Raw genomic sequence first — 57,671 nt, 5'->3', positions numbered from 1 at the left:
ATGGGCGCGCGTGAAGGCGCCCGCGAGAGCCTCGTAAGTCTCGGGCTGCTCGGCACGGGCCGCATCGAGCGCGCAGGCGCGGGCGAAGAACTCGGCGGGGTCGATGACGCCCACAGCCGAGACGGCCTCGATGGAGTCGAGGAGGATGCCTTCGTCCTTCGCGATAGACTTCAGGCGCCCTGCGAAGAACTGTTCGACCTTTTCAGCCACAACGGCGCGATCGAATTCAAGGCCCTGCTCGGCGTAAGCGTCAAGCGACGCGGCGATGAGGTCTTTCAGGCCGACCGTAGGCATCGTGCGCAGCATGGCGATGATGCCGATGGCTGCGCGGCGCACCGCGTAGGGGTCGGAAGAGCCCGTCGGGGGCTCGTCGATGGCGAAGATGCCACAGCAGGTGTCGAGCTTGTCGGCGATAGCGACGCACTTGCCGCAGATGCCGGAGGGAAGATCGTCACCTGCGAAGCGCGGACGATAGTGCTCGCGAATCGCGGCGCAAACCTCGGGGGCCTCACCTGCGGCCTCGGCGTAATAGCCGCCCATGACGCCCTGCTGGTTGGTGAACTCGACGACTGCCTGCGAGACGAGGTCTGCCTTGGCCAGGTGCGCGGCGCGCACGGCGTTCGCGACGCCCGCCGCATCCTCGCCGGCTGCGGCAGCGGCCGCGCCCGCAAGCTTCTCCATGCGCTGGACCTTCTGCAAGGTGGTGCCAAGCTTCTCCTGGAACGTGACGATGCCGAGGCGCTCGACGAACTCCTCCATCGGGCGCTTCAAGTCCTCGTCGAAGAAGAACTTCGCGTCGTCGAGGCGCGGGCGCACGACGCGCTCGTTGCCGGAGACGACGGTATCGGAGACCTTCGGATCGGCGTTCGAGACGATCACGAACTCACGGGTAAGCTTGCCCTCGGCATCGAAAATCGGGAAATAGCGCTGGTTGGAGAGCATGGACTCGCAGATAATCTCCTGCGGCACGCGGAGGAACTCCTCGTCGAAGGTGCCGACGAGCACGGTCGGCCACTCGCAGAGGTTCACGACCTCGTCAAAGATGCGGGCAGGCGTGTCCACATGGCTGCCGGGGCGCTCGGCCTCGATTGCGGCGATGCCCTCGCGAATGGCGGCCTCGCGGGCCTCGGCGCCGAGCACGTAGGAATCCTTGAGCACCTGCTCGTAGGCAGCAGGCTCGGCAACGACATGCTCGCCAGGCGCCAAAACGCGATGGCCGCGGGTGGTGTTACCGCTCGTCACGTCGGCGTAGGTAACGGGCACGACCTCGGAGCCGAGGAGCGCGCAGATCCAGCGGATCGGGCGCACGAAGGTCTCGTGCTCGGAGCCCCAGCGCTGGGAGCGGTAGTTCGGCCACTCGATGGCGGCGATGACGTCGTGGCCGAGCGCCGACAGGATCGGCATTGCGGGCTCAGAGGGAACGTTTCTCTCGGCGAAGACGTACTCGTTGCCGTCCTCGTCCACCTTGCGAGTGAGCTCGGAGGCGTCGATACCGCACTTGCGGGCGAAGCCGGCAGCAGCCTTGGTGGGGTTGCCGTCTGCGTCGAAGGCAATTTGGGCCTTGGGGCCGCGCTTGACCTCATGGACGGCCTCGGTGGCGCAGGCCACGTCGGACACGATCGCGGCAAGGCGGCGCGGCGAGGAGACGACGCGCACATCGCCATGCGCCAAACCAGCCTCGTCGAGCATCTTCACGACGAGCTTCGGAAGCTGCTTGGAAGCGTTGATCAGCGGCGCCGAGGGCATCTCCTCGGTGCCGATCTCGAGCAGGAAATCCAGAGTATCTGCCATTTAGGCCACCTCGCCCTTCGTGGAATACGTGTCTTTCTTGCCAGCAACCTCGGCGAGATAGCTCTCGCAGCAGGCCTTGGCGACGGCGCGGACGCGCAGGATGTAGTTGGCGCGCTCGGTCGCCGAGATGGCGCCGCGTGCGTCGAGGATGTTGAACGCGTGGCTGCACTTCATGACGCAGTCGTAGGCCGGCAGCGGCAGCTTGCGCTCGAGACAGGAATGGCACTCGGCCTCGTACTCATCGAACTTGCGGCGCATCAGCTCGACGTCGGCGACCTCGAAGTTGTAGGTCGAGAACTCGTACTCGTTCTCGTGGAAGACGTCGCCGTAGGTCATGGGCGTGCCGTCGGGCAGGTAGGACCACACGAGGTCGTAGACGGAGTCGACGCCCTGCACGTACATGGCGATGCGCTCAAGGCCGTAGGTGATTTCGACGGGGACCGGGTCGACCTCGATGCCGCCGACCTGCTGGAAGTACGTGTACTGCGTGACCTCCATACCGTCCATCCACACTTCCCAGCCAAGACCCCACGCGCCGAGCGTCGGGCTTTCCCAGTCGTCCTCGACGAAGCGCACGTCGTGCTCGGCGGGATCGAGGCCGATGGCTTTGAGCGAGCCCAGGTAGAGCTCTTGGGAATCGACCGGGCAAGGCTTCAAGATGACCTGGAACTGGTAGTAGTGCTGCATGCGGTTGGGGTTCTCACCGTAGCGGCCGTCGGCCGGGCGGCGGCACGGCTGCGGATAGCAGGTGCGCCAGGCGTTAGGCCCGAGGCTGCGCAGCGTAGTGGCGGTGTGGAACGTGCCCGCGCCCACCTCGCTGTCGTAGGGCTGCATGACGACGCAGCCCTGCTTCGCCCAGTAGTGCTGCAGGTTCATGATGATGTCCTGGAACGTCAGCTTGTCGGCCGCAGGGCCGGCGGATGTCTCTGCCATGACTCTCCTTCTCATATCGATGCGCGGGACGCCGAGCGCCCGGTTCTCCACCTTTAAGACAGTACCCCGATATGCGGGATCGGCCAGTAGGTAAACACCGCATGACCGGTCACGCTCGAGGCGTCGATTGCGCCGAAATAGCGCGAATCCTGCGAATTGGTTCGATTGTCGCCCATGACCCAAAGGCAGCCCTCGGGCACGGTGTAGGGATAGCTTATGGAAACGGCCGTCTTCTCGAACGGCTCGGAAACCTTGTTCTCGGTGTAGGGCTCGTCGAGCACGACACCGTCGACGACGACCTTACCGTTTTGCAGGTCGACCGTCTGGCCGCCGGTCGCGATGACGCGCTTGATCAGCGTGCGGTTGGAGACAAGCGGATCGGCGAACGTGACGATGTCCCCTTTTTGGGGCTCGCTCGTGTAATAGGAAAGCTTCTCCGAGAAGACGAGGTCGCCCACTTCGATGGTGTCCTCCATCGAACCCGAGGGAATCTCATAGGCGCCGAACACGAAGGTGTTCAACAGGCGCGAGAGGCCGAACACGACGAGTACCATGATGACGATGCTCAACAGGCTGCGGGCCACCTTCGAGCCCTGGCGTTCGGCATGCTGACCGGAAAACATGAAGCGCGATATCCTTTCGATACGGGAGGCGGTACCACCCGTGATTCAAGTCGTGAATTCGAATGATAGCGCTTCGCGCGAGACGTTAGCCCTCTTCGCCCAATCTTTGCAGAAAATCCCTGTCAGCGGGTGAAAGCTCCACGTCGGCAAGCAAGTCGGGGCGCAGGCGGGCAGTACGCAGCAAGCTCTGCTCGCGGCGCCATTTCGCCACCTTCCCGTGGTCTCCCGAGAGAAGCACGTCGGGAACCCGCATTCCGCGGAACTCAGCGGGGCGCGTGTACTGGGGATACTCCAAAAGGCCGTCGGAGAAGCTTTCGGTGATCGCCCCGTCCTCGGCACCGAGCACGCCGGGGAGCTTGCGGACCACGGCGTCGATCACGACCATCGAGGCGAGCTCGCCGCTCGTGAGCACGTAGTCCCCAAGCGATATGACGCGATCCGCCAGCGTATAGGCGCGCTCGTCGATGCCTTCGTAGTGCCCGCAAATAAACAGGAGGCGCTCCTCTTTGGCAAGATCGAGCGCGATTTCGTCGCAGAAGCGCTCGCCCTGCGGCGCAAGGAAGATGGTGCAGGGTTTTAAGCAGTCCGACTGCGGCGCGGCGGGCGGATCGGGTGGCGCCCAGTCGCTCGGCAGTCCTGCTCGCGCGGAAGTGCCAGAGGGCACTTCCGGCTCGTGCGGAACTCGCTTTGTGGACGCCGCCCAATCCGCCCGTTCCGGGCAGGAACCGAAATCGCGCTCCTCTCCGCTTGAGCAAATCTCGTCATACGCCTCGAAGAGCGGCTCGCATTTCATGACGAGGCCCGCACCTCCGCCATAGGGGTCATCATCGGTCGTACGATGGCGGTCATGCGTCCAGTCGCGCAGGTCATACGCGTGAAAGTCGAGAATCCCCTTCTCTTGGGCGATGCGCATCATCGACGAGTTCATCACCGAGTCGTACATGCCCGGAAACGTTGACAGGGTCTCGATGATCATCCGATGTCCTCCTACAATCTACTTATCGTGTTTTGACTGCTTCTATCGAACCATTCAGAATGCGATGCAGTTACTGGCGAGGCAGGTATGTCGACATATGTCCTGGGGCGCTTATCGCGACCCCGCCAAGGAGTCTGACAGCCTGCCCCATTCGGGGCGGTTCGCGGATTAGCTGGATGGCGGGGCCTTTGTTTGGCCACCCCGTGTCTCTTTCAGGAGGTTGCGAGCCCGTTTGGAGTGCAGGAGCCTGCCATGTGCGAAGGAGGCAGGTCCATGATCTACGCTGGAATAGACATAGCCAAATCGAGCCACGTCATCGGTGCGGTGGACGAGCGCGGCAAGGATGCCGCCAAGCCCATGCAGTTCGCAAACTCCGCTGAAGGATTCGGCAAGTGCGCAGCCTACCTCGAAGGGCTGGGCGCACCTGCGGAGGAGATGCTCGTCGGCATGGAAGCCACCGGCCACTACTGGCTGCCGCTGTTCAGCTTCCTGCACGCCCAAGGCTACGACGTCGTCGTCATCAATCCCATACGAACCGATGCGATGCGCCGCTTCAAGGGAAGCTCTCGGGTCAAAACCGACCTCGTCGACTGCATCCTCATAGCCGACACCTTGCGCCTTGGCGAGTTTCGCCCCAGCAAGCTCGGAGACGAGTCGATGGTAGAGCTGCGCCAGCTCACACGGCTTCACCAGGGTCTCAAGGAGAGCGTCGCCGACCTCAAGCGCCAGGTGATAGTGGCGCTGGACCAGGTATTTCCCGAGTACGATTCCATCTTTTCCGACACCTTCGGGGAGAGCTCCAAGGCGTTCCTGAGGAAGTGCCCGACCCCTGAGGAGTGCCGAGGCGTCCGCGTGGACGCCCTCGGCAACACGCTCTCGCGCGCGAGTCGCGGCAAGCTCGGACGGGAGAAGGCCGAGGAGATCAAGGGCATCGCCAAGGAATCGTGCGGCATCGACAGAGGGACGCGAACCCTCTCCTTCCAGATCAAACTGCTCGTGGAGCAGATAGACTTCATCGAGGGGCAGATCGAGGAGGTGGAGGCCAGGATCGAAGAAGGGATCGAGACGACCGAGCCGCTCATCCTCACCATCCCGGGCATCGGACATATCCTCGGCGCGCAGATCGCGTCCGAGATAGGCGACATCCATCGTTTCCGGAACGCATCCGCCGTCGTCAGCTATGCGGGCATCAACCCCTCCGTCAGCCAATCGGGAAAGTTCTCCTCAAGCGAGAATCACATCACGAAGCAGGGCTCGCCCTACCTTCGACGCGCCCTCTATCTGGCAGCGACCGCGCAGCTCAGGCTCAGCACGCCTTTTCGGGATTACTACGATAAGAAGAGAGCAGACGGGAAATCCCATCGGGAGGCCCTCATAGCCGTGGCGAGAAAGCTCGTGCATGTCATATACGCCGTGCTGTCCAAGCAGGAGCCTTATCGCCCTGATGCGGTGAATGCGAATCCGGTATCGCGTTCTGAATGATTCGATATAAAGCTGTCAAGGTACAAAAACTTACATTGCAAAACTGTCTAGCAAAATGCGTCTACGGGTCTTGACTACTCATAGCTGGTCTCCTTGAAGTGAAAAATGGGCGCCCAGGACAGACCCTGAACGCCCATCTCGCGGGATTGCGTTGCTACAAGCTCAAAAGGCCCGCCGGCACATCGACGTCGATGCGCTCGCGTTCCTCGTCGATTCCCACCAAAAACTCGTCCACGAGCGGAATGAGCAGAGGCGATTGCCCGTCTGCACGATCCACGACGAGAAGGCTCTGCCCAGGATTGTCATCCACACGCAGAAGCGTCCCCAGAAGGCCCGCCTGCGCATCATGGACTTCCCACCCGGACACGCCATCGGAATGCGCTGCCGCGATGGCCTGCGCAAGTTCGGGAAGCTCCTCGCGACGCACGAGCACGTGGCATCCGCACAGCGCCTTCGCCGTGTCGATGTCGTCCACGCCTTCGAACCACACGACGGCGAAGGTATCGTCCTGCGGGCGGATTTCCTCAACTATCGCGCGACGAGGCATATCGAGCACGGGCGGCACGAACGCCACCTCCATGCCCTCCTCGAGCAAAAAAGGAAGGCCCGACGCGCTTCGCACGACGAGCCCCCCATCTAGATTCTTCGCAGTCGCCAACCAGGCAACATCAGCCCAGGTGCGCACTATTCAACAAGCTCCACATCAACGGGAATGTCGGCACGGGAAGCCGCCGCGCGTGCAAGCGTGCGGATAGCCTTGATGACGCGACCTTGACGGCCAATAATCTTGCCAGCGTCCTCTTCGTTCACGCGAATCTCCACGAGAATCGAGCCCTCTTCGGTTTCGCTTCCCTGGATATCGAGATCTTCCTCGTTGTCGACGAGGGGGCGAACAATCGCGTCAACCAAGCCGACGAGATCTTCCGTCTGCTCGGACATGTCTTCTACGCTTCCTTGCGAGCGGTTTCGAGAAGACGAGCGACCGTATCGGTCGGCTGTGCGCCGTTGGCGATCCACTTGTCAACCTTCTCGAGGTCGAACTTGATCATGGAAGGATCGACGCACGGATTGTAGCGGCCGACCTCTTCGATGAACTTGCCGTCACGCGGAGCGCGAGCATCGGCAACGACGATACGATAGTACGGACGCTTCTTAGCGCCGTGACGAGCCAGGCGAATTTTGACTGCCATGAAGTTGAACTCCTTTTAACCTTACATCTTTCGATTTCCGCGAAGCTTCAACTTCGGGAAAAACAGCGATTGCTAATATTACTCAGAATTGAAGGAAATGGCAAGCGAGAACGCATGATGCCCACACAAACGGACGAAAGAGGCCTATGCAAGGCTCGCACCAAGCTCGCGAGCCTTCTCAAGACCGGGGTTTCCAGCGATGGCGCCCTTCTCGAAAACGGCGTTCACAACGACCTCGCCGATGCTATCCTGATGCGTGTATGCGTTCGAGCGCTTATAGGTGTCGAGCAACGAGTCCGCCGCCGTGATGTCCTTGTCCTCGAGGCAGAGCAACAGGCCGACACGCGGGATGTTGAACGACTTCGCGATGCCGCAGAACATGCGGTCCTGGAAGGCTTTCAGCTGCGCGGGGTATGTGAAGCAGTAGAGCGGCGTGGCGTACACGAGCACGTCCGCCCAGTGAAGGTCGGGATAGAACTGCTGCATGTCGTCTTGCTGAACGCATGCACCTTCATGAGAGAAGCAGTAGTTGCACCCAAGGCAGCCCGCAATCTTCGCGCGCCCGGCGTCGATGCGCCGCACCTCGCAGCCCGCCGACTTCGCTCCCTCGATGAACGCCTCGGCGAGCGTGTCGGAGTTGCCGCCGACGCGCGGGCTTCCCGTCACTACCAGCACCTTGCAAGACATAACCGTCCCCTCTCTCGTGATGCGCCCGGCAGCAGGCCTCTCTTCCTGCCGCCCGGGCACGAACCTGCACTTCCCCGCTTCTCATGCGGCGAGTTCCTTCAGGTGGCTCTTACCAAGCTTGCGCGCTCCCCGCACGCCTTCGCGGCGGTTGAGCTCTTTGATTGCAAGCTCGAGCAGCGTGGCGCCACCCCTGCTCGATTACTTGTCGCCCTGTTCGAGCATCGCCTGCACCTTCTTGATGTCGGCCATGCTCATGCCGCCCGGCATACCTGGGATACGGCGGCGACGCTTGCCCTTCTTGCCCTTCTTGCCGGAAAGCTCATCGACCGAGGGCATCATCTTCTTCATCATCTTCTTGGTCTCGTTGAACTGCTTCATGAGCTGGTTCACCTCGGTGACCGACACGCCGGCGCCCGCGGCGATGCGCGCGCGGCGGCTGCCGTTCAGAAGGTCGGGCTTCTCGCGCTCGGCCTTCGTCATGGAGTTGATGATGACCTCCATGTGATCGAGCGCGCCCTCATCGACCTGCCCCGATCCAAGTGCCTTGTCACCGCCGGGGAGCGCACTCACGAGCTTGCGCACGCCGCCCATCTTGCGGATTTGGCGATTCATGTCGACGAAGTCGTTCAGCGTGAGCTGCGATTTCGCGAGGCGCTTCGCCGTTTCGGCCTCTTCGGCCTCCTGCTGGACGCGCACGGCGCTCTCGATGAGGCTCACCATATCACCCATGCCGAGGATGCGCTTGGCAATGCGGTCGGGATGGAATTCCTCGAGCGAATCAGGCTTTTCACCTGCGCTGATGAACTTGATGGGCTTTCCTGTGACCTGCTTGATGGAAAGCGCGCCGCCGCCACGGGCGTCGCCGTCCATCTTCGACATGATGACGCCGTCGAAGTCGACGCGCTCGGCAAACGCGGCCGCCACGTTCACGACGTCCTGGCCGGTCATCGCGTCGACAACCATAAGGATCTGGTCGGGCTTGACGGCGCGCTTGATGGCCTCGGCTTCCTCCATCATCTCGTCATCGACGTGCAAGCGGCCCGCCGTGTCGACGATGACGACGTCGCGCAGATGGTCGATGGCGTCCTGCACGCCTTCCTTCGCGATGGCGACCGGGTCCTTCCCGTCGCCGCGATAGACGCGCACCCCCATCTCGTCGCCGAGCGTCTGGAGCTGATCGGCGGCAGCAGGGCGGTACACGTCGCACGCGACGAGCAGTGGCGAGTGCTTTTCCTGCTTCAAACGGTACGCGAGCTTGGCTGCGGCAGTCGTCTTGCCCGAGCCCTGCAGGCCGACGAGCATGATGACGTTGGGAATGCGGCTCGAGAGGACGAGCTTCGAGTCGGTGCGACCCAAAAGCTCGGTGAGCTCGTCGAGCACGATCTTCACGACGTTTTGCGCCGGAGTAAGCGACTCGAGCACCTCGGCGGTGAGGCAGCGCTCCTTAGTGCGAGCACAGAACTGCTTCACGACTTTGAAGTTGACGTCAGCCTCGAGCAGCGCCAGGCGGATCTCGCGCATGGCAGAGTTGATATCTTCCTCGGTCAGGCGGCCTTTTCCGCGCAGGCCCGAGAATATGCCCTGCAATCGCTCGGAAAGACTTTCAAGCATGAATCCTCCAGTGTGGAATCGAAAAGTGCACAGTGCTTGGGATTATACGCCAGGTGGGGCGCATGACGGAAAAGTCCTCGGGTAGCACGCGAAGACTGCACCGAAAACGTGGAATCGGGCGGCGAGCTCGCGGGTCTTAAGCGAATGAGACAGGAGTCAGCATGATAGGAAGAGGTCGGGTGATTTCCCTCTCGCCAAGCGGGGCTCACCTAGGGGCGGGACAGGAGTTGAGCAATTTACCTCACCCTCAACCCTTCCAAAAAGTGCACTGAACCACGGCCCCACCAACTCGCCCCAACGAAAAAGGGCGCCAACCTCAATGAGAAGTCGACGCCCTGAACAGGCAGTTTTTCGGCGAGAAAGCGAAGTCCGCCTTATTCCCTTTCCTCACGATGCTCTTGCGTGCGCGGAGCGCGGGAGCGCACCTGGTTGTGCGGCTCGCGGGCAACTTGGCCCTGCGGAGCGGAGCCCTGCTGCGGGCGAGAACGGCGACGTGGGGCCGACCCACCGTTGCGGTTCTGACCCATCGGCGTGGCGCAGTACGGGCACACGGTCCATGCAGGCTCGAGCGCATGATGACAGCTCGGGCAGAGGTTCTTCAGGCGCGTGTGGCAGTTCGGACACAGCACGTAGTCGGACTCGACAGGATAGCCGCAGTTCGCACACTCGCCGTACTTCATGAGCTCGCGCTGCTTCAGGGCAACCTCGAGTTCCTGTTCGTCGCGATCGATCTGCAACAGGGGCGGACGAAGCAGGCAGTACGCGATGACGCCGACAAGCGGCACGAGCGCGACGATGCCCCAAACGTACCAATGCGTCCCGCGCATGTAGGCGTCGCGGATGACCCACACGATAGAAAGAACATAAAGCACCACAAGCAGCACGATGAAGACCGTGAACGCTGTCATCAGTTCCGGCGTAATGAGCTGCGACATCAATTCGGACATGGATTCCTCGTTTCAAGTTCGCGCCGTTTTAAGGCGCTACGAACAACTAGCGAATGATTATAGCAAATGCGGCGGCACCGAAAAGCGCAGAGCCGAAGTCGCCCATGGAGTTGCCAGGTCTCCATTAAGATTCGACCTTGTACCACCATGGGCGTCGCTTGTACATTGACCTTGCGCTAGCCCAACTCGGCGAGCTGTTCCTCGACGCGCGCGAGCTTATCGCGCAGCTCGGCAAGCTTCGCCGTGTCCTTCTCCACGATTTCAGGCGCTGCCTTCGCGAGGAAGCCTGGGTTGGAAAGCTTCTTGGCGAACTTGGCCTCGTCCTTCTGAAGCGTTGCGCGTTCCTTGGTGAGGCGTGCGCGCTCGGCCTCGAAGTCGATAAGGCCGGTGAGCACGCAATACACCTCGCACCCGTGCGCGACGACGCAGGCGCTCTCGGCGGGCTTGTGCGCATCGGACGGAACGATCGAGAGCTCGGACGCGCGTGCCATCGAGATGATCTGACTCTTTAGACCCTCGAGGACGCGGGCATTCTCAAACCCAGCGCGCAAAACCACGGGAAGCTCTTGCTTGGGCGAGATGCCGTAACGCGCACGTGTCGAGCGGACGGCGCTCACCACATCGCACAGAAGGCTCACCGCACGCTCGGACTCCTCGTCGACAAGCGACGCGAGGCTTTCGGGCTCGGGCCACTTCGCCATCATGAGCGCGGGCGCCTCCCCTTCTGCATGCGGAACGTTTTCCCAGATAGCTTCCGTGACGAACGGCATCGCGGGATGCAGGAGGCGAAGCGCGTTGTCAAGCACGTACACGAGGTTGCGCTGCGTCTGCAGGCGGGCATCGCCCTCTTCGCGCAGGCTCGCCTTGTTAAACTCGATGTACCAGTCGCAGAACTCGTTCCAGAAGAAGGCGTGCAGCTCGCGCGCCATCTCGCCGAACTGGTAGGTTTCGATGTCCTTCGTGACCTCGGCGGAAAGCTTCGCCAGACGGCTGAAGATCCACGCGTCGGCCTGCGAGACCGCGCGCGGCTCGCCGGGCGTGAAGCCGTCCAGGTTGCCCAAGACGAAACGACTCGCGTTCCAAATCTTCGTTACGAAGGCGCGTGCCGACTCCGTGCGCGGGCTGCCGAGAAGCTCGTGGGTCTTCTTGTCGATATCGGCGTCAAAGCGCACGTCCTGGTTGTTGGTCACGAGCGTGAGCAGGTTGAAGCGCATCGCGTCGGCACCGTACATGGAGATGAGGTCCATCGGGTCGACGCCGTTGCCCTTCGACTTGGACATGCGCGTGCCGTCCTTCGCGAGGATGGTCGCGTAGATGACCACGTCCTTGAACGGGATTTCCTTAAGAAAGTACGTCGACGACATGATCATGCGCGCCACCCACAGCGCGATGATGTCGCGCGCGGTGACGAGCGCGGTCGTCGGATGGTGCCCTTCCAGGCGCTCGGGATGCTCGGGCCAACCCTGCGTGGCGAACGTCCACAGCTGGCTCGAGAACCAGGTGTCGAGCACGTCCTCTTCCTGCGCGACATGGTGGCTGCCGCACTTCGGGCACACGTCGGTGTCCTCCGTAAGCGCGTCTTCCCAACCGCAGTCCTCGCAATGGAACACGGGGATGCGATGGCCCCACCACAGCTGGCGCGAGATGCACCAGTCCTTGAGGTTCTCCATCCAGGTGAGATACGTCTGCGTCCAGCGCGAGGGGTGGAAGGTGACCTTGCCGGAGGTGACCGCCTCGGTCGCCGGTCCCTTCAGCTTGTCGACAGCGACGAACCACTGCTCGGACAGCCACGGCTCGAGCGTCGAGTCGCAGCGATAGCAGTGCATGACGGAATGATGATGGTCGTCCACATGGTCGAGCAGGCCGTGCTCCTCGAACCAGGCGACGACCGCTTGGCGGCACTCGTCGCGGCCCATGCCCGAGAACGCGCCGTAGCCTTCGACCACGTGCGCCGTCTCGTCGAAGATGTTGACCTTCTCAAGGCCGTGACGCTCGCCCATGCCATAGTCGTTGGGGTCATGGGCGGGGGTTACCTTCACAAAGCCCGTGCCGAAGCCCGCATCGACGTAGAAGTCGGAGAAGATGGGAATCTCGCGGTCGACGATGGGAAGGCGAACCTTCGCACCGACGAACTTGTCCTTGTCGTGGTCCTTCGGAGAGACCGCCACGCCGGTGTCGCCGAGCATCGTCTCGGGGCGCGTGGTGGCAACCACGACGTATTCCTGCCCATCGACAGGCTCGACGAGCGGGTAGCGCAGGTACCACAGATGGCCGTCTTCTTCCTTGTACTCCGCCTCGTCGTCGGCGATGGCCGTCGTGCAATGCGGGCACCAGTTCACGATGCGCTTGCCGCGGTAAATCAGCCCGTCATGGTACCAGTCGCAAAAGACCTTGCGCACCGCGGTGGCGTAGTCGGCATCCATGGTGAAGTGAGGGTCGGAGAAGTCTATCGAGCAGCCCATGCGCTTGATCTGCTCGACGATGTGCCCGCCGTACTCGTGCGTCCAGTCCCAGCAGGCGTCGACGAACTTCTCGCGGCCGATCTCGCGGCGGGAGATTCCCTCGGACGCGAGCTTTTTGTCCACCTTCGTCTGCGTGGCGATGCCCGCATGGTCGGTGCCCAAGATCCAGCGGGTGGAGATGCCGCGCATGCGGTTCATGCGGATGATGGTGTCCTGGATGGTGTCGTCGAGCGCGTGGCCCATATGAAGCTTGCCGGTCACGTTCGGCGGCGGAATCGTCACCGTGCAATCGCCCACGCCGGGGTTGCGGCGATAGTAGTCGCCAGCGAGCCATTTATCGAGCATGCGCTGCTCGACGGCTTCTGCGTCGTAATTCTTCGGCATGTTTTCCATTGGATGCAAGCTCCTTCGATGAAACGTAAGCGGACAGGCGCCGAAACGCCGAGAGGGGCGCCCGCAAAAGGCGCCCCGGGAAAGTGCGGCTTAGGAAGCGGGAACGATCTCGGGGACCGTTTCCCCCGTGATGTCGCTCGCGCGCACGACGACGTGCGTGGCGACTTTGTGCTCGGGCAGGTCGTACATGACGTCCTGCAGCACGCGTTCGCAGATCGAGCGCAGGCCGCGAGCGCCCGTGCCGTGCTCCTGCGCCTCGTGGGCGATGGCGCGCAGGGCGTCCTTTTCGAACTCGAGCGTGGAATCTTCGAACTCGAACATCTTCGTGTACTGCTTCACGAGCGCGTTCTTCGGCTCGGTGAGGATGCGAACAAGGTCGTCCTCGGACAGCTCGTTGAGCGCCGTGATCACAGGGATGCGGCCGACGAACTCGGGGATCATGCCGAACTTGTTCAGGTCCTCGGGAAGCACCTGCGCCAGAAGCTCAGCCTCGGCGTGCTTCTTGCTCTCGGGCAGCTCGGAGGAGAAGCCCAGACCGCTCTTTCCGACGCGCTGGCCGATGATGTCTGCCAGGCCGACGAACGCACCGCCCAGGATGAACAGGATGTTCGTCGTGTCGATGTGGATGAGTTCCTGCTGGGGGTGCTTGCGCCCGCCCTGCGGCGGCACGGAGGCCTCGGTGCCCTCGACGATTTTCAAAAGCGCCTGCTGCACGCCCTCGCCCGACACGTCGCGCGTGATGGAGAGGTTTTCAGCCTTGCGGGCAATCTTGTCGATCTCGTCGATGTAGATGATGCCGATTTCCGCGCGCGGGATATCGAAGTCGGCAGCGGTGATCAGCTTGAGCAGGATGTTCTCGACGTCCTCGCCGACATAACCCGCCTCGGTGAGCGTCGTCGCATCGGCGATCGCGAACGGGACGCGCAGCGTGCGCGCAAGCGTCTGGGCGAGCAGCGTCTTGCCGGAACCCGTGGGGCCCAAAAGCATGATGTTGCTCTTCGCGAGCTCGACGTCGCCTTCCTGCGCCTCCGATTCCATGCTGATGCGCTTGTAGTGGTTATAGACGGCGACGGAGAGGGCGCGCTTCGCGTTTTCCTGGCCCACCACATGCTCGGAAAGCTCGGCGTAGAGCTCGTGGGGTGTGGGCAGGTTGCCCAGAATATCGACAGGGTTCGGGGTCGCATCCTCGATGTCGGCCTCGACGATTGCGCCGCGGTCCTGTGCGCGGCGGCAACCACGACGTCCGGCCGCCTCCTCGTCGGACATGCTGTCGAAGGCGGTCGAGAGGCCCAAGTCGCGCATCATCGCGTCGGCGCACACCGAGATGCACTCGTCGCAGATGTTGATGCCGTTCGGACCTGCGATCATCGCGGTCACCTGGTCGGATGACTTCCCGCAAAACGCGCAGTACACCGCGTCGTCGCCGCGATAGCCAAGGTCGCCTCTTCGTTCGTTTGTCATATGCGTTAGGTCGCTTCTCTTCTTAGGTTCTATTTGTCGGAGGAGCCGCGATGGCTCGTGATGATGTCGTCGACCAGGCCGTATGCCTTCGCTTCCTCAGCGGAAAGCCAGTTGTCGCGCTCGCAATCGACGTGCACCTGCTCCTGGGTCTTGCCGCAGTGCTTGGCGATGATGCCCTCCAAGCGGTCGCGCGTCTTCTTGATCTCGTCGGCCATGATCTGGATGTCGGTCTGCTGGGTGTGGCCGTCGCCGGTGCCGCCCATGGGCTGGTGAATCATGACCTGGGCGTTCGGCAGGATGAAGCGCTTACCCGCCGCGCCGCCAGTCAGAAGGGGCACACCCATGGATGCCGCCATGCCCAGGCAAATGGTGGACACGTCGCACTTCACGAACTGCATGGTGTCGTAGATGGCGAGGCCCGCAGACACGCTGCCACCCGGAGTGTTGATGTAGAGCGAGATATCCTTTTCGGGATCGGCGCTTTCGAGATGGAGCATCTGCGCGACGACGGAGTTCGCCACATGGTCATCGATGGGCTCGCCGAGGAAGATGATGCGGTCGTTTAAGAGACGAGAATAGATGTCGTAGCTGCGCTCACCGCGCGGGGATTGCTCGATGACGTAGGGGATCAGCGCCGAAGTGGCACGTTCGATGCTCATAAAAAGCCTCGCTTTCGAAAAGGACGCGGCCTCACGGGGCCGCGAAATTGCATTCTGCTTCACATGATGGAACAGCTTGCCGCTTCGCGCAAGGGGTCGCGAACACGCCGTTCACGATAAGCATAAAACGGGGCCGACGCAGATGCATCGACCCCGTTACGCGATCGGTTGAAGCTTGAGGGCGAGATGCTACGCCTCGGCGTCGGCAGCCTCTTCCTCTTTCTTGGCAGCCTTCTTGGAAGACTTCTTGGCAGCCTTCTTCTCTTCCTCAGCTTCCTCGGCGGGATCGTACTCGGTGACCTTGGCCTTCTCCATCACGTCAAGCACGGCGTGGGTGCGAAGCAGAGCCTCGCGGACCAGGTGGAGGCGACCGCCTTCGCGCCACTCCTTCAGGAGAGCCTTCGGGTCCTTGGCACCGGACTTCTCGAACTCTTCGAGAACTTCCTCGTCGGTAACCTTCAGCTCGAAATGCGCTGCCCACGCGTCGAGCGCCATGTCCTGCTTGGCGGTGTCGGCGGCCTGCTGCTTCACGTCGGCCTTGAACTGGTCGGCGGTGATGCCGTTCTGCTGGAGATACATGTCGAAGCTAGCGCCCTGGTTCTGCAGCTGGGAGAAGAAGTCCTGCAGCAGCTTGGCCTCGGTCTGCTCCTGCACGGCGGCAGGGACCTCGACGTCGAGACGCTTGGCAAGCTCGATGAGGCAGGCGTTTTCCTTCATGCGCGGAAGGACGTCTTCCTTCTGCTCCTTGATGCTGTCGGCAACGCGCTCGCGCAGGTCGGCGACGTCATCGAAGCCCAGCGTGTCCTTGACCCACTCGTCGGTGAGCTCGGGGAGCACCTGCTTTTTCACGGCGAGAACCTCGACCTCGAAATTCACCGTCTTGGTCTTGCCCTCGAGGGAGGCCATAAGAGTCGCGTCCTTCGCGTCCTCGACGTTGACGGAGAAGCTCGCGGTCTGACCCTTCTTCAGGCCGATGACCTGCTCGTCGAAGGCGGCCGGGAACATGCCGGAGCCCATGAGGCACATACGGGACTCGCTCGACAGCGTGCTCACGTCCTCGCCGTTCTCGTCGGTCGCGGCGATCTTGAGGTCGGCGTAGGAATCGGCCTTCACCTTGGTGTTGGCGTTGGCGTTCTCGAACTCATGATAGTAGTCGCGCAGCGCCTCGATCTGCTGGTCGATTTCAGCCTCGGACGCGCCTTCGGCCGGAAGCTTCACTTCGACCGGCTCGTAATCGGAGAGTTCGCAGGTCGGCTTGCACTCGACCTCGAAGGAGAACTCGTAGGGCTTGCCACCCTCGACGAGCACAGGCTCGCCGAACTCGGGCTCGCCGACGGGATACAGGTCGCAGCTGTCGATAGCGAGCGGATAGCAGCCGTTCACGATATCATCGGTGACGCTGGCAGGCACAGCCTCGGCGCCGAGCGCGTTGTCGATAATCGGACGGGGCGCCTTGCCCTTGCGGAATCCGGGGAAATTGTACTTATTCGCGAAGTCCTTGTAAGCCTTCTTGATGCGATTGTCGACTTCTTTGGCATCGACGGTGACGGTCACCTTGACCTTGTTGTCCTGCAATGCCTCTACTTTTGTTTCCACTAGCTTTCCTCCATCGTTCGCTTATCGCACGATTCGTGCAGCGCGCAATCGAATCTGGCCGAATCGGACAGCGCGGCCGTACATCGGCCCGAATGCGCACCAAGGAGGGATTATCGCACATATGACGAAGTTGTGCCAACCAAACAAAGACATCCACACGGAACGTCTTATACTGAAGAGGAAGCGAACGGAACGAGAGCGAACCGAAAGGCGGCGCTAAGACCCATGACATCTTGCTGCGGCACCCAACAAAAAGCACAGGAAATCAGACCGGAGCGCCCAAGCTGCGTCGATTGCAAGACGCTCGGCTGCGCTCACAACAACGGCCGCTACCCCTCCTTCTGCGAGACGCGCGGCATGACCGACGAGGAGGCAGCCCTGCTTCGCCACGACTACGAAGAGGACGCCGAGACCTACGAGTTCATGAAGGCAACGGCGGAGACCACCGCCCGCGGCTTCGCGGAACAGCTCTGCCGCGCCGAGGAGACAATGGATTACGCGAGGCGCATGGGATACAAGAAAATCGGAGTCGCGTTTTGCGCGGGCGTTGCCGATGAGGCGCGGATCTTCGCGAAGATCCTGCGTATACACAACTACAAAGTGGTGGGCTACACTTGCAAGGTCGGCGCGCTCTCGAACGCGCAGATGGGACTTAAAGAGAGCTGCTGCAACTTCGGGCTGGTCGCCTGCAACCCACTCACGCAGGTAAGGCGCCTCAACGCCGAGAAGACCGACCTCAACGTGCTCATGGGACTGTGCGTGGGGCACGACTCGTATTTCTACAAGCTCTCGGATGCGCCCGTGACCACGCTCATGACCAAAGATAAGGCCATGGTAAACAATCCGGGGGCGGCACTTTGGGCCTCAACCACAAGTTCGCTTTGGAACCGCATGATGCGCCCCGACGAATCGTTCGCGGCGCGAGATGATGCGCAGGAGAAAATGAGCGGGCAGGAATAGACGCCCAAGCGCGCTTAGCGATCCGAGGATTCGCAAGGACCCTCTCCATCAGGGAACAGACGCGCCGCGATGCGCTCGGGAACATCCGAGCGATCGAGCTTCGGACAACCCTTGAACACGCCGTGCCCCACCTCGTCGATTTCCTCAGGAAAGACGACGTTGGAAATGTCGGGGCAACTTAAGAATGCCTCGTCGCCGAGCGCCCTCAAAAGGCTGGGGAACTCAACGCTTCGCAAGGCACGGCAGCCCGAAAAGGCGCGGCGCCCTATGGCCTCCACTGCATCGAGAGGGGGCACGACCTCGAGCGCACGGCAGTTCGAAAACGCCTGGTCGCCGATTTCAACAAGCCCCTCCCCTCCCGAAACGCGCCGCAGCGCAAAGCAGCCTTTAAAGGCTCCCGTCGGCACGTAGCGCAAATTCGACGGCAGGATTATCTCCTCGAGCTTCTGACAGTGCTCGAACGCTGACGCCCCGAGAGACGAAAGGCTCTCTGGCAGCGAAACACGCCGCAGGTTCAGGCATGCAGAAAACGCGTAGGCCCCGATTTCGCACACTCCCTCGGGCACGGCGACATCCTCAAGGTCGTCGCATCCGCGAAACGCCTCATCGCCGATACGGCGCACGCCAAGCGGGAAGGACACCTCGCGCGCGCCGTCGCTCTCATAGTGCTCTATCGCAATCCCAAAAGGCATCGGCTCTGCATTCCCTACGAGCGCTTGCCACAGCAACAGCCAGCGCCCGCCGAGGCGAGCGGATCGGGCATTACGTAATCTTCGGGGTTACCCACCTTCCACCAGTTCTTACCGTCGGCGCGAAAGCGCGGGTCGGGGTCAGCAAGCCCTGGCTCGAATCCCGCCTCGCGGATGCGCGCGACGGCGTCCTCCACGGTGAAGCCGCGCCATTCGTCCTCGTTGAACTCGGTATCGCGCGGGTTCGCGCCACGCTCAACGGTGCATCCGTTCGCACCCGAGTAAAGCGCCTCGGGGATGGCGGGGTGGCACCCCATGGAATGGATGCGCGACCCGACAGCAATACGCACGGTGGCCAGGATTTGCAGCATGCGGGGCTTCGAGACAGGTTCCACCCCTTCAAACGGCGTCCCAGGCACGTTCACGCGGAACATGACGCCCATGCCGAAAGGGTTAAGCGACATGTTGTAAAGCACTTTGTCGGCAATTTCCTCGCTGGTGTGCTCAATGCCGATGGGCTCTACGCACGTGCCCCAGCGAAGCGGCGACCCCGCGATCGCGCGGATAGTCTGCTCGCGCAGCTTGGGGTCGAAGGGGGTATCGATTCCCTCGCGCATGCGGCAGACGTGGTAGGCGCTCGTGGCACCCGCCTGGTAAGCTGCCTCGGCCATCGCCGGCGTGAGCTCGCCCACGTTCAGGTTGATAAGATAGTCGCCCGGCACCTGCTCGCGAATATCGGCAAGCCACTCGGTGAGCACCTTCAGATCGTAGAACTCGGTAGAGCGCAACGTGAGCGTCGTGATGCCTGCCTCGACATAGGCCCGCGCCATCTCAATGACTTCCTCTTTGGTGTAGGTAATCTCGTCGGTGACGAGGCCCCATTCAGTTCCGAACGAGCAGAACTTGCAGTTCATGTCGCAGCTGCACATGTCGACCCCAATGGCGCCCGCGATACCACATTTGTTCCCCGACGCGAAATGAGCGATGCGGGAAGCGCATTTGCGCAGGTAAGCGACTTCCTCGGACTCGGGATCGAGTTCGAGCATGGATACGATGACCTCCTTGGGCTGGGTTGCCCCGCGCAGCGACTCATCGGTCGCACGATCGATCATCGTCTTCACTTCTTGATTCATTTTCTCCCCCTTCTTTCCACCCCACGCCCTTATAGCGCCGAGCACTCTATCGAGATGTCCTCGAAAGTGGCCGCACTAGTGCCACTTGGTAAAGCGCTTCTGCAACCACGCGGAGCCGTAATTTAAAACGGTGACGGTGATACCGCAGGTAATAATACCAGCGTAGATATTCGCATAGTTTGCGAACACGTTCGCATTGGAAATCCAGTACCCAATGCCCGATTTGGCGCCGAAGCTCTCCGCGTACATAAGCATGAGGAAGCCAGTCGTAAGCGAGATGCGCAGGCCCTTCAAGATGTCCGGCAAAATGTATGGCATGATGATCTTCGTAATCATGGTCAGGTTGCTCACCTTGAGCACGCGTGTGTTGTCGATGATTGCAGGCGGCAGCGAGCCAACGCGCAAGATCATGCTCAAGAACTGCGGCCAGAACACGCCGAGCAGGATGACCATCACGGCAGCGAGGCGGTAGTTGGGCATGAGGATGACGAGAAACGGCGTGAACACGACCGAAGGGATCGGCGCAAACACGTTCGCAATCGGGTAGAACATCGCGCGCAAGCGAGGAATCCAGCCGCAGATCACGCCCAAGATGACGCCGAACAGCGTACCGAAGAAAAAACCCGATAGTAAAAGCTCGAGCGACGAGACGACGCTTAAGGCCAGCTCGCCACCGTGATCGGCAAACACGTTGAACACGTTTTCAGGCGACGGGAGCAGCACGTTGTGCGCGATGCCGAGCACGGGGCCGAAAATCTCCCACAAAAGCAGGAGCACCCATACACACAGCGTGATGTCGGTCGAGCCCTGCGGGAAGGGATCCTGCTTGCGCCCGTGCACAAGCGCCACCAGGTAGAGCACCTCGATAATGCCGATGGTGACGAAGAACGCTGTCGGGTCGGCCACGTTGCGGCGATGGTTCGGAACGAGGGCCACCACCAAGATAAGCGCCGCCATCAGCAGATGCGCGAAGACGATGCGCAGCTTCATGGCTTTTCTCATAGCGTAGCACCTCCGTCGAAGACCTGCTCGCGGTCGGCCTGATCGAGCTTCGTCTCTTCCGCCTTGTAGAACAAATCGAGCAAATGGGCATGCATCCGCTTGTACTCGGGCGTCTCGAAGTAGACCTCGGGAACGCGGGGACGAGGGGCCGAAACCTCGAACTCGTCGCGGAACTCGCCGGCGCTCATGAACACGATGCGGTCGGCCAGAAGCAACGCCTCCTCGATGTCGTGCGTGACGAAGACCGCGGTTTTCTTCCGCCCCGATACCCAAAGGTCCTCCATAAGCATCTGCAACTCGCGACGTGTCTTGATGTCGAGTGCACCGAAGGGCTCGTCGAAGAGCAGCACCTCTGTGTCCATCGCCAAAGCGCGGGCGATGGCGACGCGCTGGCGCATGCCGCCGGAGAGCTGGTAGGGATAAAGGTCGGCAGCTTTTCGCATGGACACCTTTGTGAGGTACTCGTCGGCGATGTCGGACATCTGGCCTTTCGACAGGCCGCGCGAAAGCTCAATGGACGCCTGCTTGATGCCGAACTCGACGTTCTTCTTTACCGTCATCCACGGGAAGAGCGAATAGTTCTGGAACACAACCGACCGGTCGAGACCGGGGCCTTCGATTGGGTTGCCGTTCGTCTCGATGGTTCCCGCGATCGGCTTTTGCAAACCAGCAAGAATCCGAAGCGTCGTCGATTTCCCGCACCCCGAATGCCCCACAAGGCAGAGGAACTCCCCGTCGGCGACTTCGAGGTCGAGGTGCTTGAGCACCAGCTTTTCCCCGGGAACCTCGTCGGGGGCGATACGGTGATGCTGCACCCCCTTGACGAGGTCCTCATCGTAGGTAAAGCATAGGTCCCGAAGGGACAAACTGCCCACGCGGACCCTCCTTTCCATGTCGTCTGCGCGCAAAACCACGAAAGTGCGCCAAAGCGGCGACCCCCTGCAAAGGAAGCCGCCGCCTGCAGTTTCATCAGCGTTCTAAACGATTACCACCTAGTCGTTATACTTGCTGAAGTCCTCGGCAAGCTTCTTAAAGGTGGCGTTATCGGGCTCGCGCTCGACGAGGGTATCGAGCGCCTTCTTATACACGGCAGAAGTTGCGTAATCCGCCATATCGTAGTCGCTCTTCTCGATTTCGCCGATGTTCTGCATAGCCTTGTAGAACTTCACGATCTCCTTGGTATGCGGATCTGGCGAGAGGTTCATGATGTTGCGGTAGTCGCTCGTGCCATACATCGCCGCCTCGACGTAGTCGGCACTCTGCGCGGAGTAGTCGACAAGGCGCTTGATGACGTCCTCCTTGTTGTTGAGGTAGTAGTCGTAACCGCGGATAAGCGCAATCTCGAAGTCGACGAGCGAGAGGAACTTGTTGTGATATGCGTCCTCGGAGCAGTTCTGGCGGCAGCAGGGGTAATCGCCCGTGATGTCGGCCGGAACAGCGGCAACCTTGATGTCGTCCATGCTGGTGGAATAGGTGTAACCCATGGCATTGTTCGTGATGAATAAATCGTTTTGGCCGGAGCGCAGGCCCTCGAGCGCCGTGGTCGCATTGTCAACGTACTCGAAGACGACGTCCTCGCCAAGCTTAAGGCCGCTTTCCTGCAGGAAGTTCTTCAGGTAGATCTGGCCGGACTCCTCGCGGCTGCAGGCGATGTTTAAGCCCTTGAAGTCCTCCGCCTTCTTGAGCTCTTTGGTGAAGTCCTTCGTAGAGATGATCTCGGAGCCGTTCAGGATGGTGCCGCCGAACACGAAGATCTCGATGCCCTGGGAAACATACGAACACGCCGGCACGATGCCGAACAGGTCGATGTCGAGCTTGTTCACCGACATCGAAGCCATGGCGTCAGCGAGGGCGACGGTCTGGAACTCGACGTCGCAACCCTCTTCTTCGAAATAGCCAAGCTGGTTGGCGAGAATCGCCGGGGCGATCTTGATGAGCTTGCCAGTGACAGCGCACACGAGATGCTTGCCCTTGCCCTCGCCCATGAAGGCTTCTTCCTTGGACTCCTCCTTCGCGGAATCATCTTTCTTCTCGGAGCTCGAGCAGCCGGACAGGGCGCCAGCGGCCATCGCGGCCACCGTGGTCGCGCCGGCGACCTTCACGAAATTGCGGCGAGTAAGATCCTGCATACTGCCATTTCCTTTCTTCGGTGCGCACAACATCGCGGCGGCGCCATGCACTATATGGGTCATTCCTTTATTTGTTGTGCTACAACTATTCGATACTATCTAATAATAGATGCATTTTAATGAACAGGCAATCGAAATATAGAGGAAATAGGGCATTTTGGAAAACCAGGCTGAGGACCAACGAGCCTCAAAGCGGTAGGTCTCACGGTAGGTTTGCGCATTAACTGAAATGAACAGGATCAAGCAATCGGCGTCCTCGAACGCCATGTTCCCTTTCCCGAATACCCGAGCGCTGCAAGTAAGCCGTTTGCTTGGCCGTTCGACGCCGTCGGCGCAAAAGCGGAATCTTCCCTGCTCCGATGGCGCGGCGTTCTGCTATTATGTGTCCGCTGTTTTTCAAGCAGCAAAGTGTGCGGGCGTGGCGGAATTGGCAGACGCGCCAGATTTAGGTTCTGGTGGGCAACCCCCGTGAAGGTTCAAGTCCTTTCGCCCGCACCAGCTGGGGGAAGGGTGCTTTTCCTGCACCCTTCCCCCAGCTTCTTTTTGCGCAGCTTTTATATTTGAAAGGACCGCCAGTGGATACCATCAAGAAGATTGGGCGAACCTGGAACTCGATCAGCCTCATCAAGCGCATCATCGTGGGCCTCGTCATCGGCACCATCCTCGCGCTCGTCATCCCCGGGAACGAGATCATCGAGATGCTCGGCACGCTTTTCGTGAACGCACTGAAAAGCGTCGCCCCCATCCTTGTGTTCTTCCTGGTAATCAGCGCCCTGTGCAACGCGAAGGGCGGCGGGCAGATGAAGCTCGTCATCATCTTGTACCTGGTGGGCACCTTCATCGCCGGCGCTGTCGCCGTCCTGGCAAGCACCCTGTTCCCCGTCGACCTCACGCTCTCCGCCGCTGCCGAGGCGCAATCCTCGCCCTCCGGCATCGGGGAAGTCCTCGCAACGCTTGTCACCAACGTGGTCGCCAACCCGGTCACGGCGCTTATGAGCGCGAACTACCTCGGCATTCTCGCATGGGCCGTCGTTTTGGGCATCGCCCTTAGGCGCGCAAGCGACCAGGTGAAAGACATGTTCACGAGCATCTCCGACGCTGTGTCGACCGTCGTCCGCTGGATTATCTCGCTCGCGCCCTTCGGTATCCTGGGCCTCATCTACACGGCAGTTTCCACCAACGGTCTGGAAATCTTCACCGAGTACGGCCAACTGCTTCTCGTGCTCGTGGGCTGCATGCTCTTCATCGCCTTCGTCACCAACCCGATCCTCTCCTTCGCGTGCTTCCGCAAGAACCCCTACGGGCTTGTTCTTCGCTGCCTGAAGGATTCCGGCCTCACCGCGTTTTTCACCCGCAGCTCCGCGGCGAACATCCCCGTGAACATGGAGCTGTGCCGCAAGCTGGGTCTTGACAAGGACAACTACTCGCTTTCCATCCCGCTCGGAGCGACCATCAACATGGGCGGCGCTGCGGTCACGATCTCGGTCATGGCCATGATGGCGGCGCACACGATGGGCATCCAGGTCGACATCCCCACCGCGATCATCCTGTCGGTCCTCTCCGCCGTGAGCGCATGCGGCGCATCGGGCGTCGCCGGCGGCTCCCTGCTCCTGATCCCGCTCGCCTGCTCGCTGTTCGGCATCGGCAACGACATCGCGATGCAGGTCGTCGGCATCGGCTTCGTGATCGGCGTCATCCAGGACTCCTGCGAGACCGCGCTCAATTCCTCTTCCGACGTGCTCTTCGCCGCATCCGCCGAGTACAGCCAGTGGAGAAAGGAAGGCCGCGACTTCAAACCTGGAAAGGACATCGAAGCCGCGTAGAGCTTTACCGAAAAGACAACCGAGCCTCACCAGAAAGCGCCCCGTCGAGGGCGCTTTCCTTTTTCCTGCACCTCTATGAGGATGCCGTCACGTTCTGCAACTTCAACAAGTACATGACCGGCTATGCCGACACCGACCTCTTCAGGCCGAGCAATGAGCTCACCCGCGCCGAGTTCGTCACCGTGCTCCATCGCATCGTCGACCCCGAAGCCGCTGGTGTTGACTTCACAACCGCGAAGAACGAAACCGGCTTCGCTGACGTTGAGGACGGAAAGTTCTACACCGCAGCTGCCAACTGAGCCGTTGCTAACAAGATCATCACCGGCGTCGACGTTGACGGCACCCGCTACGTCCAGGCTGGCACCATTCTCAGCCGCGCTATGGCCGCACAGGTCATCGCGAACTCTTGTTACAACGATCTGCTCTAAGTAGTCCCAGAGCAATCTTGTTTGCATGAAAAACGCTCGGTCCGCAAGGGCCGAGCGTTTTTTGATTCACGAGTATTAAACGTGTTGCCAGGGTTGCCACGCATCGGATGCTGAAACGGGAAGGACCGCTACGCCCCACGCTCGTCGAAGTCGCCTATAAGGGCGCGCGCGAAGTCGTGCGCATCGAAGTCCTTCAAGTCGTCCATACCCTCGCCCACGCCAATCTTCAGCACAGGAAGCTCAAGCTCGTGGCTCACGGCAAGCGCGATGCCGCCCTTCGCCGTGCCGTCGAGCTTGGTGACGACGATGCCGTCAAGAGAAAGCGCATTGTTGAACTCGCGCGCCTGCTGCAAGCCGTTTTGGCCGGTCGTCGCATCGATGACGAGCACGGTGTAGACCGGCAGCTGAGAGCGCTTGCGCACGACGTTCACGACCTTCTCGAGCTCGCGCATAAGGTCGGCAGAGGTGTGCAGGCGACCTGCAGTGTCAATGAGCACCAGATCCGCACCCGTTTCCTCCGCGCGCTCGATCGTGGCATAACACACGCTCGCGGGGTCGCTTCCCCGCTCACGCTCGACCACTTCGACATCGGCACGGCGAGCCCAGACCTCGAGCTGCTCGATCGCGGCGGCTCGGAAGGTATCGGCGCTGCCCAAGATAACGTTGCGGCCCGCATCGGAGGCCTCCTTGGCAAGCTTTCCGACGGTCGTCGTCTTGCCCGTGCCGTTGATGCCCACGAAGAGCACGAGCGCGGGGTCGCCGCCGAAGACCCCTTCCCCGCCCTCGGTGAACGTGCTCGCAATCTGCTCGTTCAACATATCGAGCACGGCATAGGCGTCGGGAAGCGCCTTGCGCGTCGCCTGGTCGCGCAGGTTCTCCACGATGGAACTCGCTGCCGGAGCGCCGACATCGCTTAAGATGAGCGTCTCCTCGAGCCCGTCCCAAAACTCATCGTCCAAATCCGGCCCGCGATCGAGCAAGACGTTCATCTGCTCCTTGAATTTATCGCGTGAGCGCGCAAGGCCCTCGCTGATGCGATCGAAAAAGCCCATGTACTATCCTTTCAGGAAAACGAAGAGGCAGGAATACGCCTCGGAATCTTCTGCATCACAGCATAGCAAAGAAACGCCCCCGACATCCGAAAATGCCGAGGGCGTTGACAACACGTAGGCGGAAGCGGTGAATTAGCGCGCCGCGCGAGTCATCTCCTCCGTTGGAGGAAGCTCGGGGTCGTACAGGTGGCAGGCGCACCGATGGTTTTCCTTCACCTCGCGCAGCTCGGGAACCGAGTTCCCGCATACGCCGAGGCGCTTGAAGCAGCGGCCCGCGAAACGGCATCCCGGGGGCGGGTCGATTGGGGAGGGAACATCACCTTGCAAGATGATGCGCTCGCGCTTCGATTTCGAATCGACCGCAGGGATAGCGGAAAGCAGCGCCTGCGTGTAGGGGGACAACGGGTCGGCATAAAGCGAGCGCTTCGGGGCAATCTCCATGATCCTGCCCAAATACATAACACCCACGCGATCGGAAACATGCTTCACGACGTTTAAGCCATGCGCGATGAACAGGTAGGTTAAGCCGAACTCCTCTTTAAGATCGTCGAGCAAGTTGAGAACCTGAGCCTGAATGGAGACGTCGAGCGCGGAGACTGGCTCATCGCAAACGATGAGCTTGGGGTTCACGGCGAGCGCGCGGGCAATACCAACGCGTTGGCGCTGGCCGCCAGAGAACTCGTGCGGATAGCGGTTGCGCATATAATTTGCCAGGCCGACGCATTCCAAAAGCTCATTCACGCGAGCTTCGACCTTGTCCTTTGGAACGATGTTATTTGCAATCATCGGCTCGGCGATGATGTCACCGATGCGCATGCGCGGGTTCAAGGAAGCATAGGGGTCCTGGAAGATGAGCTGGATGTCCTTGCAGTAGCTCTTGCGCTCGGAGTCCTTCATCGCGGTGAGGTCTTTACCGTCAAAGATAATCTTGCCGCTCGTGGGGCGAAGCAGGTTCACGAGCATCTTGCCAACGGTGGTCTTGCCGCACCCAGACTCGCCCACAAGGCCGAACGCCTCTCCCCTCTTAATCTGAAAGCTTACGTCGTCCACCGCATGCACATAAGACGTCGCCTTGCCGAAGAAGTTCGTCTCAGCTGCGAAGAGCTTCGTCAGATGCTGCACATCGAGCAGCACGTCATCGTTGCGCAGCTCAGGGCTCGCAATATTTCCGTTATCGCTCATCAGCGCCTCCCTCCTCGGCCTCCCGCGCCACATCGCCCTCGATAAGCGCTTCGGCGGTCGAAACCTCACGCGCCGCCTCGATAGCCTCGCGAGCCTTTTCCTCGTTCGCCTTCACCTCGGCGGCATCTTTCGCATGGCCATCCTGTTCCTCGTAGAGGAAGCAGCGAACCTTATGGTCGCCCACCTGCACCAACTCTGGCATCCGCTCGCGGCAAACCTGCATGCAGCTATCACAGCGGTCGGAGAAGTGGCATCCCGGGGGCATCTCGAGCGGATTGGGGACCATGCCTTTAATCATGTAGAGACGTTTGCTGTCGTCATCTTCCAACCGAGGAATGGACTTCAAAAGGCCAAGCGTATAGGGATGCATCGGATTGTCGAACAGCAAGCGCACCTCGGCCTCTTCGACCACCTGGCCGCAGTACATGACCACAACGCGGTCGGCGATTTCGGAGACGACACCGAGATCGTGCGTGATCAGGAGAACGGCCATGTCGGTATCCTCGCGAAGGCGGCGAAGCAGGTCGAGGATCTGCGCCTGGATCGTCACGTCGAGCGCCGTTGTGGGCTCGTCGGCAATGAGAAGCTTGGGATTGCAGGCGAGCGCCATGGCAATCATGACGCGCTGGCGCATACCGCCCGACATCTGGTGCGGATAATCGCGCACACGCGCCTCAGGGCTGGGGATGCCGACCTTGCGGAGAAGGTCGATAGCGCGCGTGAGCGCTTCTTTCTTCGAAACCTTCTCGTGGGTGCGGATAGCCTCGACGATCTGATCGCCGATGCGGTACACGGGGTTGAGCGAGGTCATGGGCTCTTGGAAGATCATGGCCATATCGTTGCCGCGCATCTCGCGATATTCCTTCTCGGAGAGATGGACGAGGTCTTTCCCGTCGAAGGTCATCTCGCCGCCGGCAACATGACCGGGCTCCGCAAGCAAGCCCATGATGGACAGGCTTGTGACGGATTTGCCCGAACCGGACTCTCCCACGATAGCCAAAATCTCGCCTTCGCTGACTTCAAAGCTCACGTCGTCAACTGCGCGGACCACGCCGCGTTTCACCGGAAATTCGGTGCAGAGGCTCTTCACTTCAAGCAACATCGGACTACCTCTTCCTCGACTTCGGATCCAAACCGTCGCGAATACCGTCGCCGAGTAGGTTGAATGCAAGCACAGTAAGCGTGATGGCGAGACCAGGGAAAATCATAAGCCACGGAGCGCGGAAGAGCTCGTTGCGGCCGCGTCCGAGCATGTCGCCCCATTCGGCATCGGGCGGCTGCACGCCCAGACCGAGGAAGCCGAGCGCCGCACAGTCGAGGATAGCCGAGGAAATGCCGAGCGTTGCACGCACGATAATCGATGGCAGCGCGTTCGGAAGCACATGGCGGAACACGATTGCGAAGTTCGAGTCGCCGATCACGCGGGCAGCTGCCACGTAATCGTTCTCCTTGATTGCGAGAATCTCGGAGCGAACGATGCGAGCATATTCGGGAATAGCGACCAGGCCGATAGCCACAACCGCCTTCTCGATGCCCTGGCCAAGCGCAGCCATGATAGCGATGGCGAGAAGAATCGACGGAATAGCGAGCATCATGTCCATGATGCGCATGATGACGGTATCCCACTTGCCGCCCTTGTAGCCCGCAATCGCGCCAAGCAGAACGCCAACGGTAAGCGATATAGCCACAGCGGCAAGGCCCACGACGAGCGTGATCTGCGTGCCCACAAGCACACGCGAGAAGATATCGCGGCCCTGGATGTCGGTTCCGAACCAATGCGCAGCCGAGGGGCCTTGCACGGATTCAGCAAGGTTCTGCTCATAGGGATCGTAGGGCAGGATGCCCGGAACGAGCTTGGTCACAATCGCAATCAGCGCAAGGAGCAAGATGAAGATGGCCGACACAAGGGCCGCCTTGTTCGAGACGATGCCGTCAAGCACGTCTTTCCAGATGCTCTCGCGCTTTTCGACAGGCTGCTGGGCTTGGCTGTTCGTCACTTCGCCTGCAGCGCCCTGTGTTGCCAGAACGGTTTTTTTGCTCATGCCGATCACCCCTCTTCCTTCGCGCCGTATTTAATACGCGGATCGAGCCATGCGTAGATGATGTCAACAAGCAGATTCATGAAGACGAAGATAACGGCGACCAGGAGCACCACGCCTTGTACCACCGGGAAGTCGCTCTTCAATACGCAGTCAACGGCGAACTTGCCGATGCCCGGCCATGCGAACACGGTTTCGGTAAGCAAGGCGCCGCCGAGCAAGCTTCCTAACTGCAAGCCGATAACGGTCGACACGGGAAGCATCGCATTGCGCAGCGCATGCTTGACGTTCACCGAGCGCTTCGCCAACCCCTTCGCGCGCGCCGTGCGGATATAATCAGCGTTGAGCGTTTCGAGCATCGAAGAGCGCGTCATGCGCGTGATGATGGCCATGGAGTAAAGCGATAGCGTAACCGTCGGTAGGACAAGGTGGACAAGCACATCGCCAAGCGCTTCGAAATCGCCTTTCGCGATGGTATCGAAGATGAAGAAGCCCGTACCGCCGGTCGGCTGCAAAAGCGGCGTCACGCGACCGGAGGACGGCAGGATATGCAGCGTCGCCGAGAACAGCAAGATGAGCAGAATGCCCGACCAGAAAACAGGCATCGACACGCCGATGAGCGCAAGCACCATCGAAGCGTTGTCGGCAAGCTTGTTCTTCTTCACCGCAGCGAGCACACCAAGCGCAATACCGCAGATGGAAGCCACGATAATGGCGCACAACGCAAGTTCGGCGGTTGCTGGGAAACGCGCTGCAAGCTCAGACGCGACGGGCGTGTGCGTGTAGTACGACGTTCCCAAATCACCTTGGATCGCCGATACCAGGAAGTTGACGTACTGCATCCAGATAGGATCATCGAGGCCGTAGTCGGCCCGCCATGCGGCCATCGCCTCCGCCGTCGCATGCTCTCCCAAGACCACAGGAGCCGGGTCGGAGGCGAGAACGCGCGTGATGAAGAAGATGATGATCGTCACACCCAGCAGCACGGGAATCACCATAAGGATTCTTTTGAGGATGTATTTAAGCACCGTTGTCCTTTCGAAGATGCGGCCCAAATCGTCTCGTCTGGAAGGGCCGCGATACGCAGGTCACGCGATCCTGCCCTGAACCGAATCGGCAAGATTCAGCTCAAGGCAAGCCGCCGCTGCGCTGAAAAGGTGCGCGGGGCAGCAAAGAGACCGCCCCGCGCACCGTGAAGGCAAAATGCCGGGAAAGCGCTACGCTTCCTTGGAAACGCCCTTGAAGAACGCGACTCCCGTCGGGTGATAATAGAAACCCTTCACCTTCGGGCTATAGCCGAGCAGATTCTTGGAGTGGGAGATGAGCAACCACGGCTGCTCCTCAGCCATCATTTCCTCGCATTGCTTGTAGATGGCATCGCGCTCGTCGCCGTCGGGCGTTGCAATACCCTTTGCGATGAGAGCCTTGTATTCCTCGTTATCCCAGTGGGCAACGTTCATGGACCTGTTGGAGTCCGCAGGCAGGTTCATGAAGTTGTCCGGGTCGCCGTTGTCGCCGGTCCAGCCGTAGAAGCAGATGTCATAGGGATCGGTCTGCACCTTGGACTTGTAAGTCGTCCAATCGTACTGGGTGATCTCCACATCGACGCCGACCTTGGACAGATAGCCCTGAACCATGTTAGCGAGCTCAACGCCGCCCTTTGCGTTGTACGGACGAGCGGTGGAGTAGGTGATGCAAGCGAGCTTGGTGACTCCCTTAGCAGCGAGGGTTGCCTTCGCGGCATCGGGGTCGTATGCGGTCTGTTTGACGTCCTTGTCGTAAGGCGCCATCCAAAGCGGCATGACGGAATTCGCGACAGAAGCGTACTCGCCGTAGATTGCAGAAACCATTTCCTCGACGTTGATTGCCTGGGCGATGGCCTTGCGGACTTCCTTGTCGGCGCAGATGCCGCCCTCGTCCGTGTTGAACGCCATGTAATTGATGGTCATGCCATCCTCGGAGAACAGCTCGTAGCCACCGTCGGTGATCTGGTTTGCCGAAGACGGGTCGACCGACGAGATGATGTCGCACTCGCCGTTCAGCAGCGAAGTGATGCGGGTGTTGCCCTCGGCGATGATCTTGAAGATGATGTTCTTCGTCTTGGGAGCATTATCCTTGTCCCAGTAATCCTCATTGGCCTCGAGGGTTACGGAAGCGGACTTCGTCCAGTCAACGAACTTATAGGGGCCGGTACCACAGGGCGTGGTGATAGCGGAGCCAGCGGAGGCTGCTTCAATGGCCTTCGGGGAAACGATCGGAGACGCGAGGGCCATGGCCAGGTTCTTCAAAAATGAGGTGTTCGCCGCGCGCATCGTGATCTTCACGGTGGTGGCGTCGACCGCCTCGACGGTCTTCACGCCGGAATTCGCAGCTTCCTCGCCAAACACGAAGGAGGCATAAGGCTGGTCGGAGTTGCGGTTCGGCTCGAGCAAACGCTCAATCGAGGTCTTCACGGCGTCGGCGTTGAAGTCGGTGCCGTCGTGAAATTTCACGCCTTCGCGCAGCTTGATGGTGTAGGTGAGACCATCGTCGGAAATCTCGGGCAACTCGGTGGCGAGAAGGGGCTTGACTTCCGCGTTCTTCTCAGCGAAACCATAGAGGCCCTCGTAAATGTTGCAGCTCACAACCGCGGACTCGCCGTCGTCGAAATACGCCGGATCGAGGGCGCGGGGATCGGCAGTCAAGCTGTAGGTGATGCTGTCGGCGGCCTTGTCGCCGGAAGCGGCCTTGCCGTCACCCTTCTTCTCGGACCCCCCGCCGGAGCAACCAACCATGCCCATCATGGCGGTTCCCGCAACTGCGGTTCCGAGCAGCCCCATGAACTGGCGCCTGCTGAACTTGAGCTTGTTCTCTTCCATCTGAATACTCCCTTCCCATTTCAGCCAGCCATTCGGCAAGCCGCCTGCGCAGGCTCCCATACCCACGCGTCCGAACGAACACCTAGCAATCACTAGGCAATTCGTATTCATATACTTTAGCGCAGAAACGTGGATTGTGAATCATAAATGGAGAAATTCTGCCAGTAAAGTAGTCGGATTTCTTCATAAACGGTAGGGAAAAGAGAGCATTTTCCCCAACTGTGGCAAATCAGCAAGGCGCGGGAAGTCTCTCCTTGGTATGCGGGAGAGTCTCGTCGGACTCCCCCGTTGAGTTCGCGCAAGCCTGCTGCCAAGCTAAAACGAAGGCGATGGACCCCTTGCAAGTCCCTTACTCGGCGTACTGCAGGGCCCTATCGAGCTTCTGGCTAATGACCTTCGTCACGCCGTCGGCCTGCATGGAGACGCCGAAGAGCACGTCTGCGGTCTCCATCGTACGACGCTGGTGCGTGATCATAATGAGCTGCGTGGTGCCGCGAAGCGATTCCACGAACGCGATAAGGCGGCGCAGGTTCGTGTCGTCGAGCGCAGCCTCGACCTCGTCCAAGATGTAGAACGGCGTCGTGCGAATGCGATACACCGCGAACAGAAGAGCAATCGCGGTGAGCGACTTCTCGCCGCCGGACATGAGCGACATCTTCGTAATGCGCTTGCCGCGCGGCTGCGCCGAGACCTCCACGCCCGTGTTCTCCATGTCGTCGGGATCGACGAGGGACAGATGCGCCGTGCCACCGGGAAACAGCGTGGAGAAGATTTCCTGGAAGTTGGCGTTTACCGCCTCGTAGGTCCTCGCGAAATCGTCCTTCATGCGCGCATCGATGACGCGGTTGATCTTCGCGAGCGCCTTGCGCGCGCCGTCGAGGTCGGCAAGCTGGCTTGCCAGATAGTCGTAGCGCACCTTGAGCGCGTCGTACTCGTCGGCGGCGTCGGGATTGATCGTGCCCAGGTTGGCGATGCGGCGGCGCAGCTTGAAGGCGGCGTCCTCCACTTCGTGGCGATTCTCGAGCTCGGGGCACGCGAGCGCCGTCTCGAGCGGCGTGCGGCAACCGTGGACAATCTCGTTGACCGCAGCCTCGACCTGCACCTCCAAACGTCCTTTATCCACACGCGCAGCGCTCATGCGCTCACTGGCCGCGTCGTAGGCGTCGTGAGCCGCGCGCGCCTTCGAGCGCGCCTCGTTCGCCTGGGAATGCAGCCCCGATTGCGAATCCTGCGCCTGCGTTGCCTTGTCTTCCAAGTCGACCGTCCAGCGGCGGGCGCTCTGCGCGAGCTCCTCGAACACCGCAAGCAGAGGCTCGATGCGGGATGCGGAAAGCTCCTTCGCACGATGGGCCAAACGCTGCGTCTTCGCCTGAGCGGCAAGCTGAGCGAGCTCCCCTGCGCGCGCATCGCGGACGCGGACAGTGTAGGTCTCGCGCTCCACAAGCGTCGCTGCGGCGAGGCGTGCTTCGGAGAGCGCATCGGTTGCCTGCTGGGCGGCATCGCGCAAGGGGGCGGCGGCGTCGAGCGCGGCGGCAAGACTTTCCTTCACGCCTTCCAGCTCGTGCCCGAGCTCGTCGGCCAAGCGCGCATACTCCTCCACGTCGGGACGGGCCTTCGCGATGACCTGCTCCGCCTCCGAGCGTTGCCGCTCGACATTCTCGAGCTCGTGGCGAGTCGAAGTGAGCTTCTGCGCGGCAGCGTCGGCAGCAGCGCGCGCGGCGTCCGACTTGCCCTTGGCGGCAGCGAGCTCCTGGCTTTTCGCAAGGCTTTCCCCTTGCGCCGTGCGCAGGGCAGCATCGGCGGCATCGGCAGCCTCCTTCGCCTTTTGCGTCGCCTCCCTCGCGATGACAAGCTCGCGGGAAAGCTCCTCAAGCCTGCGAGCGCGCGCGAGGGCGCCCTGTCCCCCATCGTCGACATGGCGACCGGCGACCACCTTGCCCGTCGGCCACACGATGCACCCGTCGGGCGTGACAAAGCGCAGGCCGAGCGTGTCGGCCTCATGGGCGGCGAGCGCCTCCTCAAGGTTTTCACACACGACGACATCACCGAGGAGCGCGCGAACCGCACGAGCGGACGACTCGGGGAACGAAAGCCCCTCGAGAAGTGCCCGGCCCAACGCATTCGCGGATCGCGCTGAGGCATCAGGCGTGGAAACCCCGTTCGCGTCGTCGCGCAAGACAAGCGTCACCTCGCCGTTTTTCCCTTCGGCGGCAAGCGCGGCGACCATGCTTGCCGCATGCGATCCGTCAGCCACGAGGAGCGCTGCCACGTCGGCGCCGAGGAGGTGCTCGACGAGTGCCTCCTGGCCTTCGGGAGCAGAGATTTCGTGAGAAAGCGGCGCGACTGCGGCATCGAAGGCGGCAGCATTGCTCGCGAGCCATTCGAGCGCCGGGCCCTGGGCCTTCGCGGATGCCCGCTCAACTTCGCGCAACGCCTCGATTGATGCAGCGCAGGCGCGCTCGGCGTCGCTCGCCTCGTCGCGGGCGGCACGTGCCTCCTCGGCAGCGCGCACAGCCTCGCCCACGTGCATGCGGGATTCCTTCTCGACCTGCTCGAGGGCCGAGAGCTCTTCGGCGAGCATTCGGGCATGGGCCTCCGCCTGGGAGGCCTCGGCCTGGGCGCGGTCGAACTGAAGGGTAAGCTCCTGGGTATGCCCCTCGATGATCTTCATGTGCGCGAGCCCGTTCGTGAGGGCCTCTTTAAGCTCGGCGTGCTTGGCGCGGGCCGAGTTGATGCGCGATTCCAAATCGCGACTTGCGCGGCCGAGCTCGGTTGCGCGCTTCTCGGTCTCGGCGCGCCTCGACGTCACGTCCGCATGGTCGGCAGCGAGCCGCGACACCTTTTCTTCAGATTGCGCACGCTCGGCCTGCACGCTTGCAAGCTGGGCGTTTGCAGCATCGAGGTCGGCTTGGGCGGTCTTTGTGCGAGCGGCGTTCGCCTCGAGCGACACCGCAAGCTCGCCCGCGCGGGCACACGCTGCGCGCTTGCGCTCGCGCATGACAAGCTCAGCGGACTCAATGCGCTCAACAGCGCCCGAAGCCTGGCGATGCTGGCGTGTAAGCTCGCCGGCGCTCGCTCCCTCTTGACGAATCTTCTCCTGCAGCGCCTCTACAGCAGCTTCCGCAGCTGAAATCTCCGCGCGCTTCGCCTCGAGCTCGCAAGCAACGGCTTCCTCGCGCGCCGTGGCGGCAGCGTGCTTTTCCTGAAGCTGGCGCAAGTCGTCAACTGCAAGCTTAAGCTTCAGATCGGAGAGCTCGGCGGAAAGCCCGATGTAGGTGCGGGCGCGCTTCGCCTTGCGCTCGAGCGGTTTCAGCTGACGTTCGACCTCGGCGGTCACGTCGCGCACGCGCGCGAGATGCTGGTCCATCTGGGCCAGCTTGCGCTCGCTTTTCGCCTTGCGCTGCTTGTGCTTGAGCGTTCCCGCGGCCTCTTCGATGAGCGCGCGGCGGTCTTCGGGCTTCGATTGCAGGATGGAGTCGAGGCTGCCCTGCGAGATAATCGAGTGCGTGCCCGTCCCAAGTCCCGAGTCGTGAAGAATGTCGAGCACGTCCATACGGCGCGCAACCGTGCCGTTGATCAGGTACTCGCTTTCGCCCGAGCGGTACATACGGCGCGTAATCGCAACCTCGTCGTAGTCGACGGGAAGCGTGCCGTCGGAGTTGTCGAGCACCAAGTCGACTTCTGCAAGCCCCGCCGCACGACGGGCGGAGGAGCCGGCGAAAATGACATCTTCCATGGCCTGTCCGCGCAGGTGCTTGGCATTGCGCTCGCCGAGCACCCACAGCACGGCATCCGAGATGTTCGATTTGCCCGACCCGTTCGGGCCCACGACCGCCGTGATGCCCGGCTCGAGCGTGAGCGCGCTTCTATCGGCAAAGGACTTAAAGCCCTTGAGGACGAGGGATTTGAGGTGCATTCGCTAGCCCTGCTTCTTCTGAAGGCGTGCGGCTTCCTTCTCAGCTTTGATGCGGGCGCGCTCGGAGGCCTTCTCGGCCTTCGCATGCGCTGCAGCTTCCTCCTTGGCGGCTCGGGCGGCTGCCTTCTCGGCCTTGGCCTGCGCCGCGGCCTTTTCCTTTGCAGCGCGCTCTTCCTCGGTCAGACCAAGCCCGAAGAACTCGCCGAGGCGCGCAAGCGTGCTCTTCGCAGCCTGGCTCTCGGCCTCCTTCTTCGTGCGACCGGTGCCGCGGGCAAGTCCCTGGTCACCCGCGTAGACCTGAGCGACAAACGTGCGGTCGTGCGGCGGGCCCTGCGTTTCGATCAACTTGTAAGTCGGCGTGATGCCGCCCTCCTGCAGCTTCTCCTGAAGGGCGCTCTTGGGGTTTTCGGGCTGCGCGGCCAGATCGAGCGACATATGCGGGATGAGCGTGCGGCGCACGAACTTCACTGCAGCGTCGATTCCGCCGTCAAGGTAGAGCGCGGCAACGACCGCCTCGTAGACGTTCTCGAGCGCGGAATGAAGGCCTCGCTTGCCCGTGCCCGTCTCGGAGGAGCCGAACACGATGATGTCGGCGAAACCAAGCTTCGCGGCCACATCCGACAGGCTCGAGCCCGCGACGAGCGCCACCTTGATGCGGGTGAGCCCGCCCTCGTCGATCTCGTGGAAGCTGTCGAACGCGATCGCCGCGACGATGGCGCCCACGATGGAGTCGCCCAAGAACTCCAAGCGCTCGTAGGAATATTTGACCGGGCGGCCCTCCGTCGCCGAAGGGTGCGTGATTGCCGAGAGGAGCAGCTGCTCCTGTTTGAATTCGTAGCCCAAGATTTCCTGGGCGCGTGCGAGCTTTTCCTGCTGTTCTTCAGTCATCGACATGCTGATATCCGACCACCTTGCGATTCCCGTGGCTTCTGATTGCTTAAACGTTTATTCTACCTGTTCAGAATTACTTGCGTCGGAGCCTGCGAGCGTCTGCGCGATTATTTCAGAAACGTTCTCCCGGGCGGCGCGGGCGGTCACGAGGATGCCGTTCTTCACCGCCTTCGCGTTCGAGGAGCCATGCCCGACGACGACGGCGCCTTTGCAGCCCAGAAGCGGCGCGCCACCGTAGGTGTCAGCGCTCATGCGGTCTTTCAGCTCGTAAAGCTCGCTTTTGAGCGCGAGCGCGCCGATCTTCGCCTTCGCAGACGACATCATGGCTTCCTTCACCATCTTGAAAAGCACCTTCGACGTGCCCTCAATGGTCTTGAGGGTCACGTTGCCGGTGAAGCCGTCGCACACCACGACGTCGAAATCGCCCGTAAGGATATCGCGTCCCTCGGCATTGCCCGCAAAGCCTGGCACCTGCTTGGCCATGAGCGCATGCGTCTTGATCGCGAGGTCGTTGCCCTTTTCCTCCTCCTCGCCGATGTTGAGAAGGCCGATGCGCGGATTCGGGATACCCAAGATGCGTTCGGCGTAGATACCCGCCATGCGGGCGAACTGCACGAGGTAGGCAGGCTTGCAGTCGGCATTCGCGCCCACGTCGCACAGAAGGAGCGGGTGGGACGGCGCGGGAAGGGGCATGGCGAGAGCCGGGCGCTGCACGCCCTTCACACGCCCGACCACGAGGGTCGCAGCGGCGAGGCATGCGCCCGTAGACCCTGCGGAGAAGAAGCCCGCCGCCTGGCCTTCCTTCACCAAACGGCAGCCGACCACGATCGAGGAGTCCTTCTTCTGTCGCACGGCGCGGGCGGGGTGCTCGCCCATATCGATCACTTGGGTGGTAACGTGCGCCTCGCAGCGCTCATGGTTCGCGGCGAACGGGGTCACCACCTCGTCAGGCCCGCACAAAACGATCTTGAGCGCAGGATCGGCTTCAAGCGCTGCTGCGACACCTTCGAGCACGACGGAGGGCGCGTTGTCGCCGCCCATGGCGTCAACTGCAAGAACGGTTCCGGGAAACGCCTCGGCCGTAGCGCGCGCAGCGGCCAGTTCGCGAGATTTCCTTCCCAAGGTGAACTCCTATCCGGCAGACGCGATTGCACCCACCTCGTGAAAAAGCCTCCCGTCCGCGCGCAAGGGCGCACGGAAATGGGAGGCTCCAGGCTTGCCTATGTTAAGAAGCTAGGTCGGACTCGGCGAGCCCGCAAGCCGCTATTCGGTCTCGATGACTTCGCGGTTCTTGTAGAAGCCGCAGTTCGGGCACACGCGATGCGGAAGCTTCACTTCGCCGCACTGCGGGCACACGGAACGAGAAGGTGCGTCGATGCGGTCGTTAGCGCTGCGACGAGTATGGGTGCTTGCACGACCCGTTTTTTGCTTAGGTACTGCCATGATCTAGCTCCTTTGTAAAACATCGGACGGATTTCCGAACCGCCCGTTTATCACTGGGTAAACACGCGAAGAGATATGATAGCAAAGAGAAACGAACGGCGCAAGGCCTTGTGCGCGTTTTCGTCTCAGCTTACCACATAATGCGCAGAATGCGCAGAAAATCGCAGACACCGCGACAAAACAAGGGCGCGCACCGTTCGCACAGCGCGCGCCCTCGCCTATTCGCAGCCGCAGAGGGCCGCGCCTCATCATGTTTAGGCGCTCCCGCAGGCCCGCAGGCTCGCGGGCCGCGCTACGCCTCGAACCTTCCTACAGATACGACGGCACAAGCTCGATCTTGGGAAGCGGCGTGCGCGGGTGAGCACTGCGATCGATTCCCGAGATCTCGTCGGCGAAGTCGAGGAAGCGATCCATGTTCTCCGATGTCTTGAACCACTCGTCACCATGCTCGGCTCCCTCCACGAGCTCGAGAACCGCACGCTTGCCGGCAAGCTCGTCTTTGAGCAGCTTGTACTCTTTGTGGGGGTCGGCTGAGCGGTACGCGACGCACCCACCGTCGCTGAGCCCTTGCAGCGTCTCGTAGAGCGCCACCGACTGCTCGAAGGGAACAACCACATCGCCCGTTCCATGCTGGATGAGCATCGGGGGCACCTTGTCGGGACGACGTTTGATGGCCTTAACGGAGCTCGCCATCTCGCAGCGCTCTTCCGGCTCTGCCACGATGCAGAAGCCCATCAACTGGTCGGGAGGAGACATCGGGTTGTCCCCATCGTCGCGATGACCCGTCTGGTGCTCGCAAACGTAGATGTCGGACACGCCGTACATCGAGAAGCAGCCCTGGACCGACGAGTCGCCGCTGTCTCCGAGCATGCAGTCCTCGAAGTCGATGTCGTCGTTGGTCGTAGCGACTGCCTGGGCGATATGCCCGCCCGAGGAGTTTCCGCACACGATCACGCACGTGGGGTCGAGATGATATTCCTCGGCATGATTGCGAAGGTGGCGAATTGCTGCCTTCACGTCATTGACCTGGGCAGGCCACTTCGCATGCGAGCTCAAACGATACCCGACGCTTGCGACCGCATAGCCCTGCGAGGCCGCCTGGAAAAGCGCTGCGATGTTGTCCGCGCGCTTGAAGCGGAACTTCCATGCGCCGCCGTGCACGACAACGAGCACGGGGAAGGGCCCCTCGCCCTCGTCGGGGAGCACGAGATCGAGCTTCTCGCGCTCGTGCGCATCGGCGTAGGGGATGTCGAGGTAGGTGCGCTTGAACTGGGACATATCGACAGCCTTGAAGGGCGCCTCGTTCATTTCTTCAGTCATTTCAATCGTCTCTTTTCCTCGAAAGTTTTAAGCGGCTTTGCTCGCAGTCTCGGTCTTTACTGCCTTCGAGCCTTTCCCCTTCTTGGCCACGAGCGCCACGATTCCGACAACACCGCAGATGATGCAGAGAAGCGCACCCGTCCAGAGGTCAGCGGAGTACTGGGCAGCCGAGGGGGCGAAGGCGTACAGGCCGGTCGCGGGGGCCACGGCAAGCGAGGCGGCGGTGTAGTAGGACACAATGAACACGGCGATCTTCACGCCGGTCTGGCAGAAGGCACCGATCTTGCCCTTCACGGAGTCGGGCGCGCCGTTGGCGGCAGACGCCATGGAGCTGATCATGACCTGCAGGCCGAAGAAGCTGAACAGGCACATCGAGGCAGCGATACCGACGAAGGAGCGCATGTTGATCATGATGAGAAACGCAGCGGCCATGCCGAACAGGCAGAGCACGCGGCCACCGAAACGCTTGGTCACGCCGAAGATCGGGCCGAAGAATGCGCTCACAATCATGCCGAACACCATGGAGATGGAAGAGAGAGTGCCAGTCGTGGCGGCGTCGCCGATGCCGAGCTCGCTCACAAGCGAGGAGAGGCTCACGGTAAGGCCCTGGAACACGAGGGTGAAGAAGAACACGAGAAAGATGCACACCCAGGAAGCAAGCGGGATGCGATCTTTCTTGGCGGAAACGGCGCCAGCAGCGTTCTCGACCGCCTGCTCCTTCTTCGCGGGAGCGCTCAATTCGGGCTCCTTCATGAAGAGCAGCACGAGCACAAAGGCGACGGTGACGATGAGGTATGCGAGGAAGACCATATGCCAGCCGGTCGTGGCAAGAATGCCGCCGATCTGCATGAACACGATGTTGCCGAGAGAGCCTGCGACCTGGGTGAAGCCCATGTAGCGAGCGAGCTCCTTGCCCGAGAAGAACATGTACATAAGGCTCACCTCGACACCGAGGCAGGAGGCCTGGCCGATGCCGAACAGGAAGCGGCATGCAAGGATGACATACAGGTTATCGATGAAGAACGGTGCTGTGCCCATGACGACCATAAGCGCCGTCGCGGAAAGCAGGATAGTGCGGTAGCGCACCTTGGTGCCCGCGATGAGGCCGATCAAGATAGTCACCGGGATGCCCACGAGTGAAGGCAGCGTGTAGATGTACATGACGGTGGTGCGATCGAAATCAGGGAACGCGTTGTAGAGCGTCTGCAACGCCGGCGAAATGGTCATCGTCGAGCAGACAACAAAGTACAGCGACAAAATCGCAATGAGGATTGTCGTCTTCTCCCGTTTGGATAGGTTGGCAATTTGCTCTTTCGAGAGCGTTTTCGATGAGGCTGCCATGCATGCCCTCCTTGGTCCTACGGCCACAGCCGCGAGGGGGACGGGCGCGCGTCGGCGATCACATGCTTTCCCTCCGGTCGCCGGTATCTCTCCCCTGTTTCGTGTTGCCCGTCGCGAGACAGGGCGCATTATTTCGCAACACGAATGTGCAAATCCAATAGAATGGATGGACGAGCTATAAAAGAAGTTGATAATACCTGGTAGATTCAAGAAAGATAGTGCTGCAAAGACAATCGAGAAGGTTCACGGCAATGGATTTCGACCACTTGAGATACTTTCAGACGCTCGCGGCGTGCGGCAGTTACACCGCTGCGGCAAAGCAGCTCTTTATCAGCCAGCCGGCGCTTTCCTACGCGATATCGCAGCTCGAGGCGCGCACGGAGATCAAGCTGTTCGAGCGCACTGCACGCGGGGTGCGCCTCACGCCCGCCGGCGAGGAGTACCTCAAGCACGTCGACCGTGCAATCGAGGAGCTCGACATCGGGAAGGCGCGCGCACGGACGATCGCAGGAGGCGCCTCGATCGTGCGCATCTCGCTCATGCGCGTCCTCGGCGCGATATTCCTCCCAAACGCAATCACGCGTTTCAAGCAGGCCTTCCCCGATGAGGAATGCAAGTTCGATTTACGGCTAGGGATAGCGTCCGAGGTGGCGGCCGACATCGAGGAAGGACGATCGGGAATCGGGCTGTGCTCGCGAGTGGGTAACGAGGAGCTTAAGCATATCGCCGTCGCGAAGCAGAAGCTCGTCGTCATCGCACCCCGCGACCACGAGCTCGCGCGAAAGGACAGCGTGAACCTTATCGAGGCGGCACGCTACCCGCAGGTCGGGTTCGCCCCAGGGACGGGGCTTCGACAGACGGTTGACAAGATGTACTCGGACGCCGGGGTGTCGGTGCGCTACCTTTCCGAGGAGCGCGAGGACTATACGGTCACCGGCATGGTGGCTGCCGGCTTCGGCATCGCGGTCGTGCCGCGGCTCGCATTATTCGACCAGCTCGATGTGCGCTGCCTTGAAATCGAGAACGAGAACAACTACCGCACGTTCTACATGGTCTACTCCGAAAACGCGGCACTCACCAGCGCGGAGAAGCGATTCATCGAGTTCGCGCAGATGGAAGTCGCCGAGCGCGGCCTCTCGAACGCAGAGATGAGCTAAGCAAACGCAAAGAGAAAGAGCACAGGGCGAAAGGGAGGAAGAAGGCTTCGGGGGCAAGGTGCGCGCGAGGGCGCGAGAGCGGAAGAGAGGCTCGGAGGAGCTTCTCGGGATGCGAGGGCTCGAAACCGCTAAAAAACGCGCCCGCCATTTCGACGGACGCGCTGAAAAATGAACGCGATTAAGCTTAATCGGCCGATTCGTCGGAATCGAATGAGAAATTCGCAAGCGCCGCGAAGGGGTTCTTCGCCAACTCGAACTCGTCGGGCCCGTCGGATTGCTCCTTCTCGCACCCGCACGGCCCCTCGTTCAAGTTGGCGCCACAGGTGGGGCACAGGCCCTTGCAGTCCTCATCGCACAAAGGGACGAGCGGAAGCTCGAACACGATGGCCGCAACGACGAGCGACTCCATATCGAGCACGTGGTTCGCAGGCAGACGGTCGAACTCGTCCTCGTCGGCGCCTTCGGGAATCTCCGCGCCGTCGAGCAGGAAGTATCCTTCGATTTCGCCCTCGATATCGAAGACCGCGTCCTCGAGGCAGCGCGCGCAATCGGTGCGCGCCTCTCCCGTGACGTTTCCCGTGACGAGCAGCGCGTCGCCTGTGTTGGAGACGTCGGCATGCCACGAAAGCGGCTCACTGAAGCGGTACGAGTCGGGACCACACTCGAACTCATCAACGGCAACAGTGCCCTCGAACTGGGCAAACTCTGCAGGCGAGAATAGCTCGGCGGGAACCTCGAGGGAAAGCGGATCCCCTGAGACGACGCGCAGGGAGCTCCTGACGCTGGAAAGCTCGTCCATTAGCCGCGACCGACGTTGGTCGACCCGGCGTTCAGACGATCGCGGCAGCGGCGCACGTTGCCGAGAAGCGTATCGAGGCTCTGCTCGACGTGACCGAACACCTCGTCGGCGTAGTCTTCCGCGCCGGCGCGCGTCTGACGCTCAAGTTCACGGGCATCGGCCAAGATGGTGTCGGCCTGCTGCTGGGAGATGCGCACGATCTCCTGCTCGGAGGCGATGGTCATCGCCTGGCTGCGCGCATCTTCAATCATGCGGTTCGCTTCGGCTTCCGCATCATCGAGAAGGCTCTGACGTTCGCGCACAATCTGGCGCGACTGCGCGAATTCGCTCGGGAACGTGTCGCGGATCTCGTCGATGATCTCGAAAGCGGCGGACACGTCAACCTGGCGAAGGTTGTTCTTGCCGAAAACTGGCTTTGCATCCTCAAGCAAAATCGAGAGTTCCTCGAGAAGACCCAAGACCCCGGTTTCGTCCATGTTATTCCTTCCAACCTGCTGTTATGCAGCGTTTAATCTGCGTTTCGTGTGCTGCTCTTTGTGCGCACATGAGTCCACTTATCATATCACGACGCCCTGATTTGGCAAAACGCACCACAGAGCATTCATAAGCCTCGGCGTGGCGCGGGCGCAAAATGATAATTACGCCCGCCGCGCGCTACCCGAGCGTATCTGCCAAGCGCAGGATATCGACCGCCGTCTCGCCGTATTTCTTGCGGGAAGAAAGCGCAAACCCACACGCCGCCTCCGCCTCGTCGGCATCGGCATTCGTCGAGAGCGCATGCTCGTACACCACAATAGCGTCACCCGAGACGGCCCCCGTCTTCGCGAGGTTCGCCACCATCCTGAGGGACTCCTCCGCGGCAAGCGCGTAGGGTGGATCGAGAAACACCAGGTCGAACGCGGGACGTTGGCGCAGAGGCGGCTTCTCGAGCACATCGGCGCGTACGAGGCGAGCGCGGCGCGGTTCAAGGCCGAGCGTGCGCATGTTCCCGGACACCACAGACGCCGCCGCGCCATCGCGCTCGAAGAAGCACGCCGATGCGGCACCGCGGGAGAGAGCCTCGAGGCCTAGTGCCCCCGACCCTGCAAAGGCGTCGAGCACGACCGCACCCTCAAGGCCCCCGCGCGCGGAGGCGAGCGCGCTCATCAGCGACTCGCGCACGCGATCGGTCGTTGGGCGCGTGCCATCCCCCTTAGGGGCCTTGATAACGCGGCCACGGTATTCACCTGCGATGATTCTCATGCTATCCGCCTTCCCCAACGCGTGTGGCGCCGAGCAGCAACCGTACTTCCCGCCCGAGCGCCGCGTGATCGGCAGCATCAAGGTCGGGGTCGTTTTCCAAAAGCTCGCGCGCGTCGGCATGGGCCGCTTCGATAAGCCCCCCGTCGCGCACCACGTTCACCAGCTTCAGCACCGAGGCACCGCTCTGGCGATTGCCCAGGATATCGCCTTCGCGGCGAAGCGACAAGTCAATGCGGGCGAGCTCAAAGCCGTCGTCGCAAGTCTCCATCGCGCGAAGGCGCTCGAGGGCGACGTCTTGCTTCGAGGCGGACACAAGAAACACCTGGGCGGACTTCTCTCCGCGACCGACGCGGCCACGCAGCTGGTGGAGCTGCGAGAGGCCGAAGCGGTCGGCGTCCTCCACGATCATGACGGTCGCGTTGGGAACGTCCACGCCAACTTCAATAACCGTGGTAGCGACCAGAACCTGCGTCTCGTTATCATGAAAGCGCTGCATGACCTGCTGCTTCTCGGAGGAAGGCAAGCCACCGTGCAAAAGCTCGACCCTCCAATCGAAAAACGTGCTCCCCTGGAGCATCTCCGCCTCGCGCGTCGCTGCGGCAACGTCATCGTGCTCCAAATCGGCATCGTCCTCGATGGCGACCATCGGGTGGTACGCCCCACCGTCGGGCTCCTCGCGCGACGCGGCGGCTCCCTCCCCCGCCATCGCGTCGCGCTCCTGGGTGTCCTTGCCCACAAGTGGGCACACGACATACACTTGCTCGCCGCGCCCAAGCGCCTCGCGGGCGGCATCGTAGGCGTACCCGCGCTCCGACTTCGCGAGCACGCGCGTCGTGCGGCGCGCCGCGTCGTGCGGTCGATGCTTCAGGTACGTGAGCGTCAAGTTCCCGAACAACGCGAGCGCGAGCGTGCGCGGAATCGGCGTCGCCGTGAGGAAGAGCGCGTCAGGCGCGTCGCCCTTGGCAAGCAGCTTCGCGCGCTGGGCGACGCCGAAGCGCTGTTGCTCGTCGATCACGGCGAGCGTGAGGTTGCTCGGGCGCACGTCGTCTTCGAGCAGCGCGTGCGTGCCGATGAGCACGTCGAGGCTGCCCGCAGCGAGACGGGAGAGCAGCTCCGCTCGCTCGGATTCCAAGGTCGACCCGGTGAGCACCGCATGGGTGATTCCCGCCGCATCGAAGAGCTTTCCCAGGCTGCGCTCGTGCTGCTGCGCGAGGACCTCGGTCGGCGCGAGAAGCAGCGCCTGCCCGCCCGTATCGGCCGCAGCCGCGATGGCGAACGCGGCCACGACGGTCTTGCCCGTGCCAACATCGCCCAAGAGCATGCGGCTCATCGCATGCGGCTGCGCCATCTCGCCGAGGATGTCGAGTCGGGCCTGCTGCTGCTCGTCGGTAAGCGTGAACGGGATCGCTGCATCGAGCGCCTGCATGCGCGGGCCCGCGATCTCGTGCGCCGTGGGCACATGGCCACGGCTGCGAGCCGCCCCTTGTTGCATGAGGTGGAGCTCAAGCAGGAGCACTTCCTCGTACGCCAAGCGGCGCCGCGCCTCATGGGCTTCGGCAAGGCTTTCGGGAAAGTGAATCGCACGGAACGCGACCTGACGGCTCACCAGGCGATACTTCACGCGAAGCTCCAGCGGCATCGGGTCGAGAACGCCTTCGGCGAGCTCGAGCGCGTTGCTCACGAAGCGCCGCATCAGCGCCGGCGTCACCTTCTCGCCAGCAGGGTGCACGGGAATGACGAGGCCGTGCGCGGGCGCGTCGGACCCTTCGAGCGGAAGAATCTGCGGGTTCACCATTCGCTTGAAGCCGTAGTTGAACTCGATTTTGCCGGCAATCGCCACGCGCATGCCGGCGGAGAGCTGCTCGGCGAGCCACGGTTGGCGAAACGCAGTCACGATCACAACGCCCGTAGAATCGGTGACGCCTATTTCCACCAAGGTCAGACGCGGTTTCGGGCGTTTGAGCTTGACGTCGTGGATCACGCCCTCGATGGTGCATGATTCACCGATGCGCGCCGAGGCGGCGGTCTCGCGGGCGGAAAGGTCGATGTAGCGCCGCGGGAAATGCGTGATGAGCCCGCGGACCGTGCGAATGCCGAGCTTCTCGAGCGCCTTCGCGCGCGCGGGGCTCACGAGGCGCACGCGGCTCACCGGCTCGTCAAGCCCGAGCGTGGCCTGCAGCCTATCGGGTATGTGGGAAGCTTCCGGCAAAATTTCCTTTCACAATGGAAGCAGACCAGCTTCCACTTCAACGTCGAAAATGCCGCGTCCGGCAGGGCGTCGTCGCGCGCAGTTCCGCACGACGCGAACAGCCCAGTGGGCTGTTCGCCAAAGCAGGACTGTCTGAGCACGACGATGCTCCGCCGGACGCTATCCGATTGAGTTGAAAAAGCCAGCCTACTCCACGGAGAACACGATCGGGTAGAGCGGCTGCTCGCCGCGGTGCGCGTCGACTTCCAGTTCGTCGAAGCGCGACTCGATGCGCTCCACCAAAGCATCCAGCTGCTCGTCCGAGAAGTCCTCACCCGCAAGCAGCGTCAACGTGTCGGCATCTTCGGCCTCCATGGTATCGAGCAGCGACATCACGACATCCTCCACGCTCGAGCCGACAGCCTCGATCGAACCGTCGGCGATACCGATGACGTCGCCGTTGTGGATGGGGTTGTCGTGCGCGTCTTTGGAGTCTTTGATCGCCGTAGTGACCTCGCCGGTCTTCGTGTCGGCGAACGCGCTCGTCATGTTCTCGACGTTCTCCTCGAGCGACGCGGTCTCGTCAGCGCTGAACAGCGCCGAGAACGCCTGAGGCACGCTCTTCGTGGGAACGACGGCGCAGGGAACCTCGGACAACCCCGCCGCGCTTTGGGCCGCCATGATGATGTTGGAGTTGTTCGGCAAGATGATGACGGCGTCGGCATTCACGCGCTCAACGGCGTCGAGCAAATCCTTCGTCGAGGGGTTCATGGTCTGCCCGCCCGAAACCACGACGTCGACGCCCAGGCTCTCGAGGATCTTCGCCATGCCCGAGCCGGCGGCGACCGCCACAAATCCGAGCGGCTTGTGCTCAGAGCGCTCCTCTGCTGCAAGCTTCTCGTTGCGCTCGACGCTTTGAAGCTTCATGTTGTGGATGAAGACTTCCGAAATCTGGCCGCGCTCCAAGAAATAATGGAGCACCTTGTCGGGCGTGTTGGAGTGAACATGCACTTTGAACTTGGGCTTCTCGCCAACGCACAGCTCGCAGTCGCCCATCGTAGACAAAAAGTCGAGCGCCTCGTCCTTGTCGAGCACGTCGGAATCGACGAGGAACTCGTTGCAGTAGGTGTACTTGGAGCCCTCCCAGTCGTTAATCTGCTCGATCGCGACCTTCGGAGCAGCACCTGCACGGGCAAGCGCGAGCTCGTCGCCAAGGGGGCCGGACTTGCCGAGCAGCGCCGCGGTGAACGCGTCAGCCAGGATGGCCAGGCCGAAGCCGCCGGCATCGACCACGCCGTTCTCTTTGAGCACTGGGAGCAGGTCGGGCGTGCGCTTCACCGAGGCGTAGCCTTCCTCGACGATGGCCTCGAGCGCCTCGTCGACGGAGAGCTTTTTCTTGCGCGCGTGCTTGGCAGCGGCGGCCATGTCCTTCACCACCGTGAGGATCGTGCCCTCGACCGGCTTGCGTACCGCCTGGAAAGCGACCTCGACCGCGCGGGAGAACGCTGCATCGATCGCCGCGGTGGAAACCTCCTCGGCCTCCGCGCAGCCCTCGCACAAACCACGGAGAATCTGCGAGGTGATGACGCCGGAGTTCCCGCGCGCGCCCATGAGAGCGCCCGTGGTGATGGCGCGACGAACCTCGGCTACGCCCGCGTTTGCGGGAAGCTTCGCAATGTTGTCGACGACCGACTTCAGCGTGAGCGACATGTTCGTGCCGGTATCGCCATCGGGAACGGGGAACACGTTCAGGCGATTTATCTCTTCCTTGCGCTCGCTGAGCTGGGCAGATGCCGAAGCAATGGCGGCAAGGACGTCTGATCCGGTATAGGTTTGTGACATAGTGGAACGATCTCCTTAACAAGCAGGCCCGCACGCCGATGCGGCGCGCACCCGCAGAAACGATGCTATTTGCGGACCTTCACGCCTTGCACGTGGACCTCGACGCCGTCGAGCGGGACGCGCGCATACTCCTTGAGCGCGAACGTGACCTGGTCGACGAGGTTCTGGGAAACGGCGCTGATGTTCGTGCCGTACTCGATGACGACGTAAAGCTCGACGTGGACCCCGGCCTCGGTGCTCGAAACGACCACGCCGCGGCGCAGGCGCGAGGCGGGCAGGATCTTCGCGATGCCGTCGACGGCATTCGGAGCCGCCATGCCGACGACGCCGTAGCATTCGAGAGCCGCGTTGCCGACCATGTCGGCCAGAACGTCGTTGGCAACATGCAGGTTGCCAGGAATCGTTGTGCTCATGATGCTCCTTTCGCAACACGCGCGAAGCCTAATCGCCCGCGCGTAATCATCCAAAACAGCAGTATAGCGCAAGGAAAAGCGCCCACGATAGCTGCCAGAACCCAGCGGCCGCTATTACACACGAAAAGTCCTTGAAACGAGCTGTCTGTTTGTGATATAGTAGTTAGGCTTTTTTGTCATCAACGGTTTTTAACCGGCACGTACACGGAGTTGAGAATTATGTCGAAGATTTGCGAAGTTTGCGGCAAGGCACCGTCTTTCGGTCGTAGCGTGAGCCACTCCCATCGAGTGACCAACCGCATGTTCCGTCCTAACATCCAGAAGGTCACCATCCGCGACGAGAAGGGCCGCGTCCGCAAGGCGAACGTCTGCACCAGCTGCATGAAGGCCGGCAAGGTCGAGCGCGCGTAAAAGCGCACTTCAATCGCTCAGGGGGGTTTTGCCCCTGTCGCGATTGACCGCACTGCCCTTTGGCACCAAACCCAAAAAAGCCCGCATCCGCGGGCTTTTTTGGGTTTGGGAGATAGTACAAGAACACGAAGCCCCCTCTTTCCACACACAAAGAAAGAGGGGGCTTAAAAACGCTTCTACGACGGTAGCACAATCAGCAGGCGCTTGCAGTTGGGACACTCACCAAGCGGCGCATGCGCTTTCAGGTCGATCAGGTGGCCTTGCTCGATCGGGGCGCGACAGGCGCCGCAGGCATCGTCGCGAAGAAGGGCAACTGCCACTCCTCCGCAATGCTTTGCCGCACGGTCGTAGCGGGCCTTGAGATCGGCAGGTAGATTCGCCGCAATCTGATCGTGCGACGAGGTAAGGTCGGCCTCTTGCTTTTTCAGCTCGCCACCCTGCGATTGGAACTCGGCTGTTGCAGCCGACTCCGTTTCCCGAAGCTGGGCAAGTGCCGTGGAAATCTGCTTCTCAACTGCAGAAATCTTATCCAACTCAGCATCGACGGCAGCGAGGTCCTCCTCAAGCGTGGCGCGGCGCTTCGCGTAGCCGTCCATCTCGCGCGTATGCGCCTCGACATCGCGGTAGCCGGACGCCGAATCGACCGCCTTCTGCGCCTCCTCCTGCTTTGCGGCCAGCTTGCCGTCCTCCTCGGAGATGCCGGCAAACTTCTCCTCTGCCTTCGCGCGAAGCTTCCCCACCGTTTCCTGCTTCTCCTCGATGGTCTTGATCTTCTTGCGCGCAGCGACAATCGTCTTTCGCTGCGGAAGATCGGCGATGGCCTTCTGGACGCGAAGAAGCTCCATGTCGTTGTGCTGTAACTCGATGAGCGTGGAAATGTCTTCGTCTTTGACCTGCATGCGTTGTTACCTCGCGCTTCCCTTGTGTTCCTTCGTTTTACGTCCGCTATTCTACAACCTGGTCGATTCCGGATGAGACCAATTGCCGCTCTGGTCGATCACCTCGATGCAATCTACGGAAACGCCCGCTGCCGCCACCGCATCTGCCAGAACGCCGGTAAAGGGCAGCTCGGTCGTGTCGTGGCCCATGTCGATGATGGCGAGCCCCGCCGCAGACGCGTCGAGCGCCGCGTGGTATTTCACCTCGCCGCAGATGAGGCAGTCGGCATGCTCGCGCAGGCACGCGGCGACGATGCTGCCGCACGAGCCCGTATAGGTGGCAACGCTCTTAATCTCGCGGTCGAAATCACCCCACACGCGCGGGACCTGCGCAAACACCGAGGTACAGCGCGCGGCGAGCTTTTCGAGCGTCATCGGCGCGTCGCCTTTGCGCACCGAGCACAGCTGGCCGTATCCGCGATCGGGCCCCGAGGGGCACGGCACGAGGACGCGTCCGGACCAGTCGAGCGAAAGCATGTTGGGAAGCATGCGCGCCGCAAGCGGACTTGCATCAAGACCGGTGTGGAACGACATCACCGCAACGCCCGATTCGATGGCGGCCCACACCACCGCGCCCGGAGACACCGCCGAAGAGGGGCCGGGCTTGAACTCGCTTGGCGGATCGAGAAAGGCGGGATGGTGCGTCACAAGCACGTTCGCGCCGCGCGATGCTGCCTCGTGAATCGCCGCAACCGTGGGGTCGAGCGCTACCGCCACGCACGTGACCTGGCGCGACGGATCGCCCACCGTAAGGCCCGCCCGATCCCAGTCTTCAACGTCTTCTTTCGGGAAAGCTCTGAACAGCGCCGCTTCCAGGGCGCCTACGCTTAAGGTCCTCTCCTTCTTGGACAGGGGCCCGGATGCGCGTTTGCTCAGTCCCGTTTCAGGTTTTGCAGAAGCCATGTTCACATCCTCCTTATGCGTTCGAATGAGGTTTCATGCCCTCTATTGTATCGGCAGCTCCCGCCGCTCGCCATGCGCCAGGGGAATCGTCACGCAATCATAACCTGCGCGGGCCATGAGCTCGTACGCCTCGCGGATACTGAAGGCGACGTCAACCGGCTTGTGCGCGTCGGTGCCCACCGTGCAGGGCACACCCGCGCGCTGGAATGCGGAAAGCAGCTTAAACGTCGGGTACATCTCGGCGCAGCGCTTCACCGCACCCGCCGTGTTCACCTCCACCATGCGTCCGCCCGCGCGCGCCGCCTCAGCCATGCGCGCATACAGGAGCTCCAAGGGGTAGGTTGGGAAGTGCCTGAGCTTTTTCGGCAGATCAGGATGGGAAAGGACATCGAAACGGTCGGGCGAGGCCGCCATTGCGCACCATTCGTCCACGTATTGGCGCCAGATGCGGTCGGGCGCACCCGGTTCAAGCCACGGGCCCTCGATGTCCTCGTTGTCGATGCCCCAAGTGCCAAGGAAGTGCACCGACCCCAGCACCACGTCGAAGCGCGAGGTGTCGCGCTCGGCAGGTGTGCGGTCCTCCGCCGCGCCGAGCCAGTCCATCTCGCATCCCGAAAGGATGGTCATGTGCGGATGCTCTGCGCGGGCGCGGTCGATGTCGGCGAGATAGCCCGCGACGGACTCGCGGGGCATGGCCTCGTCCCCGCGCGGGTCGAACGCGCCCGAAAGCGGGAAGTGCTCCGTTACGGCGAGCACCTCGATCCCTGCCGCGTCGGCTGCGGCGACAAGCTCGGCCACCGTACCCTCGCCGTGACCGCAGAGTGCCGTGTGGGAATGCGTGTTCACAAGCGGCATCGCAGGCACGCTAGCCCCGATTCCAGTTGAGGGCCTCGTCGAAAGCGATGAGGAACCTGTCGATATCTTCGGCGGTGGTGTAGCGTCCCATCGAAATGCGCAGCGCACCGTAGGCGTCGTCGCCCTCCACGCCGATGGAGCGCAGCACGTGGCTCGGCTCGAGCGAATGAGACGAGCAGGCCGACCCGCCCGACACGCCGAAGCCCTTCATGTCGAGGCGCAGGATAAGCGTCTCGCTTTCAAGGTCGCTCACGATCACGTGCACGATGTTCGGCAGGAAGTCCACCGAACCACGCGGGACGTCGAGCGTCGGGCGCACGCCCGGCACCTGGGAAAGCTTCTCGTAGAGCTCATCGCGCAACGCGCGCAGGCGGGCGGATTCCACAGGCTCCATCGCGCAGACCGCGCGGCAGGCGGCGGCAAAACCAGCGGCGCCCATGACGTTCTGCGTGCCGGAGCGCCGGCCCGCCTCCTGCCCGCCACCGAGCTGAAACGCCGAAAGCGGCGTGCGCGCCTTTACGTACAGCGCGCCGATACCCTTCGGGCCACCCACCTTGTGCGCGGAGAACGATGCGGCATCGACATCCCATTCGCGCACGTCAAGAGGCATCTTCCCCAAAGCTTGGGTCGCGTCGACGTGGAAGAGCGCGCCGTGGGCGTGCGCGATGGCGGCAAGCTCGCGCACCGGCTCGACGCTGCCGAGCTCGGAGTTCGCTGCCTGAATGGACACGAGCACCGTGTCCGCATCGATCGCTTCCTCAAGCGCGCCTGCGGTGATGAAGCCGCGGGAGTCGGGGCGCAGGCGCGTCACGCGAAAGCCCTGCTGCTCGAGCCGCTTTGCAGGCATGAGCACCGCCTCGTGCTCGATGTCCGACACGATAACGTGCGGCGTGAACGAGCCCGAGGCCACACGGCGCGCTTCGGCAGCGGCGGGGGCAACCCCCAAAAGCACCGTGTCGTCGGACTCGGTAGAGCCCGACGTGAAGATGACTTCGCTCGGGCGGGATGCGCCGATGTCGCGAGCGATCGACTTGCGCGCGGCTTCAAGCGCCTCGAAAGCGGCACGGCCGGGCGAATGGAGCGAGTTCGCGTTCATGTTGAGAGCGAGGTTGTCGCGCCCGCAGGTGAGATAGGGCTTCATAGCCTCGAGCGCCTCTTCGCACAAAGGCGCCGTCGCGGCATAGTCGAGATACACGTAATCGGGACTCACGGTGGCAGGCATTGCCTACATCTCCTCTTCGGCGAGGGCTTCCTCGGCCCGCGCATCCTCGATGGCCGCCACGCGCGCGGCATCGCCTTTCTCCTTCACAGCGGCAAGCGCGGCCGCAGGGTCTTGCGCCCCGAACACGGCGCTGCCGCACACGAGCACGTCGGCGCCAGCCGCAGTGAGGCGCTCGACCGTTGCCTCGGACACGCCGCCGTCGACCTCGATCAGGAGCGCATCGTTGCCGACCGCGCGCGCCATCTCGGCGACGGCCGCAACCTTCTCCTCGCTACCCTCAATGTAGCTCTGCCCGGAAAAGCCCGGCTCGACGCTCATCACGAGCACCATATCGAGGCGCGCGATGACCTCCTCGAGCACCTCGGGGGGCGTGTGGGGTTTGAGCGCCACGGCGGCCTTCGCACCCGCGTCGTGGATCATATCGACCGCACGGCGCAGTTCGTCGCCGTAGAGCACCTCGGCGTGCACGCACGCAATGTCGGCGCCCGCTTCGAGAAACCACGGCAGCTCGTCGAGCGGGTTGTCGATCATAAGATGCACGTCGAGCGGGATGTTCGCCAGCTTCGCGAGCTGCTTCACCACGGGAACGCCCATGGTGAGGTTGGGAACGAAATGCCCGTCCATCACGTCGACGTGGACATAGCCCGCGCCCGCCTGCTCGATCATGCGGATATCTCGGCCGAGGTTCATGAAGTCAGCCGAAAGAATTGAGGGCGCTATGGCCACCGGTTGAAACATGGGCGTGCTCCTTGTCTGCCTATTACGCCGCCTACCTGCGACGTTCTCTCGTCACGCAGCCATTCTAGCGCACTGGGCGCACGCGGCGGGCTCATCGAGCAATGACATGTGAAATCCCCACGTAGCAACGCGCGAAGGCACCTCACCCGCCTATAATGGATACATTGACAGGAAGAAGGCCCCATGACGCATAGCATGCTCTCGCACTATTCCTACCCCACCCCCCACGGCTCGATCACCATCTGCACGAGCGAGCGGGGCGTGCGCGCGGTCGCGTTCGGCGAGGTGCAGCTTGCTGGCACCCGGCGTCCGACGGAGCTTTCGAACCGCTGCGCCACCGAGCTTCTGGAATACTTTGCTGGGAAGCGCACCGCCTTCGACGTCCCGCTCGACCCCGAGGGGACCGAGTTCCAGAAAAGCGTGTGGGAAACGCTTTCCCGCGTGCCCTTCGCCACCTCGGTCACCAGCGGAGATATCGCGCGCGATCTGGGGAAACCGAAGTCATACCGCGCTGTTGGGGCCGCGGTGAGGGAAAACCCACTCGCCGTGATCGTCCCCGACCATCGGGTCGTGCGCGCCAACGGACGGCCCATCGCCGCCGACGCGCGCGGGCGCATCCGCGAGGGGCTTTTGCATATGGAGCGGGAACGCGCGGGAGCTTAACGCAGCGACGCTCGAGCTGACGAGCAACGCATCGTTCGACCCGCGCACGATTTCGCAAAGCCAGGCGAGTACAGCCCCGATAAGCCGCGTCGCTTGCGACCGCAACAAACCGAACCACGCGTAAGGCCGAGAAAACCGAACGCGTACGCGACCCCGCAAAGCCAGGCGAAGACCTCCCTGGGACCGGACAATAATAATGAAGAGGCAAGAACACTTTGAACGTATATTTGAGCGACATCCTCACCGCATGCATCCTGTTTCCGGTAGTCGCCTTCCTTATCACCGTCCCCTACATGATTTACCAATACCGTCGCCGAGGGTCGGTGCCGAAACTCCATACCGCGATCGTCTACTCGTTCGTGTTCTACCTGACGTGCGCATACTTCCTCGTGCTGCTGCCGCTTCCCGCAGACCGCACGGCGTATGTCGCCTACGCGGCGACGCCGCAGCTTGTTCCCTTCAACTTCGTCCATGAGTTTCTCGCCGAAACCACCTTTTCGCCAAGCGACCCCGCAACATGGCTGCGGGTTTTGCGCGACCCGTACATCTACGAGGCGTTCTTCAATGTCTTGCTGCTATTGCCGTTAGGAGCCTACCTTCGCTACTATTTCAGACGCAGATGGTGGCAAGCGCTCATCATCGGTTTTTTGGTGACGCTGTCATTCGAGACGACCCAGCTCACAGGATTGTGGGGCATCTACGAGCACCCGTATCGCTTGTTCGATGTGGACGACCTAATCCAAAACACCTTAGGCGCCATGGTGGGATTCTGGCTGGCGGGTCCTGCGATGCGCACGCTACCCGACTTGCGCACGGCGAACCTGCGTGCGGCCGAGGCGGGGCTTTCTGCCAGCGTCACGAGACGCGCCCTCTCCTTCGCGCTCGATTCCGCGCTGACGGCCGCGCTTGCGGTGGGATCAATCTACCTGGTGTATCGATCAGGCCTGGTTGCAGCCCCGATTGGCGCAAAGGCAACGGCAGCGCAGGCCCTCGAGGCGACCACCGCGCAGATAAGCGACGCGCTCTTGCCGGCACGCCTGTGCATACTTATCGCCCTCGTCATCGTGTTCTTCATCGTGCCCGTGGTGACGAGGGGTCGCACTCCCGCCCAAGCGCTCTTGCACCTGCGCATCGTGCGCACGGGGGCGCGACGCGCATCGTGGTATCACTACCTGGCGCGATACGGCCTGCTGTTCGTCTTCATCTGGATTCCTTGGGGGCTGTTCACCCTGCTCACCGAAGTGGGAGGCAGCTCGATCGGATCCGAGGCGGGCACGTTGGCAACCTTCGCCTCGCAGAACACCGAGGCCTGCATCGCGGTGCTCGCCGTGTTCACCGTGGCTTGGGTCGTCTCGCTGATCGTTCGCGGCGTGCGGGCAGCGTCGGGCCGCGCGCCGTTCGTGATGCTGAACGGCATGCTGAGCCGCACTCGCATCATGACGGAGAGCGGCCTTGCGGCCGAGCGCGCGAGACTGAGCGCACTTTCCGTCGATGACGTGCGAAAACTCGAGCAACTTATCGCCGAAGGCGGCATATCGCTCGCAAGCCTCATGCGCTGTGCGGGCGAAGCGGTCGCAGACGAGGTGCGCACCTGGGCGGGAGGTCCTGTGCGCGTATGCGTGCTGACGGGCTCAGGCAACAACGGAGGCGACGGCTGGGTTTGCGCAGAAAGCCTCGCAAGAAGCGGGTACCCCGTTACGCTGATCACCCCGAAAACGGCAGAGGAGCTGACAGCCGAGCCTGCGCGAACCGAGGCCCGCTCTTCCCTGAAGCGCACGCTCGAAGGCGAGTTTCCCCTGACCGTCGCTGTTGCACCGGAAGCCGACGATGCTGCGCGAGCGCTCGATGAGGCAGAGGTCGTCGTCGACGCGATTCTGGGGACCGGCTTTACGGGAAGCAGCCTGCGCGAGCCATACGCAACATGGATTTCCCTTGCCAACCTGCGAAGGTTCAAAGGGCCCCGCGGAAAGGGACGCGGAGCCCATCGAGCCCGCACGGGAAAACCGAGCAAGCGGGCGAGCGGCACCACCCTGCGCGATCGTAGGAAGGACGCCCCCTTCGCCGTAGCGGTCGATGTGCCAAGCGGCTATTCCGCGCAAGCGGCGACTTGGGCCGACCCCTGTTTCTGCGCCGACGTCACCGTTACCATGCTCGCGATGAAGCCAGGCCTCATCGCGAGCGGCGCCGAACGCTTCTGCGGGCAGGTAAAACTCGCAGAACTCGTGGACACGGCTCCCTATCGGGAAAAACTCGGGTAAAGAGGCACAGCGGCCGCTTACAGTTCCACGCGCTCGAACATCTCTTTGCCAACACCGCAAATGGGGCACTCGAAATCGTCAGGGAGCTCATCGACGTACTCGATGTAGCCGCAAATCGTGCAGCGCCAGCCCACCTTCGGGGCCGCAGCACTCTCGCCTTCGCCGCCTTCCCCAGCAGACGTCGAGGCGGGCACCGGCTGTTCGTCACCCAGGTAGCTCGAAGCTTTGGGCGGCGTTTTCCCACCTTTGACCTGGTGATAGAACGAGTAGGTCATGGGCGACGCCGCGCCTTCGACCTTCTGGCTTTCCTCCACCTCACCGATGAAGAGCACGTGCGTGCCCAGATCGAGCTCGCCCGTGACCTTCGCGGAAAACCACGCGCAGCACGCCTCGGCAACGTACGGCATACCCGACGCATCGCGGGAACTCGCATGCTGGGCGAACTTGTCGAGCTCAGTCGAAGAATGGAAGCCAAACGTGCCGATAAGCTCCATCGAGGCATCCTCCGACAAGCACGACGCCGTGAAGCGACCCGCGGCGCGCAATGCCGCCGTCGTGGCATTTTCCTTGTTCAAGGCGACACTCACCTGCAACGGCGAGGACGTGACCTGAGCGAAGGTGTTCGCGACGCAGCCGAAATCGCTGCCCTCAAAACGGGTTCCGATGACGTACATTCCGTAGCTTAAGCTGTGGAAAGCGGACTTATCAATCACTGGTTCCTCCCTCTCTTTTGAAAATATCGATTCCTTAATGATACTCATTCTCACTAAAGAAGACAAGGACGGCGTTAAGATAGACCAATTTGCAGCCTCTTTCTCCACGAGAGCCCCTTGTCTGCAATGCGCGGGCAGAAAACAGGGGGGTAACTGCCAGAAATCGGCAGTTTTCATCATCTGGCAGACAATTCGCCGCCCAATCCAGCCCACCTCATGATATCTTCCCGTAACGCAGAACCAAAAGACCAGGTCAAATTAGTACGAGCGCCTGAGATGTTCCCCCCATCACCCACCCCCCCCCTTCCAGAT

Annotated in this window: 51 protein-coding genes and 1 tRNA gene (1 of these 52 running past the window's edge); 9 read left to right on the top strand and 43 right to left on the bottom strand. The window is 61.8% G+C overall.

The genetic code is table 11. The annotated features are described in order from the left end of the window. The 4 genes from glyS to trmD form a co-directional block, all read right to left on the bottom strand. Positions 1 to 1,791: the 5' portion of a glycine--tRNA ligase subunit beta gene (gene glyS, locus F8C90_RS04415; RefSeq protein ID WP_158049243.1), read on the bottom strand. Its footprint begins 312 nt before the window's first position; the window shows 1,791 of its 2,103 coding nt (coding positions 1-1,791); its start codon is at positions 1,789 to 1,791; its stop codon lies beyond the left edge, outside the window. Beyond that, positions 1,792 to 2,724 (bottom strand): glycine--tRNA ligase subunit alpha, encoded by a 933-nt coding sequence (locus F8C90_RS04410; RefSeq protein WP_158049242.1) that lies wholly within the window; start codon positions 2,722 to 2,724, stop codon positions 1,792 to 1,794. A 53-nt stretch (positions 2,725 to 2,777) separates the two neighbouring features. Beyond that, positions 2,778 to 3,347: a signal peptidase I gene (gene lepB, locus F8C90_RS04405; RefSeq protein ID WP_158049241.1), complete on the bottom strand. Its 570-nt coding sequence runs from the start codon at positions 3,345 to 3,347 to the stop codon at positions 2,778 to 2,780. A gap of 85 nt (positions 3,348 to 3,432) precedes the next feature. Beyond that, positions 3,433 to 4,323 carry a tRNA (guanosine(37)-N1)-methyltransferase TrmD gene (trmD, locus tag F8C90_RS04400; RefSeq protein ID WP_158049240.1) on the bottom strand — a complete coding sequence of 297 codons (891 nt, stop codon included), beginning with the start codon at positions 4,321 to 4,323 and terminating at the stop codon, positions 3,433 to 3,435. Positions 4,324 to 4,596: 273 nt separating this feature from the next. On the opposite strand from trmD, the gene F8C90_RS04395 reads away from it, so the two are divergent. After that, on the top strand, positions 4,597 to 5,805 hold the full coding sequence (locus F8C90_RS04395) for an IS110 family RNA-guided transposase (RefSeq protein ID WP_170264543.1): 1,209 nt from the start codon (positions 4,597 to 4,599) through the stop codon (positions 5,803 to 5,805). Positions 5,806 to 5,959: 154 nt separating this feature from the next. On the opposite strand, the gene F8C90_RS04390 is transcribed toward F8C90_RS04395, so the two are convergent. From F8C90_RS04390 to tig, 10 genes are all read right to left on the bottom strand, one after another. Next, positions 5,960 to 6,490, bottom strand: a complete 531-nt coding sequence (locus tag F8C90_RS04390) for a ribosome maturation factor RimM (protein WP_158049238.1) — start codon at positions 6,488 to 6,490, stop codon at positions 5,960 to 5,962. After that, positions 6,490 to 6,744, bottom strand: a complete 255-nt coding sequence (locus F8C90_RS04385; RefSeq protein WP_158049237.1) for a KH domain-containing protein — start codon at positions 6,742 to 6,744, stop codon at positions 6,490 to 6,492. Before F8C90_RS04385 ends, F8C90_RS04390 begins: the two co-directional genes overlap by 1 nt. Positions 6,745 to 6,749: 5 nt before the next feature. Continuing rightward, positions 6,750 to 6,995: a 30S ribosomal protein S16 gene (rpsP, locus tag F8C90_RS04380; RefSeq protein ID WP_158049236.1), complete on the bottom strand. Its 246-nt coding sequence runs from the start codon at positions 6,993 to 6,995 to the stop codon at positions 6,750 to 6,752. A gap of 144 nt (positions 6,996 to 7,139) precedes the next feature. Next, a complete protein-coding gene (locus F8C90_RS04375; protein ID WP_158049235.1) occupies positions 7,140 to 7,682 on the bottom strand; it encodes a flavodoxin family protein in 543 nt (180 codons plus the stop codon). Positions 7,683 to 7,880: 198 nt separating this feature from the next. Then, a complete protein-coding gene (gene ffh, locus F8C90_RS04370; RefSeq protein WP_158049234.1) occupies positions 7,881 to 9,293 on the bottom strand; it encodes a signal recognition particle protein in 1,413 nt (470 codons plus the stop codon). 374 nt (positions 9,294 to 9,667) lie between these two features. Then, positions 9,668 to 10,240 carry a zinc ribbon domain-containing protein gene (locus F8C90_RS04365; protein ID WP_158049233.1) on the bottom strand — a complete coding sequence of 191 codons (573 nt, stop codon included), beginning with the start codon at positions 10,238 to 10,240 and terminating at the stop codon, positions 9,668 to 9,670. Positions 10,241 to 10,416: 176 nt separating this feature from the next. Then, positions 10,417 to 13,095, bottom strand: coding sequence for a valine--tRNA ligase (locus F8C90_RS04360; RefSeq protein WP_158049232.1), 2,679 nt, complete (start codon positions 13,093 to 13,095; stop codon positions 10,417 to 10,419). Positions 13,096 to 13,185: 90 nt separating this feature from the next. After that, on the bottom strand, positions 13,186 to 14,556 hold the full coding sequence (gene clpX / locus F8C90_RS04355; RefSeq protein WP_158049231.1) for an ATP-dependent Clp protease ATP-binding subunit ClpX: 1,371 nt from the start codon (positions 14,554 to 14,556) through the stop codon (positions 13,186 to 13,188). Positions 14,557 to 14,585: 29 nt separating this feature from the next. Beyond that, entirely contained in the window at positions 14,586 to 15,215 is a 630-nt protein-coding gene (locus F8C90_RS04350) for an ATP-dependent Clp protease proteolytic subunit (protein WP_158049230.1), read from the bottom strand. A gap of 189 nt (positions 15,216 to 15,404) precedes the next feature. Beyond that, positions 15,405 to 16,811 (bottom strand): trigger factor, encoded by a 1,407-nt coding sequence (gene tig, locus F8C90_RS04345; protein WP_158049229.1) that lies wholly within the window; start codon positions 16,809 to 16,811, stop codon positions 15,405 to 15,407. A gap of 225 nt (positions 16,812 to 17,036) precedes the next feature. Between tig and F8C90_RS04340 the strand changes: the two genes are divergently transcribed. Beyond that, positions 17,037 to 17,771, top strand: coding sequence for a DUF1847 domain-containing protein (locus tag F8C90_RS04340; RefSeq protein ID WP_158049228.1), 735 nt, complete (start codon positions 17,037 to 17,039; stop codon positions 17,769 to 17,771). A 14-nt stretch (positions 17,772 to 17,785) separates the two neighbouring features. On the opposite strand, the gene F8C90_RS04335 is transcribed toward F8C90_RS04340, so the two are convergent. The 5 genes from F8C90_RS04335 to F8C90_RS04315 form a co-directional block, all read right to left on the bottom strand. Further along, a complete protein-coding gene (locus F8C90_RS04335; RefSeq protein WP_158049227.1) occupies positions 17,786 to 18,463 on the bottom strand; it encodes a leucine-rich repeat domain-containing protein in 678 nt (225 codons plus the stop codon). Positions 18,464 to 18,477: 14 nt separating this feature from the next. Continuing rightward, positions 18,478 to 19,593: a biotin synthase BioB gene (locus tag F8C90_RS04330; RefSeq protein ID WP_158049226.1), complete on the bottom strand. Its 1,116-nt coding sequence runs from the start codon at positions 19,591 to 19,593 to the stop codon at positions 18,478 to 18,480. Positions 19,594 to 19,668: 75 nt separating this feature from the next. After that, complete coding sequence (locus tag F8C90_RS04325) at positions 19,669 to 20,595, bottom strand: ABC transporter permease (protein ID WP_158049225.1); 927 nt, start codon at positions 20,593 to 20,595, stop codon at positions 19,669 to 19,671. Beyond that, positions 20,592 to 21,470: an ABC transporter ATP-binding protein gene (locus F8C90_RS04320; protein WP_170264542.1), complete on the bottom strand. Its 879-nt coding sequence runs from the start codon at positions 21,468 to 21,470 to the stop codon at positions 20,592 to 20,594. The genes F8C90_RS04325 and F8C90_RS04320 overlap by 4 nt, the downstream gene beginning before the upstream one ends. Positions 21,471 to 21,587: 117 nt before the next feature. Then, positions 21,588 to 22,724 (bottom strand): substrate-binding domain-containing protein, encoded by a 1,137-nt coding sequence (locus F8C90_RS04315; protein ID WP_170264541.1) that lies wholly within the window; start codon positions 22,722 to 22,724, stop codon positions 21,588 to 21,590. A gap of 412 nt (positions 22,725 to 23,136) precedes the next feature. Here F8C90_RS04315 and F8C90_RS04310 point away from each other — a divergent pair. The 3 genes from F8C90_RS04310 (at position 23,137) to F8C90_RS04300 (ending at position 24,846) form a co-directional block, all read left to right on the top strand. Next, positions 23,137 to 23,222 (top strand) — tRNA-Leu (locus F8C90_RS04310). Positions 23,223 to 23,308: 86 nt separating this feature from the next. Then, a complete protein-coding gene (gene sstT, locus F8C90_RS04305; RefSeq protein ID WP_158049282.1) occupies positions 23,309 to 24,547 on the top strand; it encodes a serine/threonine transporter SstT in 1,239 nt (412 codons plus the stop codon). Between the two features lie 113 nt (positions 24,548 to 24,660). After that, the gene (locus F8C90_RS04300) at positions 24,661 to 24,846 is read left to right on the top strand and encodes a hypothetical protein (protein ID WP_158049222.1); all 186 of its coding nucleotides are present in this window, start codon (positions 24,661 to 24,663) and stop codon (positions 24,844 to 24,846) included. Positions 24,847 to 25,103: 257 nt separating this feature from the next. On the opposite strand, the gene ftsY is transcribed toward F8C90_RS04300, so the two are convergent. The 12 genes from ftsY to F8C90_RS04240 form a co-directional block, all read right to left on the bottom strand. Then, positions 25,104 to 26,027 (bottom strand): signal recognition particle-docking protein FtsY, encoded by a 924-nt coding sequence (gene ftsY / locus F8C90_RS04295; protein ID WP_158049221.1) that lies wholly within the window; start codon positions 26,025 to 26,027, stop codon positions 25,104 to 25,106. Between the two features lie 132 nt (positions 26,028 to 26,159). After that, positions 26,160 to 27,209: an ABC transporter ATP-binding protein gene (locus F8C90_RS04290; protein WP_158049220.1), complete on the bottom strand. Its 1,050-nt coding sequence runs from the start codon at positions 27,207 to 27,209 to the stop codon at positions 26,160 to 26,162. Then, positions 27,199 to 28,311 carry an ABC transporter ATP-binding protein gene (locus F8C90_RS04285; RefSeq protein ID WP_158049219.1) on the bottom strand — a complete coding sequence of 371 codons (1,113 nt, stop codon included), beginning with the start codon at positions 28,309 to 28,311 and terminating at the stop codon, positions 27,199 to 27,201. The genes F8C90_RS04290 and F8C90_RS04285 overlap by 11 nt, the downstream gene beginning before the upstream one ends. A 4-nt stretch (positions 28,312 to 28,315) precedes the next feature. Next, a complete protein-coding gene (gene nikC / locus F8C90_RS04280; RefSeq protein ID WP_170264540.1) occupies positions 28,316 to 29,251 on the bottom strand; it encodes a nickel transporter permease in 936 nt (311 codons plus the stop codon). A gap of 5 nt (positions 29,252 to 29,256) precedes the next feature. Then, positions 29,257 to 30,276 carry an ABC transporter permease gene (locus F8C90_RS04275; protein ID WP_158049217.1) on the bottom strand — a complete coding sequence of 340 codons (1,020 nt, stop codon included), beginning with the start codon at positions 30,274 to 30,276 and terminating at the stop codon, positions 29,257 to 29,259. Between the two features lie 189 nt (positions 30,277 to 30,465). Continuing rightward, complete coding sequence (locus F8C90_RS04270; RefSeq protein ID WP_158049216.1) at positions 30,466 to 32,106, bottom strand: ABC transporter substrate-binding protein; 1,641 nt, start codon at positions 32,104 to 32,106, stop codon at positions 30,466 to 30,468. A 349-nt stretch (positions 32,107 to 32,455) separates the two neighbouring features. Then, positions 32,456 to 36,022: a chromosome segregation protein SMC gene (gene smc, locus F8C90_RS04265; protein ID WP_158049215.1), complete on the bottom strand. Its 3,567-nt coding sequence runs from the start codon at positions 36,020 to 36,022 to the stop codon at positions 32,456 to 32,458. A 3-nt stretch (positions 36,023 to 36,025) separates the two neighbouring features. Further along, positions 36,026 to 36,916, bottom strand: a complete 891-nt coding sequence (rnc, locus tag F8C90_RS04260; protein WP_158049214.1) for a ribonuclease III — start codon at positions 36,914 to 36,916, stop codon at positions 36,026 to 36,028. Between the two features lie 51 nt (positions 36,917 to 36,967). Continuing rightward, complete coding sequence (gene plsX, locus F8C90_RS04255; protein ID WP_281350320.1) at positions 36,968 to 38,014, bottom strand: phosphate acyltransferase PlsX; 1,047 nt, start codon at positions 38,012 to 38,014, stop codon at positions 36,968 to 36,970. A 162-nt stretch (positions 38,015 to 38,176) separates the two neighbouring features. Next, a complete protein-coding gene (gene rpmF / locus F8C90_RS04250) occupies positions 38,177 to 38,356 on the bottom strand; it encodes a 50S ribosomal protein L32 (protein WP_158049213.1) in 180 nt (59 codons plus the stop codon). Positions 38,357 to 38,665: 309 nt separating this feature from the next. Beyond that, positions 38,666 to 39,676, bottom strand: a complete 1,011-nt coding sequence (locus tag F8C90_RS04245; RefSeq protein WP_158049212.1) for an alpha/beta hydrolase — start codon at positions 39,674 to 39,676, stop codon at positions 38,666 to 38,668. 27 nt (positions 39,677 to 39,703) lie between these two features. Next, positions 39,704 to 41,017 carry an MFS transporter gene (locus tag F8C90_RS04240; protein ID WP_170264539.1) on the bottom strand — a complete coding sequence of 438 codons (1,314 nt, stop codon included), beginning with the start codon at positions 41,015 to 41,017 and terminating at the stop codon, positions 39,704 to 39,706. Between the two features lie 266 nt (positions 41,018 to 41,283). On the opposite strand from F8C90_RS04240, the gene F8C90_RS04235 reads away from it, so the two are divergent. Next, positions 41,284 to 42,174: a LysR family transcriptional regulator gene (locus tag F8C90_RS04235; RefSeq protein WP_211361016.1), complete on the top strand. Its 891-nt coding sequence runs from the start codon at positions 41,284 to 41,286 to the stop codon at positions 42,172 to 42,174. 184 nt (positions 42,175 to 42,358) lie between these two features. Here the strand turns inward: F8C90_RS04235 and F8C90_RS04230 are convergent, their stop codons facing one another. From F8C90_RS04230 to F8C90_RS04205, 6 genes are all read right to left on the bottom strand, one after another. After that, positions 42,359 to 42,973 carry a YceD family protein gene (locus tag F8C90_RS04230; protein ID WP_158049209.1) on the bottom strand — a complete coding sequence of 205 codons (615 nt, stop codon included), beginning with the start codon at positions 42,971 to 42,973 and terminating at the stop codon, positions 42,359 to 42,361. Beyond that, the gene (locus F8C90_RS04225; protein ID WP_158049208.1) at positions 42,973 to 43,449 is read right to left on the bottom strand and encodes an ATP synthase subunit B family protein; all 477 of its coding nucleotides are present in this window, start codon (positions 43,447 to 43,449) and stop codon (positions 42,973 to 42,975) included. The genes F8C90_RS04230 and F8C90_RS04225 overlap by 1 nt, the downstream gene beginning before the upstream one ends. A 178-nt stretch (positions 43,450 to 43,627) precedes the next feature. Next, a complete protein-coding gene (gene rsmD / locus F8C90_RS04220) occupies positions 43,628 to 44,215 on the bottom strand; it encodes a 16S rRNA (guanine(966)-N(2))-methyltransferase RsmD (protein ID WP_158049207.1) in 588 nt (195 codons plus the stop codon). A 1-nt stretch (position 44,216) separates the two neighbouring features. After that, complete coding sequence (locus F8C90_RS04215) at positions 44,217 to 46,424, bottom strand: ATP-dependent DNA helicase RecG (protein WP_246155779.1); 2,208 nt, start codon at positions 46,422 to 46,424, stop codon at positions 44,217 to 44,219. A gap of 186 nt (positions 46,425 to 46,610) precedes the next feature. Further along, positions 46,611 to 48,245 carry a DAK2 domain-containing protein gene (locus F8C90_RS04210; RefSeq protein WP_158049206.1) on the bottom strand — a complete coding sequence of 545 codons (1,635 nt, stop codon included), beginning with the start codon at positions 48,243 to 48,245 and terminating at the stop codon, positions 46,611 to 46,613. Positions 48,246 to 48,310: 65 nt separating this feature from the next. Next, positions 48,311 to 48,658 (bottom strand): Asp23/Gls24 family envelope stress response protein, encoded by a 348-nt coding sequence (locus tag F8C90_RS04205; protein WP_158049205.1) that lies wholly within the window; start codon positions 48,656 to 48,658, stop codon positions 48,311 to 48,313. 219 nt (positions 48,659 to 48,877) lie between these two features. On the opposite strand from F8C90_RS04205, the gene rpmB reads away from it, so the two are divergent. Beyond that, complete coding sequence (gene rpmB, locus F8C90_RS04200) at positions 48,878 to 49,069, top strand: 50S ribosomal protein L28 (protein ID WP_158049204.1); 192 nt, start codon at positions 48,878 to 48,880, stop codon at positions 49,067 to 49,069. Positions 49,070 to 49,245: 176 nt separating this feature from the next. On the opposite strand, the gene F8C90_RS04195 is transcribed toward rpmB, so the two are convergent. Genes F8C90_RS04195 through rpe form a run of 5 tightly spaced genes read right to left on the bottom strand, consistent with a single transcriptional unit; the run spans position 49,246 to position 53,725 of the window. After that, the gene (locus F8C90_RS04195; RefSeq protein ID WP_158049203.1) at positions 49,246 to 49,968 is read right to left on the bottom strand and encodes a zinc ribbon domain-containing protein; all 723 of its coding nucleotides are present in this window, start codon (positions 49,966 to 49,968) and stop codon (positions 49,246 to 49,248) included. Positions 49,969 to 50,019: 51 nt separating this feature from the next. Continuing rightward, a complete protein-coding gene (locus F8C90_RS04190; RefSeq protein ID WP_158049202.1) occupies positions 50,020 to 50,910 on the bottom strand; it encodes a Nif3-like dinuclear metal center hexameric protein in 891 nt (296 codons plus the stop codon). A 42-nt stretch (positions 50,911 to 50,952) separates the two neighbouring features. Then, positions 50,953 to 51,765 carry a histidinol-phosphatase gene (locus tag F8C90_RS04185; protein ID WP_158049279.1) on the bottom strand — a complete coding sequence of 271 codons (813 nt, stop codon included), beginning with the start codon at positions 51,763 to 51,765 and terminating at the stop codon, positions 50,953 to 50,955. Between the two features lie 10 nt (positions 51,766 to 51,775). After that, entirely contained in the window at positions 51,776 to 52,987 is a 1,212-nt protein-coding gene (locus tag F8C90_RS04180; RefSeq protein WP_158049201.1) for a cysteine desulfurase family protein, read from the bottom strand. A gap of 3 nt (positions 52,988 to 52,990) precedes the next feature. Next, a complete protein-coding gene (gene rpe / locus F8C90_RS04175; RefSeq protein WP_158049200.1) occupies positions 52,991 to 53,725 on the bottom strand; it encodes a ribulose-phosphate 3-epimerase in 735 nt (244 codons plus the stop codon). Positions 53,726 to 53,908: 183 nt separating this feature from the next. Here rpe and F8C90_RS04170 point away from each other — a divergent pair, with 183 nt between their 5' ends. Both F8C90_RS04170 and F8C90_RS04165 read left to right on the top strand, forming a co-directional pair. After that, complete coding sequence (locus F8C90_RS04170; protein WP_158049199.1) at positions 53,909 to 54,388, top strand: methylated-DNA--[protein]-cysteine S-methyltransferase; 480 nt, start codon at positions 53,909 to 53,911, stop codon at positions 54,386 to 54,388. Positions 54,389 to 54,603: 215 nt separating this feature from the next. After that, entirely contained in the window at positions 54,604 to 56,646 is a 2,043-nt protein-coding gene (locus tag F8C90_RS04165) for a VanZ family protein (protein ID WP_158049198.1), read from the top strand. 17 nt (positions 56,647 to 56,663) lie between these two features. Here F8C90_RS04165 and F8C90_RS04160 read toward each other — a convergent pair whose 3' ends face one another. After that, positions 56,664 to 57,359: a flavin reductase gene (locus F8C90_RS04160; protein WP_158049197.1), complete on the bottom strand. Its 696-nt coding sequence runs from the start codon at positions 57,357 to 57,359 to the stop codon at positions 56,664 to 56,666. Positions 57,360 to 57,671: the final 312 nt, after the last annotated feature.

The sequence above is a fragment of the Ellagibacter isourolithinifaciens genome (assembly GCF_008831035.1).
Lineage (GTDB): Bacteria > Actinomycetota > Coriobacteriia > Coriobacteriales > Eggerthellaceae > Ellagibacter > Ellagibacter isourolithinifaciens.
The sequence above is the reverse complement of the archived record's forward strand: the minus strand, read 5'-3'. Positions and strand labels throughout refer to the sequence as shown.

Bases quoted from the DNA above. Each gene is read 5' to 3' on its own strand.
- F8C90_RS04285 (WP_158049219.1), bottom strand. From the start codon at position 28,311: ATGTTGCTTGAAGTGAAGAGCCTCTGCACCGAATTTCCGGTGAAACGC.
- ffh (WP_158049234.1), bottom strand. From the start codon at position 9,293: ATGCTTGAAAGTCTTTCCGAGCGATTGCAGGGCATATTCTCGGGCCTG.
- rpsP (WP_158049236.1), bottom strand. From the start codon at position 6,995: ATGGCAGTCAAAATTCGCCTGGCTCGTCACGGCGCTAAGAAGCGTCCG.
- clpX (WP_158049231.1), bottom strand. From the start codon at position 14,556: ATGACAAACGAACGAAGAGGCGACCTTGGCTATCGCGGCGACGACGCG.
- trmD (WP_158049240.1), bottom strand. From the start codon at position 4,323: ATGATCATCGAGACCCTGTCAACGTTTCCGGGCATGTACGACTCGGTG.
- ftsY (WP_158049221.1), bottom strand. From the start codon at position 26,027: ATGGGCTTTTTCGATCGCATCAGCGAGGGCCTTGCGCGCTCACGCGAT.
- rnc (WP_158049214.1), bottom strand. From the start codon at position 36,916: ATGTCGATGACTGAAGAACAGCAGGAAAAGCTCGCACGCGCCCAGGAA.
- F8C90_RS04410 (WP_158049242.1), bottom strand. From the start codon at position 2,724: ATGGCAGAGACATCCGCCGGCCCTGCGGCCGACAAGCTGACGTTCCAG.
- F8C90_RS04170 (WP_158049199.1), top strand. From the start codon at position 53,909: ATGACGCATAGCATGCTCTCGCACTATTCCTACCCCACCCCCCACGGC.
- rpmF (WP_158049213.1), bottom strand. From the start codon at position 38,356: ATGGCAGTACCTAAGCAAAAAACGGGTCGTGCAAGCACCCATACTCGT.
- F8C90_RS04270 (WP_158049216.1), bottom strand. From the start codon at position 32,106: ATGGAAGAGAACAAGCTCAAGTTCAGCAGGCGCCAGTTCATGGGGCTG.
- F8C90_RS04395 (WP_170264543.1), top strand. From the start codon at position 4,597: ATGATCTACGCTGGAATAGACATAGCCAAATCGAGCCACGTCATCGGT.
- F8C90_RS04385 (WP_158049237.1), bottom strand. From the start codon at position 6,744: ATGTCCGAGCAGACGGAAGATCTCGTCGGCTTGGTTGACGCGATTGTT.
- F8C90_RS04180 (WP_158049201.1), bottom strand. From the start codon at position 52,987: ATGCCTGCCACCGTGAGTCCCGATTACGTGTATCTCGACTATGCCGCG.
- F8C90_RS04340 (WP_158049228.1), top strand. From the start codon at position 17,037: ATGACATCTTGCTGCGGCACCCAACAAAAAGCACAGGAAATCAGACCG.
- F8C90_RS04195 (WP_158049203.1), bottom strand. From the start codon at position 49,968: ATGCAGGTCAAAGACGAAGACATTTCCACGCTCATCGAGTTACAGCAC.
- nikC (WP_170264540.1), bottom strand. From the start codon at position 29,251: ATGAGCAAAAAAACCGTTCTGGCAACACAGGGCGCTGCAGGCGAAGTG.
- rsmD (WP_158049207.1), bottom strand. From the start codon at position 44,215: ATGAGAATCATCGCAGGTGAATACCGTGGCCGCGTTATCAAGGCCCCT.
- F8C90_RS04350 (WP_158049230.1), bottom strand. From the start codon at position 15,215: ATGAGCATCGAACGTGCCACTTCGGCGCTGATCCCCTACGTCATCGAG.
- F8C90_RS04315 (WP_170264541.1), bottom strand. From the start codon at position 22,724: ATGCAGGATCTTACTCGCCGCAATTTCGTGAAGGTCGCCGGCGCGACC.
- smc (WP_158049215.1), bottom strand. From the start codon at position 36,022: ATGCACCTCAAATCCCTCGTCCTCAAGGGCTTTAAGTCCTTTGCCGAT.
- F8C90_RS04225 (WP_158049208.1), bottom strand. From the start codon at position 43,449: ATGGACGAAACCGGGGTCTTGGGTCTTCTCGAGGAACTCTCGATTTTG.
- rpe (WP_158049200.1), bottom strand. From the start codon at position 53,725: ATGTTTCAACCGGTGGCCATAGCGCCCTCAATTCTTTCGGCTGACTTC.
- F8C90_RS04300 (WP_158049222.1), top strand. From the start codon at position 24,661: ATGACCGGCTATGCCGACACCGACCTCTTCAGGCCGAGCAATGAGCTC.
- F8C90_RS04375 (WP_158049235.1), bottom strand. From the start codon at position 7,682: ATGTCTTGCAAGGTGCTGGTAGTGACGGGAAGCCCGCGCGTCGGCGGC.
- lepB (WP_158049241.1), bottom strand. From the start codon at position 3,347: ATGTTTTCCGGTCAGCATGCCGAACGCCAGGGCTCGAAGGTGGCCCGC.
- F8C90_RS04365 (WP_158049233.1), bottom strand. From the start codon at position 10,240: ATGTCCGAATTGATGTCGCAGCTCATTACGCCGGAACTGATGACAGCG.
- F8C90_RS04245 (WP_158049212.1), bottom strand. From the start codon at position 39,676: ATGACTGAAGAAATGAACGAGGCGCCCTTCAAGGCTGTCGATATGTCC.
- F8C90_RS04290 (WP_158049220.1), bottom strand. From the start codon at position 27,209: ATGAGCGATAACGGAAATATTGCGAGCCCTGAGCTGCGCAACGATGAC.
- F8C90_RS04325 (WP_158049225.1), bottom strand. From the start codon at position 20,595: ATGAGAAAAGCCATGAAGCTGCGCATCGTCTTCGCGCATCTGCTGATG.
- F8C90_RS04330 (WP_158049226.1), bottom strand. From the start codon at position 19,593: ATGAATCAAGAAGTGAAGACGATGATCGATCGTGCGACCGATGAGTCG.
- F8C90_RS04185 (WP_158049279.1), bottom strand. From the start codon at position 51,765: ATGCCGCTTGTGAACACGCATTCCCACACGGCACTCTGCGGTCACGGC.
- F8C90_RS04210 (WP_158049206.1), bottom strand. From the start codon at position 48,245: ATGTCACAAACCTATACCGGATCAGACGTCCTTGCCGCCATTGCTTCG.
- F8C90_RS04205 (WP_158049205.1), bottom strand. From the start codon at position 48,658: ATGAGCACAACGATTCCTGGCAACCTGCATGTTGCCAACGACGTTCTG.
- F8C90_RS04230 (WP_158049209.1), bottom strand. From the start codon at position 42,973: ATGGACGAGCTTTCCAGCGTCAGGAGCTCCCTGCGCGTCGTCTCAGGG.
- rpmB (WP_158049204.1), top strand. From the start codon at position 48,878: ATGTCGAAGATTTGCGAAGTTTGCGGCAAGGCACCGTCTTTCGGTCGT.
- F8C90_RS04240 (WP_170264539.1), bottom strand. From the start codon at position 41,017: ATGGCAGCCTCATCGAAAACGCTCTCGAAAGAGCAAATTGCCAACCTA.
- F8C90_RS04190 (WP_158049202.1), bottom strand. From the start codon at position 50,910: ATGGCTTCTGCAAAACCTGAAACGGGACTGAGCAAACGCGCATCCGGG.
- F8C90_RS04360 (WP_158049232.1), bottom strand. From the start codon at position 13,095: ATGGAAAACATGCCGAAGAATTACGACGCAGAAGCCGTCGAGCAGCGC.
- F8C90_RS04335 (WP_158049227.1), bottom strand. From the start codon at position 18,463: ATGCCTTTTGGGATTGCGATAGAGCACTATGAGAGCGACGGCGCGCGC.